Source organism: Synechococcus sp. CC9902 (genome assembly GCF_000012505.1).
In the GTDB taxonomy this organism is placed as follows: Bacteria; Cyanobacteriota; Cyanobacteriia; order PCC-6307; family Cyanobiaceae; genus Parasynechococcus.
The window spans coordinates 506139-559414 of record NC_007513.1; the positions used below are offsets into that span (position 1 = coordinate 506139).

Annotated in this window: 63 protein-coding genes and 1 tRNA gene (2 of these 64 cut by a window edge); 30 read left to right on the forward strand and 34 right to left on the reverse strand. The window is 54.3% G+C overall.

Features of this window, described 5'->3' with window-relative positions:
- The 4 genes in view from SYNCC9902_RS02460 to SYNCC9902_RS02475 are tightly spaced (each overlapping or abutting the next) and all read left to right on the forward strand, a layout consistent with a single transcriptional unit that may run on beyond the window.
- A protein-coding gene (locus SYNCC9902_RS02460; RefSeq protein WP_011359308.1) for a 2Fe-2S iron-sulfur cluster-binding protein crosses the window boundary here: on the forward strand, positions 1-162 show its 3' end. The gene continues 180 nt to the left of window position 1, outside the view; the window shows 162 of its 342 coding nt (coding positions 181-342); its start codon lies off the left edge, out of view; its stop codon occupies positions 160-162.
- The gene (locus SYNCC9902_RS02465) at positions 159-350 is read left to right on the forward strand and encodes a hypothetical protein (protein ID WP_011359309.1); all 192 of its coding nucleotides are present in this window, start codon (positions 159-161) and stop codon (positions 348-350) included. Before SYNCC9902_RS02460 ends, SYNCC9902_RS02465 begins: the two co-directional genes overlap by 4 nt.
- A complete protein-coding gene (locus SYNCC9902_RS02470; protein ID WP_011359310.1) occupies positions 347-1402 on the forward strand; it encodes a DUF3326 domain-containing protein in 1056 nt (351 codons plus the stop codon). The genes SYNCC9902_RS02465 and SYNCC9902_RS02470 overlap by 4 nt, the downstream gene beginning before the upstream one ends.
- Positions 1402-1854 (forward strand): YchJ family protein, encoded by a 453-nt coding sequence (locus tag SYNCC9902_RS02475; protein WP_011359311.1) that lies wholly within the window; start codon positions 1402-1404, stop codon positions 1852-1854. The genes SYNCC9902_RS02470 and SYNCC9902_RS02475 overlap by 1 nt, the downstream gene beginning before the upstream one ends.
- 107 nt (positions 1855-1961) lie before the next feature.
- On the opposite strand, the gene SYNCC9902_RS02480 is transcribed toward SYNCC9902_RS02475, so the two are convergent.
- From SYNCC9902_RS02480 to SYNCC9902_RS12355, 4 genes are all read right to left on the reverse strand, one after another.
- Positions 1962-3638, reverse strand: a complete 1677-nt coding sequence (locus tag SYNCC9902_RS02480) for an NAD+ synthase (RefSeq protein ID WP_011359312.1) — start codon at positions 3636-3638, stop codon at positions 1962-1964.
- Positions 3638-4219, reverse strand: a complete 582-nt coding sequence (locus tag SYNCC9902_RS02485) for a nicotinate-nucleotide adenylyltransferase (RefSeq protein ID WP_011359313.1) — start codon at positions 4217-4219, stop codon at positions 3638-3640. The genes SYNCC9902_RS02480 and SYNCC9902_RS02485 overlap by 1 nt, the downstream gene beginning before the upstream one ends.
- A 1-nt stretch (position 4220) precedes the next feature.
- On the reverse strand, positions 4221-5615 hold the full coding sequence (locus tag SYNCC9902_RS02490) for a GTP-binding protein (protein WP_156771042.1): 1395 nt from the start codon (positions 5613-5615) through the stop codon (positions 4221-4223).
- Between the two features lie 131 nt (positions 5616-5746).
- Positions 5747-5920, reverse strand: a complete 174-nt coding sequence (locus SYNCC9902_RS12355; protein WP_156771043.1) for a hypothetical protein — start codon at positions 5918-5920, stop codon at positions 5747-5749.
- A gap of 209 nt (positions 5921-6129) precedes the next feature.
- Here SYNCC9902_RS12355 and SYNCC9902_RS02500 point away from each other — a divergent pair, with 209 nt between their 5' ends.
- Positions 6130-6357, forward strand: coding sequence for a hypothetical protein (locus tag SYNCC9902_RS02500; RefSeq protein WP_041424811.1), 228 nt, complete (start codon positions 6130-6132; stop codon positions 6355-6357).
- A 227-nt stretch (positions 6358-6584) separates the two neighbouring features.
- Here SYNCC9902_RS02500 and SYNCC9902_RS02505 read toward each other — a convergent pair whose 3' ends face one another.
- A complete protein-coding gene (locus tag SYNCC9902_RS02505) occupies positions 6585-7580 on the reverse strand; it encodes a CNNM domain-containing protein (RefSeq protein WP_011359316.1) in 996 nt (331 codons plus the stop codon).
- Between the two features lie 87 nt (positions 7581-7667).
- On the opposite strand from SYNCC9902_RS02505, the gene SYNCC9902_RS02510 reads away from it, so the two are divergent.
- Positions 7668-8993 (forward strand): aminopeptidase P N-terminal domain-containing protein, encoded by a 1326-nt coding sequence (locus tag SYNCC9902_RS02510; RefSeq protein WP_011359317.1) that lies wholly within the window; start codon positions 7668-7670, stop codon positions 8991-8993.
- On the opposite strand, the gene SYNCC9902_RS02515 is transcribed toward SYNCC9902_RS02510, so the two are convergent.
- Positions 8990-9670: a TIGR01548 family HAD-type hydrolase gene (locus SYNCC9902_RS02515; protein WP_011359318.1), complete on the reverse strand. Its 681-nt coding sequence runs from the start codon at positions 9668-9670 to the stop codon at positions 8990-8992. The genes SYNCC9902_RS02510 and SYNCC9902_RS02515 overlap by 4 nt on opposite strands.
- 116 nt (positions 9671-9786) lie before the next feature.
- Between SYNCC9902_RS02515 and SYNCC9902_RS02520 the strand changes: the two genes are divergently transcribed.
- Positions 9787-10341, forward strand: coding sequence for a 30S ribosomal protein PSRP-3 (locus SYNCC9902_RS02520; protein ID WP_011359319.1), 555 nt, complete (start codon positions 9787-9789; stop codon positions 10339-10341).
- A 183-nt stretch (positions 10342-10524) separates the two neighbouring features.
- Here SYNCC9902_RS02520 and atpC read toward each other — a convergent pair whose 3' ends face one another.
- On the reverse strand, positions 10525-10935 hold the full coding sequence (atpC, locus tag SYNCC9902_RS02525) for an ATP synthase F1 subunit epsilon (RefSeq protein ID WP_011359320.1): 411 nt from the start codon (positions 10933-10935) through the stop codon (positions 10525-10527).
- 74 nt (positions 10936-11009) lie between these two features.
- On the reverse strand, positions 11010-12473 hold the full coding sequence (atpD, locus tag SYNCC9902_RS02530; protein ID WP_011359321.1) for a F0F1 ATP synthase subunit beta: 1464 nt from the start codon (positions 12471-12473) through the stop codon (positions 11010-11012).
- Positions 12474-12715: 242 nt separating this feature from the next.
- On the opposite strand from atpD, the gene groES reads away from it, so the two are divergent.
- Both groES and groL read left to right on the forward strand, forming a co-directional pair.
- Complete coding sequence (groES, locus tag SYNCC9902_RS02535) at positions 12716-13027, forward strand: co-chaperone GroES (RefSeq protein ID WP_011359322.1); 312 nt, start codon at positions 12716-12718, stop codon at positions 13025-13027.
- Positions 13028-13098: 71 nt separating this feature from the next.
- Positions 13099-14733, forward strand: coding sequence for a chaperonin GroEL (gene groL / locus SYNCC9902_RS02540; protein WP_009790474.1), 1635 nt, complete (start codon positions 13099-13101; stop codon positions 14731-14733).
- Between the two features lie 126 nt (positions 14734-14859).
- On the opposite strand, the gene SYNCC9902_RS02545 is transcribed toward groL, so the two are convergent.
- Positions 14860-15906 carry a hypothetical protein gene (locus SYNCC9902_RS02545; RefSeq protein ID WP_011359323.1) on the reverse strand — a complete coding sequence of 349 codons (1047 nt, stop codon included), beginning with the start codon at positions 15904-15906 and terminating at the stop codon, positions 14860-14862.
- Positions 15907-16008: 102 nt separating this feature from the next.
- Positions 16009-17022, reverse strand: coding sequence for a hypothetical protein (locus SYNCC9902_RS02550; protein WP_011359324.1), 1014 nt, complete (start codon positions 17020-17022; stop codon positions 16009-16011).
- Between the two features lie 158 nt (positions 17023-17180).
- On the opposite strand from SYNCC9902_RS02550, the gene SYNCC9902_RS02555 reads away from it, so the two are divergent.
- Entirely contained in the window at positions 17181-18155 is a 975-nt protein-coding gene (locus SYNCC9902_RS02555; protein ID WP_156771044.1) for a hypothetical protein, read from the forward strand.
- Here SYNCC9902_RS02555 and SYNCC9902_RS02560 read toward each other — a convergent pair whose 3' ends face one another.
- Positions 18156-19322 carry a hypothetical protein gene (locus SYNCC9902_RS02560; RefSeq protein ID WP_011359326.1) on the reverse strand — a complete coding sequence of 389 codons (1167 nt, stop codon included), beginning with the start codon at positions 19320-19322 and terminating at the stop codon, positions 18156-18158. It abuts the gene before it with no gap.
- Between the two features lie 183 nt (positions 19323-19505).
- Here SYNCC9902_RS02560 and SYNCC9902_RS02565 point away from each other — a divergent pair, with 183 nt between their 5' ends.
- Positions 19506-20564: a hypothetical protein gene (locus SYNCC9902_RS02565; RefSeq protein WP_156771045.1), complete on the forward strand. Its 1059-nt coding sequence runs from the start codon at positions 19506-19508 to the stop codon at positions 20562-20564.
- Positions 20565-20583: 19 nt separating this feature from the next.
- On the opposite strand, the gene secG is transcribed toward SYNCC9902_RS02565, so the two are convergent.
- Together secG and gpmI are read right to left on the reverse strand one after the other, a co-directional pair.
- Entirely contained in the window at positions 20584-20814 is a 231-nt protein-coding gene (gene secG, locus SYNCC9902_RS02570; RefSeq protein WP_041424820.1) for a preprotein translocase subunit SecG, read from the reverse strand.
- Between the two features lie 2 nt (positions 20815-20816).
- Positions 20817-22454, reverse strand: a complete 1638-nt coding sequence (gene gpmI / locus SYNCC9902_RS02575; protein WP_011359329.1) for a 2,3-bisphosphoglycerate-independent phosphoglycerate mutase — start codon at positions 22452-22454, stop codon at positions 20817-20819.
- Between the two features lie 98 nt (positions 22455-22552).
- Here gpmI and pyrR point away from each other — a divergent pair, with 98 nt between their 5' ends.
- A complete protein-coding gene (pyrR, locus tag SYNCC9902_RS02580; protein WP_011359330.1) occupies positions 22553-23104 on the forward strand; it encodes a bifunctional pyr operon transcriptional regulator/uracil phosphoribosyltransferase PyrR in 552 nt (183 codons plus the stop codon).
- Here pyrR and SYNCC9902_RS02585 read toward each other — a convergent pair.
- From SYNCC9902_RS02585 to SYNCC9902_RS02595, 3 genes are all read right to left on the reverse strand, one after another.
- Positions 23088-23309, reverse strand: a complete 222-nt coding sequence (locus SYNCC9902_RS02585) for a ferredoxin-thioredoxin reductase variable chain (RefSeq protein WP_041425294.1) — start codon at positions 23307-23309, stop codon at positions 23088-23090. The genes pyrR and SYNCC9902_RS02585 overlap by 17 nt on opposite strands.
- Before the next feature lie 29 nt (positions 23310-23338).
- Complete coding sequence (locus SYNCC9902_RS02590; protein ID WP_198001769.1) at positions 23339-24175, reverse strand: hypothetical protein; 837 nt, start codon at positions 24173-24175, stop codon at positions 23339-23341.
- Positions 24176-24256: 81 nt separating this feature from the next.
- Complete coding sequence (locus SYNCC9902_RS02595; RefSeq protein ID WP_011359333.1) at positions 24257-25831, reverse strand: Hsp70 family protein; 1575 nt, start codon at positions 25829-25831, stop codon at positions 24257-24259.
- A gap of 62 nt (positions 25832-25893) precedes the next feature.
- On the opposite strand from SYNCC9902_RS02595, the gene SYNCC9902_RS02600 reads away from it, so the two are divergent.
- From SYNCC9902_RS02600 to SYNCC9902_RS02615, 4 genes are all read left to right on the forward strand, one after another.
- The gene (locus tag SYNCC9902_RS02600; protein WP_011359334.1) at positions 25894-26178 is read left to right on the forward strand and encodes a hypothetical protein; all 285 of its coding nucleotides are present in this window, start codon (positions 25894-25896) and stop codon (positions 26176-26178) included.
- A gap of 51 nt (positions 26179-26229) precedes the next feature.
- On the forward strand, positions 26230-26457 hold the full coding sequence (locus tag SYNCC9902_RS02605) for a DNA-directed RNA polymerase subunit omega (RefSeq protein WP_009790464.1): 228 nt from the start codon (positions 26230-26232) through the stop codon (positions 26455-26457).
- Between the two features lie 6 nt (positions 26458-26463).
- Entirely contained in the window at positions 26464-26823 is a 360-nt protein-coding gene (locus tag SYNCC9902_RS02610) for a DUF1818 family protein (protein ID WP_011359336.1), read from the forward strand.
- 323 nt (positions 26824-27146) lie between these two features.
- Positions 27147-27395, forward strand: coding sequence for a DUF2811 domain-containing protein (locus tag SYNCC9902_RS02615; RefSeq protein WP_011359337.1), 249 nt, complete (start codon positions 27147-27149; stop codon positions 27393-27395).
- On the opposite strand, the gene SYNCC9902_RS02620 is transcribed toward SYNCC9902_RS02615, so the two are convergent.
- The 6 genes from SYNCC9902_RS02620 to SYNCC9902_RS02645 all read right to left on the reverse strand — a co-directional run bounded on the left by SYNCC9902_RS02620 (position 27347) and on the right by SYNCC9902_RS02645 (position 31428).
- Positions 27347-28075, reverse strand: a complete 729-nt coding sequence (locus SYNCC9902_RS02620; RefSeq protein ID WP_041424822.1) for a hypothetical protein — start codon at positions 28073-28075, stop codon at positions 27347-27349. The genes SYNCC9902_RS02615 and SYNCC9902_RS02620 overlap by 49 nt on opposite strands.
- Entirely contained in the window at positions 28059-28505 is a 447-nt protein-coding gene (locus SYNCC9902_RS02625; RefSeq protein ID WP_041425296.1) for an EVE domain-containing protein, read from the reverse strand. Before SYNCC9902_RS02625 ends, SYNCC9902_RS02620 begins: the two co-directional genes overlap by 17 nt.
- 84 nt (positions 28506-28589) lie before the next feature.
- Positions 28590-29978 (reverse strand): UDP-N-acetylmuramoyl-L-alanine--D-glutamate ligase, encoded by a 1389-nt coding sequence (gene murD / locus SYNCC9902_RS02630; RefSeq protein WP_011359340.1) that lies wholly within the window; start codon positions 29976-29978, stop codon positions 28590-28592.
- A gap of 26 nt (positions 29979-30004) precedes the next feature.
- Positions 30005-30076, reverse strand: a tRNA-Val gene (locus SYNCC9902_RS02635).
- Between the two features lie 69 nt (positions 30077-30145).
- A complete protein-coding gene (locus SYNCC9902_RS02640; RefSeq protein ID WP_011359341.1) occupies positions 30146-30931 on the reverse strand; it encodes a photosystem II S4 domain protein in 786 nt (261 codons plus the stop codon).
- Positions 30928-31428 (reverse strand): hypothetical protein, encoded by a 501-nt coding sequence (locus SYNCC9902_RS02645; RefSeq protein WP_011359342.1) that lies wholly within the window; start codon positions 31426-31428, stop codon positions 30928-30930. The genes SYNCC9902_RS02640 and SYNCC9902_RS02645 overlap by 4 nt, the downstream gene beginning before the upstream one ends.
- 103 nt (positions 31429-31531) lie before the next feature.
- On the opposite strand from SYNCC9902_RS02645, the gene serA reads away from it, so the two are divergent.
- The 4 genes from serA (at position 31532) to SYNCC9902_RS02665 (ending at position 34952) form a co-directional block, all read left to right on the forward strand.
- Positions 31532-33118 carry a phosphoglycerate dehydrogenase gene (gene serA, locus SYNCC9902_RS02650; protein WP_011359343.1) on the forward strand — a complete coding sequence of 529 codons (1587 nt, stop codon included), beginning with the start codon at positions 31532-31534 and terminating at the stop codon, positions 33116-33118.
- The gene (prmA, locus tag SYNCC9902_RS02655; protein WP_011359344.1) at positions 33118-34005 is read left to right on the forward strand and encodes a 50S ribosomal protein L11 methyltransferase; all 888 of its coding nucleotides are present in this window, start codon (positions 33118-33120) and stop codon (positions 34003-34005) included. Before serA ends, prmA begins: the two co-directional genes overlap by 1 nt.
- Before the next feature lie 154 nt (positions 34006-34159).
- Positions 34160-34459, forward strand: coding sequence for a ferredoxin (locus SYNCC9902_RS02660; RefSeq protein WP_006043345.1), 300 nt, complete (start codon positions 34160-34162; stop codon positions 34457-34459).
- 103 nt (positions 34460-34562) lie between these two features.
- The gene (locus SYNCC9902_RS02665; RefSeq protein ID WP_011359345.1) at positions 34563-34952 is read left to right on the forward strand and encodes a hypothetical protein; all 390 of its coding nucleotides are present in this window, start codon (positions 34563-34565) and stop codon (positions 34950-34952) included.
- Positions 34953-35220: 268 nt separating this feature from the next.
- On the opposite strand, the gene psbV is transcribed toward SYNCC9902_RS02665, so the two are convergent.
- Together psbV and rnz are read right to left on the reverse strand one after the other, a co-directional pair.
- On the reverse strand, positions 35221-35733 hold the full coding sequence (gene psbV / locus SYNCC9902_RS02670; RefSeq protein ID WP_011359346.1) for a photosystem II cytochrome c-550: 513 nt from the start codon (positions 35731-35733) through the stop codon (positions 35221-35223).
- Positions 35734-35807: 74 nt separating this feature from the next.
- Positions 35808-36767, reverse strand: a complete 960-nt coding sequence (gene rnz / locus SYNCC9902_RS02675) for a ribonuclease Z (RefSeq protein WP_011359347.1) — start codon at positions 36765-36767, stop codon at positions 35808-35810.
- A gap of 42 nt (positions 36768-36809) precedes the next feature.
- Here rnz and SYNCC9902_RS02680 point away from each other — a divergent pair, with 42 nt between their 5' ends.
- Genes SYNCC9902_RS02680 through SYNCC9902_RS02690 form a run of 3 tightly spaced genes read left to right on the forward strand, consistent with a single transcriptional unit; the run spans position 36810 to position 39365 of the window.
- Positions 36810-38279: a SpoIID/LytB domain-containing protein gene (locus SYNCC9902_RS02680; RefSeq protein WP_011359348.1), complete on the forward strand. Its 1470-nt coding sequence runs from the start codon at positions 36810-36812 to the stop codon at positions 38277-38279.
- A gap of 15 nt (positions 38280-38294) precedes the next feature.
- Positions 38295-39074, forward strand: a complete 780-nt coding sequence (locus SYNCC9902_RS02685) for a glucosamine-6-phosphate deaminase (protein WP_011359349.1) — start codon at positions 38295-38297, stop codon at positions 39072-39074.
- Between the two features lie 27 nt (positions 39075-39101).
- Positions 39102-39365, forward strand: a complete 264-nt coding sequence (locus SYNCC9902_RS02690) for a hypothetical protein (RefSeq protein ID WP_011359350.1) — start codon at positions 39102-39104, stop codon at positions 39363-39365.
- Between the two features lie 12 nt (positions 39366-39377).
- Here the strand turns inward: SYNCC9902_RS02690 and SYNCC9902_RS11960 are convergent, their stop codons facing one another.
- The 3 genes from SYNCC9902_RS11960 to SYNCC9902_RS02700 all read right to left on the reverse strand — a co-directional run bounded on the left by SYNCC9902_RS11960 (position 39378) and on the right by SYNCC9902_RS02700 (position 40123).
- Positions 39378-39551 carry a Nif11 family protein gene (locus tag SYNCC9902_RS11960; protein ID WP_011359351.1) on the reverse strand — a complete coding sequence of 58 codons (174 nt, stop codon included), beginning with the start codon at positions 39549-39551 and terminating at the stop codon, positions 39378-39380.
- A gap of 88 nt (positions 39552-39639) precedes the next feature.
- Entirely contained in the window at positions 39640-39855 is a 216-nt protein-coding gene (locus SYNCC9902_RS02695; protein WP_041424826.1) for a Nif11-like leader peptide family natural product precursor, read from the reverse strand.
- A gap of 70 nt (positions 39856-39925) precedes the next feature.
- Complete coding sequence (locus SYNCC9902_RS02700) at positions 39926-40123, reverse strand: hypothetical protein (protein ID WP_011359353.1); 198 nt, start codon at positions 40121-40123, stop codon at positions 39926-39928.
- Positions 40124-40924: 801 nt separating this feature from the next.
- Between SYNCC9902_RS02700 and SYNCC9902_RS02705 the strand changes: the two genes are divergently transcribed.
- A complete protein-coding gene (locus tag SYNCC9902_RS02705) occupies positions 40925-41239 on the forward strand; it encodes a DUF3288 family protein (RefSeq protein WP_011359354.1) in 315 nt (104 codons plus the stop codon).
- Here the strand turns inward: SYNCC9902_RS02705 and SYNCC9902_RS12360 are convergent, their stop codons facing one another.
- A complete protein-coding gene (locus tag SYNCC9902_RS12360; protein ID WP_041424828.1) occupies positions 41240-41494 on the reverse strand; it encodes a hypothetical protein in 255 nt (84 codons plus the stop codon). It abuts the gene before it with no gap.
- A gap of 586 nt (positions 41495-42080) precedes the next feature.
- Here SYNCC9902_RS12360 and SYNCC9902_RS02715 point away from each other — a divergent pair.
- Entirely contained in the window at positions 42081-42260 is a 180-nt protein-coding gene (locus SYNCC9902_RS02715) for a hypothetical protein (RefSeq protein ID WP_232179251.1), read from the forward strand.
- A 1084-nt stretch (positions 42261-43344) separates the two neighbouring features.
- Here SYNCC9902_RS02715 and SYNCC9902_RS02730 read toward each other — a convergent pair.
- Positions 43345-44091: a YebC/PmpR family DNA-binding transcriptional regulator gene (locus tag SYNCC9902_RS02730; protein ID WP_011359357.1), complete on the reverse strand. Its 747-nt coding sequence runs from the start codon at positions 44089-44091 to the stop codon at positions 43345-43347.
- Positions 44092-44151: 60 nt separating this feature from the next.
- Positions 44152-45060, reverse strand: a complete 909-nt coding sequence (gene truB, locus SYNCC9902_RS02735; protein ID WP_011359358.1) for a tRNA pseudouridine(55) synthase TruB — start codon at positions 45058-45060, stop codon at positions 44152-44154.
- Between the two features lie 65 nt (positions 45061-45125).
- On the opposite strand from truB, the gene SYNCC9902_RS02740 reads away from it, so the two are divergent.
- Positions 45126-45878 carry a class I SAM-dependent methyltransferase gene (locus tag SYNCC9902_RS02740; protein WP_011359359.1) on the forward strand — a complete coding sequence of 251 codons (753 nt, stop codon included), beginning with the start codon at positions 45126-45128 and terminating at the stop codon, positions 45876-45878.
- 94 nt (positions 45879-45972) lie between these two features.
- Here the strand turns inward: SYNCC9902_RS02740 and rpmA are convergent, their stop codons facing one another.
- Together rpmA and rplU are read right to left on the reverse strand one after the other, a co-directional pair.
- Complete coding sequence (gene rpmA, locus SYNCC9902_RS02745) at positions 45973-46239, reverse strand: 50S ribosomal protein L27 (RefSeq protein WP_011359360.1); 267 nt, start codon at positions 46237-46239, stop codon at positions 45973-45975.
- A gap of 41 nt (positions 46240-46280) precedes the next feature.
- Positions 46281-46658 carry a 50S ribosomal protein L21 gene (gene rplU, locus SYNCC9902_RS02750; RefSeq protein ID WP_011359361.1) on the reverse strand — a complete coding sequence of 126 codons (378 nt, stop codon included), beginning with the start codon at positions 46656-46658 and terminating at the stop codon, positions 46281-46283.
- Between the two features lie 131 nt (positions 46659-46789).
- Between rplU and SYNCC9902_RS02755 the strand changes: the two genes are divergently transcribed.
- The 3 genes from SYNCC9902_RS02755 to kaiC all read left to right on the forward strand — a co-directional run bounded on the left by SYNCC9902_RS02755 (position 46790) and on the right by kaiC (position 49631).
- Positions 46790-47668: a circadian clock protein KaiA gene (locus SYNCC9902_RS02755; protein WP_011359362.1), complete on the forward strand. Its 879-nt coding sequence runs from the start codon at positions 46790-46792 to the stop codon at positions 47666-47668.
- A complete protein-coding gene (kaiB, locus tag SYNCC9902_RS02760) occupies positions 47665-48027 on the forward strand; it encodes a circadian clock protein KaiB (RefSeq protein WP_011359363.1) in 363 nt (120 codons plus the stop codon). Before SYNCC9902_RS02755 ends, kaiB begins: the two co-directional genes overlap by 4 nt.
- 65 nt (positions 48028-48092) lie before the next feature.
- Entirely contained in the window at positions 48093-49631 is a 1539-nt protein-coding gene (kaiC, locus tag SYNCC9902_RS02765; RefSeq protein ID WP_011359364.1) for a circadian clock protein KaiC, read from the forward strand.
- A 40-nt stretch (positions 49632-49671) separates the two neighbouring features.
- On the opposite strand, the gene SYNCC9902_RS02770 is transcribed toward kaiC, so the two are convergent.
- Both SYNCC9902_RS02770 and purD read right to left on the reverse strand, forming a co-directional pair.
- Positions 49672-51762, reverse strand: coding sequence for a HAMP domain-containing sensor histidine kinase (locus tag SYNCC9902_RS02770; protein ID WP_011359365.1), 2091 nt, complete (start codon positions 51760-51762; stop codon positions 49672-49674).
- Positions 51759-53066 (reverse strand): phosphoribosylamine--glycine ligase, encoded by a 1308-nt coding sequence (gene purD, locus SYNCC9902_RS02775; protein WP_011359366.1) that lies wholly within the window; start codon positions 53064-53066, stop codon positions 51759-51761. The genes SYNCC9902_RS02770 and purD overlap by 4 nt, the downstream gene beginning before the upstream one ends.
- 57 nt (positions 53067-53123) lie before the next feature.
- Between purD and SYNCC9902_RS02780 the strand changes: the two genes are divergently transcribed.
- Positions 53124-53276 carry the start of a hypothetical protein gene (locus SYNCC9902_RS02780; protein WP_011359367.1) on the forward strand. The gene runs 741 nt beyond the window's last position, so the window shows 153 of its 894 coding nt (coding positions 1-153); its start codon is at positions 53124-53126; the stop codon falls past the right edge of the window.

The following is a 53276-nucleotide window of genomic DNA, read 5'->3' on the forward strand; positions in this document are numbered from 1 at the left end:
GCTGGAAGCGTCGATCAGCCCGATGCCATGGGTGTTCGATCCGACCTTCAGGAGAAGGGTTATGCCTTGTTATGTGTGTCCTTCCCCCGTGCTGATCTCACCCTCAAAACGGGCCAAGAAGATGCCTTATACGAAGCCCAGTTCGGTCAGTATCAAAAGTGAAGCTGCTTCGCCTGCAGCGTCAGCTGAGCTGGCCCGAGCATGTCTCCACCACTGAGTTGCGCGCATGGGTTCGCTCTGAACTTGCCAGTGATCCAGATGTTGAGTTGCTGCGTTGGGCCATTACGGGTCTGACAACGGCCGCCGATGGTGCCCGTTGTCTCCAGGTGGAGGGGGTTTGTATCGGATGAGTGCAGCACCACTGCCCACCCTGATGGTGGTGCCCACGGGCATCGGTTGTGAGATCGGAGGGTATGCCGGTGATGCTTTGCCCAGTGCCCGTTTGTTGGCTGCGGCGAGTGGCTGCTTGATCACTCATCCCAACGTGATGAATGGGGCGGCGTTGTATTGGAGTGATCCCCGCATTCACTACGTGGAGGGGTATGGCCTGGATCGTTTTGCAGCGGGCGATTGGGCGCTACGACCGGTCCGTCGGCAGCGCATCGGCCTGCTCCTGGATGCTGGGATTGAAGCTGAGCTGGCTCAGCGCCAGATTCAGGTGGCCGAGGCTTGTCGCGCCACTCTGGGTTTGGATATCGGACCCGTGCTGCGTTCGGATCAGTCCCTAGGGGTGTCCCTCGATCGCGGACCAAGTGGCGCCAGTTGGGGGAGTTTGGAACGGCCCGATGCGCTGTTGCGTGCGGGTGAGCGATTGCGTGATGCCGGAGCAACAGCGATTGCTGTGGTGGCCCGTTTTCCAGAGGATCCCGGTAGCGACGCGCTCACGTCGTATCGCCAGGGCAGCGGTGTCGATGCGCTGGCGGGGGCTGAGGCGGTGATCAGTCATCTGTTGGTGCGTCAGCTGCAGATTCCCTGTGCCCATGCTCCGGCCCTTGCGCCACTGCCGTTGGATCCCCATCTCGACCCTCGAGCAGCCGCTGAGGAACTGGGTTATACATTTCTCGCCTGCGTGTTGGTGGGCTTGAGCCGGGCGCCGGACTTGATCGACACCACTGCGGCGCTCACTGGCGATGTTCATGCATCCCAGATCGGAGCCGCAGTGGTGCCCGAAGGTGCCCTTGGGGGAGAGGCGGTGTTGGCGTGTGTGGAGCGTGGAATTCCTGTGATCAGCGTGGCGAATCCCTCGCTGTTGTCTGTGACGCCTGAGGTTTTAGGGCTGTCGTCGGGGGTGTTTCAGGCCAGCAGTTATGCCGAGGCCGCTGGGTTGGTTGTGGCGCTGCGAGCAGGAATTAGTCCAGCTGCACTTGGGAGGCCCTTGCCACCGTTGCAGGAGATTCAGTGATGCCCAAGGGCAAGGGATTTGCGCTGTCGACGGATCAAGGCCCCTGCCCCTGTGGGGGCGGTGCTTATCGCAGCTGCTGTGGCCCCCTGCACCGCGGCGATCAGCGTGCCGAAACGGCTGAACAGCTGATGCGTTCGCGCTACTCGGCGTTTGTGAAGGGTGAGTTGGAGTATTTGCTGGTCACCCATCCGGAAGCTCATGTGCCTGAGGCGGAGCGACGACAGCAACTGCGCCGCAGTTCTCGGGCCACGCGCTGGATGGGCCTTCGCATTCTGTCCTGCACCGATGGAGGCGTAGGTGACATGGCGGGAACGGTGGTTTTTGAAGCCCGCCATCGAGAGGGCGTGTTGCGGGAAACGTCGCTCTTTCAACGACGCGGTGGAAGAACCGATGGCGATTGGCAGTACATCAAAGCCCTCGCCCCCCTTTCGCAAGGGCACGACATTGTTTAATTATTTTCACGATTTATGTACTAAATCGTGCTTAGCGGAGCCAATCATCGGAGCCGACAGGATGGAAGCTGCCATGGGGCGCTCAGCTCGATGGTCTTCAATCTGGCTCAGCCGCAGGCAATCGGCAGCCTCCATCCACTGCCAAAGGCCTGAGGGCTCACTTTGAGCAGGGGCGCCGCTTGTCGGCGTTTGAACTCGGCCCGTTTCAGCAGCTGTTCAACGCGGGACACGAGTGCAGGGTTATGGCCGGCGGCGATCAAGTCCTCACCGTGGCGTCGTTCTTGGATCAGATCCTTAAGTAAGGCATCGAGAGCGCTGTAGTCCGGCAGCGAGTCGCTGTCTTTTTGATCAGGTCGTAGTTCAGCACTGGGGGGTTTTCGTCGAATGGCATCGCCCACCAACTCTCCGTGCTCGGGAAGGTGATAGTCCCCACGGCAGTGCCGGGATGCTGGGCTGTCGAGCCAGTCACAAAGCGCGAATACGCTGGTTTTGTAGAGGTCGCCGATCACGGCTAACCCACCATTCATATCCCCATAAAGGGTGCAGTACCCAACGGCTAATTCAGATTTATTGCCGGTGGTTAACAGCAATTGGCCTTCCTGATTCGCCACCGCCATCAGCAAGGTGCCGCGAATGCGGGATTGCAGGTTCTCAGCGGTTACCCCGTTTGGATCGGCACCAAGTGCAGGGTTCAGGGTTGTGTCGAAGCCATCCATCAAGGGACGGATCGGCAAGGTCGTGGTTTTCAGTCCCAGCCGTTTTGCCAGGGCAATGGCATCGTCGATCGATCCTGCTGAACTCCAGGGCGACGGCATCAGCAGTGTTGATACCTGATCGGCACCGAGGGCTGCGGTGGCGATTACGGCAACGAGCCCTGAATCGATCCCACCACTCAGGCCTAACAGTGCTTTTTGAAAACCGCACTTGCGGGCGTAATCCCGAACCCCCAGCACGAGGGCTCGGAACAGTCGATCCAGCGGGTCATCAGGGCCTTGATCTCGATTGGCGGGCTCGGCTTCGCTGTCCCAAAGACTGACCTGGTCGCAGCAGCATGGGAGTTCCAGTAGGGGATCTCCTGAGGCAGACATCACAAAACTGCCGCCATCGAAGACCAATTCGTCGTTGCCTCCGACTTGATTGAGATACACCACTGGACAGTTCAAGCGGCGCGCTGCCGTGGCGGCCAGCTTTTGTCGCAACAACGGTTTGTCCGCATCGAAGGGGGATGCAGCGAGGTTGATCACCACATCCGGCTGCTCTGAGATCAATTGTTCGATTGGGTCGGGGCCCGCCAGACGTTCCCGCTGCAGGTTGTCGTCTACCCAGAGGTCTTCGCAGATCGTGAGCCCCAGTCGTTGGCCGTTGGGAAGTTGCAACAGGTTTGGCCCCGTCCCGGGTCGGAAATAACGACGCTCATCAAAAACGTCGTAACTGGGTAACAGTTGTTTGTGGGCAACGGCGCGCCATCCCCGCCGATCCACGAGGGCAATGCTGTTGGTGAGCCCGGGGGCGCGGTCATCGTCGGTGGGTAAGGCAACACCCACCAGCACGATGAGATCGCTATCCAACTGCTGACTCATCCACTGGAGCAGCTCTGCTTGAGCAGCGATGCGGGCGGGCTGGAGCAGAAGGTCTCGTGGTGGATACCCCCAAAGTGAGAGTTCGGGGGTGAGCAACACATCGGCCCCGTCGCGTTGGGCTTCGCTGGCGGCCACAAGAATGCGCTCTGCGTTGCCCTGCAGATCACCCACGAGTGGATTGATTTGGGCGAGGGCAAGGCGCATCAGCAGGGGGTGGGATTGAGACCGTAAAGATTGTGCTCGAGCAGGAGGGGCCACACGGCACTGGGGACCAGCTCAGGCTGGGGGGCACGACGTTGCTCAGAGCTTGCGCTCGCTGGGATCTCCACATCCAACACCTCAACAGAGGCTCCGCATCGGGTCAAATCGGCCAGTGCCATCGCGGTGAGAGGCCAACCCTGGCGTGGGGCAATCGCCATGTGGCATTGGCTGAGCCACTGATCAGCTTGTTTCCAATGGGGGATTTGAGCTGCCAAGTCGCTACCCACTACAAACACCAGGTTGTGTTGAGGCCAGCGTTGATGGGCGCGTTGCAACGTCACCATCGTGAATGGGCTGCTGAGGTCTTGGGCGAGGTCCAGATTTGAACTGTTCAGTTGTTCGACCAACGCCTTCAACAGCATGGCCCGCACGGACAGCGCTGCGCCGTGCTGCTTCATTGGGTTGTCGCTTGCCCATGTGGCCACGCGGTCGTAGCGATGCAGGAGTTGCTCCAGGAGGGCCTGGTGTCCTCGGGTTGGAGGGTCGGCACTGGTTCCGAAGAGGGCAATCCGTTGTTGCACCATGTCAAGGCAGCAAAGGACGGAGGTCTTGCTGTGCACGCAATGGCCAGCGATGCAGCCAGTGACGCACGACGGGATCGCGTCGGGCCAATCGTTCGAGCAGCGCTCCGGGTTGACCACCCGATGGGTGGAGTAGGTGTTGGGCCACGAGTTGACCGGTGCGACGGCTTGCGTGAACCGCCAGTGCCGCCTGGGCGAACGCCACCGGTGCGGCGGGGGCCAAGCTGGTGCCGCCACTGATCGGCACTAACAACAACAGCATCTGCTTCAGCGCGCTGAGGCCGAGTTGAATGCCCCCAAGTAGTGCGTTATTTCCAGATAAATGCGTGAGCAGCTGTCGGGCTGCTTTCGGTGTTAGGGGGAGACCATAGAGGCGACTGAGTTGCACCACTAAGGCTGTATCGCAGGCCATGCCCCCAGCCAGGTCTAAGGCCAGTACTGGGTTGATCGCCACCCCCGTCGCTTTGGCCGCGGCGTATCGACCAATCAGACCTTGGGCGCTGCGGCGGTGGTGTTGAAGCCGTAGCTGTTGGCAGTTGCGCTGGAACTTATCGGCTTGTCGCAGGGCCTGGAGTGCGAGGAGCAGCACTCCTTCCCGTGAGAGTTGGCTCTTCAGCTCTTGTTCTAGGGCGTCAACCTGGGCTGGGGTGCGTGCACTGCGAACGCGGCCGTCAGGCTGGAGTTTGGCCTGCCGCGGTGCTGCGGCGACCACGGTGAGTGGCAGGTCTCCGGGAAGGCGGGAGCGAATGCTGTTGAACAGTGCCGAGCGCTCTTGTTCTGGCCAGCGGTCGCTGCGGTTGAGCACCACATGTAAAGGCTTGCCGCAGCTGAGCAATGTTTGCAGTGCCTCGCGATCTGTCCGGGTGAGATCGCTATCGATCACCAGCAGAACCAAATCAGCCCCCATGGCCACCCGGGATGCCAATCGCGCTCGACCGGCGGCATTGATTTCATCGATCCCTGGTGTATCCACCAGCTCAACACGGTTGAGGTCCGCGATTGAGACGGGCCACACCACACCTCTCTGGCTCCGCGTGCTGCCGTGGGCCACATCAGTGGCCAGTAGGGGCTCACCAATGAGAGCGTTGATCAGACTCGACTTGCCAACACCAACCCGGCCAAACACCGCGATTCGCAGGGTGTGTTGCTGCAGACGTTGCAACTGTCGATCGAGCTGGACGAGTTCTCCCCCAAGGAGTCCCTGTTCGCGCTGGGATAGGCGGAGGCTCTGGCGCCATTGATCGAGCAATTCCCGGCAGCGCACCACGGTCGGAGGTGGAACGGCAGGAGGCCGTGGACTTGGACCTGCTGGTGTTGCGCCGACAAAGTCTTCGGACAGGCCTGCAGAGTGAGCCGAAACAGCCTGGCTTGCTGTGATCTGGAATCGACCCTGATCCATACCCTCAGGTTAAAAGGCCATGCAAGCGAGCAACTTCAGGGTTGTTCGAGAGGTGTCCCCAATCGTTGCTCCCTGCTTAACCATGTTTTGTGGTGTCTTGGCCCCGCTACGCTGAAGGTTGGTCAGGCCAGTCAGCCAGGGGAGAATCCGTGATTCGCATTCTTCTTTTTTCGCTCATTATTGTTTTCACGATCCGTCAAATCAAAAAGATTTTTGCCGAGGCAACTGTTGGTCAACAGGACGTCAGCGCAGATGTGGCGATCGTTGATGTCGATGTAATTGTCGATGATCAGAAGGATCACCATTCATCCCGCTGACGTGTTTTCACGGTTTTGGATGGCGAGGAATGTTGCAATCGATACGAGGATTTACTCGGATTTGAGCTGCGTTTTCTTGGGTTTTTGATCTGTGATCCCAAAGCGATTCCGTTATTTCGGTATTTGTTTCCATTTTTTTCTTGCAGCCGTTGTTTTTTGTGCCAATCCTGGCGTGTACGGACAATTTAAAAAGCACCATGACCGTCCGACTAGAAAAACTCACTTCCAATGGTTGGGAGCATGATTCCAACCACTCTGATCTTCACAGTGCGACAAACCACGCCAAAGATTTGATCGGACAGGAGTTGTCCACCTACCGACTTCTCCGTGATGACCGCGTGATGTTGTCGCTCATTACCGCGAAAGGCGTGATGTGGGTGAATGCAGACTTGGAAGTCAAAGGAAAAGCTTTGGTTCACGCCTAACTTTTATTTTTAATCAGTGATTCTTGATTTACTCGGTTCTAAAAGCATTGGGACCATTGTCCAAGAAGGCAAGCATCAACCCTTTCGTGCTGTTGCTTGCCCAATCAAGGGCCTCAACTACGACGAATCACAGATGAAGGACAACGACATTCAGCGTCGTCAACGTCTTTCTGAAGTTGAATACGACTGTTGAATTTGATTTGATCGTTGCGGTTTGAGGTCATTGCTTAAGCGGGTTTACGCCACCATCCAGCTAAAACTGCCAACACAGCTTCGGCTCCAATCACGCCAACAAAGCCGCCAAACTCATCAACAACGACTCTTACGCCGCCGCTGTCTTTTCTGAAGCCTGTGAGAAGTCGATCGGCTCGGATCATTTCAGGCACGTAATCCACCTGTTCGCAAAGGTCGACCGGTGTGAGCAGACCGCGGTTTTCAAGCAAAGCGGTGAGGAGATGTTCTCGGCTTGCAACGCCTAAAACCTTGTCCACTTGGTCGCCTAAAACCACCCACCATGGGGAATTGTTCTCCATCAGTCGAGTCCGTTGAGACTCAATGCTCAAGCTGCCATCCAGTGTTGGAGCGGCTACACGGGGCGTCATCAAATCTCGGGCCGTGAGGTCGTTGAGTTGAAACACCTTGCCGATCATCGCGGCTTCATCCGCTTCGATTTCTCCTTTTTGGGAGCCAAGGCGAGCGAGGAGCCGGATTTCGTCTTCGTTGGTGCTGATCTCGGCTTCCGCGGTGAGTGCCGGCAAGATTCGCTCCAGGAGAACCACAAGCGGGCGTAACAGAATTCCTAGCCAGTGCAGTAAGGGCGCACTAGCGAGGGCGACAGGGAGGGCCAAGCGGCTACCCAGAGCCTTGGGAAGAATCTCCCCAAGCAAGATCACAAGAATTGTGAGGCCAATGGAAAACAGTGGCAGTGCTGCACTGTTCACACCGCGCTGTTCAAACACCCAGGCGGCATAGCCACCCAGCATCAAGCTGCCAAAAATATTGAAGCCGTTGTTGGTAATCACCAGTGCAGACAGCGTTCTGCCGAGGTGTTTTCGCAACTTGGCCAGCCGTCGAGCTCCGGCCACAGGAGACTCGCGTGCAGCGAGTTCTTGCACTCGAATCGGATTCACCGTTAACAGGGCAGCTTCCACACCCGAGCAAAGGGCAGAACCGAGCAGCACTACCAACACAAGCACGATCAGCAGGAGAAGATCGGAGCTCATTGCTGACCAACACTCAATCCATCGTATCGGTCGCGCTCAGTCAGGCTTCGTGAACTGCCATCCTGATCAACATTCGCTCCCGCAGGTTTGACCGCGTTTGATCCCGGTATCCATGCGCTCCGGCGTGGGCGCTTCATTGAGCAATTGGGAGCGGCAGCGGCCGTCATTCCCGCCGCTGCTCTCACGACCCATCACGCAGATTGTGAGTGGCCGTTTCGCCAAGACAGCGATTTTTTCTATCTCACGGGCTTCGACGAGCCCGATGCGGTTGCTTTGTTGTTGCCCCATCGACCGGAGGGGGAGCGCTTCATTCTCTTTGTCCAACCAAAGGATCCAGCGGCGGAGGTTTGGACAGGATTCCGTTGGGGAACGGAGGGGGCCGTGGAACGCTATGGCGCTGACGTCGCCCACCCCCTTGATCAACTTCAGGAGAGATTGCCGGGTTATTTGAATGGAGCTGAAGCGATTGCGTTTCGGATTGGTCGTCACCCTGCCGTAGAGCCGCTCGTGCTGGCTGCCTGGGGGCGACAGCTGGATACGTACGCACGCTCTGGAGAAGCGGCGTTGGGTTTGGTGGCGCCGACGCCGATCTTGCATCGTCTGCGTCTTCGCAAAGACCCGCATGAGCTGGAGCGTTTGCGCGAGGCCTGTCGAATCTCCGCAGAAGCCCATGAACTGGCAAGGGAGATGACCAACCCCGGGATGCGGGAGTCGGAGGTGCAGGCGGCGATTGAGGCCCATTTTCGGGCTAGTGGAGCCCGGGGCCCTGCCTATGGATCCATCGTTGCTGGCGGAGATAACGCTTGCGTTCTCCACTACACCGCCAACACCGCACCCCTGCAGGACGGGGATTTGCTGCTGATCGATGCCGGATGTTCCGTGGAGGATTACTACAACGGCGATATCACCCGCACATTTCCCGTAAACGGTCGCTTCAGCGCCGAGCAGCGGGAGCTCTACAGCCTGGTTCTAGCGGCCCAGGAATCAGCGATCGCGATGGTGAGACCCGGTGGAACGGCTGAAGACGTGCACAACACAGCGTTACGCACGTTGGTTGAGGGCCTCGTTGATTTGGGCCTTCTTATTGGAGATCCCGATGGATTGATTGAACGAGGTGATTACCGCCATCTCTACATGCATCGCACCGGACATTGGTTGGGGTTGGATGTGCACGATGTGGGGGCTTATCGGCTGGGTGAACGGCCGTCAGCATTAGAAACAGGCTTCGTACTCACCGTGGAGCCAGGGCTTTACATCAGTGATCGCTTGGCTGTTCCCGAGGGGCAGCCCGAGATTGATGACCGGTGGAAAGGAATTGGCATTCGGATTGAAGATGACGTCGCTGTCACCGAGCAGGGCCATGAGGTGTTGACCCATCTTGCCCAAAAGAGTGTCGCGGAGATGGAGCGCTAGAGGAGAGCGAGGAGATCCAGGGTGCGATTGAGCACCCGATCGGCGCCAGCTCTGCGCAGGCTTAGCTGATAAGCCGTCACGTTCTCCACGTGGGGAGGGCTGACGGCCAGACTTTGCCAAGGAAGGTCGGGTCGAACGGTGCGGGCGTTGATCACCGTGGTCACGTCAGCCACCGTGTCGCCGATGTAGGCGATGCGTTGTGGCTGCTCACCGGCCGCGAGCTGCTCGGCCAAGCGGATCAACCCGGTTGGATCGGGTTTGTCGGGCGCATCGCCCATCGCAATTAAGGGTGGGTCGATCAATCCAAGCCGTTGTTGGAGCACAAAGCGCGCGGAGGGTGGCTCCGCGCCACTGACGAAGCCCCAGCGCCAGCCCTGGCTGCTGAGACTGGCGAAAAAAGCCGAATCCACGAGCAAGGGCTCATTGCCGATCCATCCCTTCCATTGGCTGGGATCACCGTTGGGATCACCACCAAAGTAAAAGTCACTAAACACCGAGATCAGATCGTTCCGATCTGGTGGTTGTTCACCACGTCGCCGCAAGAATTCCAGGCTGGCATCCCAGTCGTTATTCCAGAGGCCTTCTCCTTTGAGCGCGTCGATGTCCTCCGCTGATGGCCGCCATCCGCTGTAGTGCGCCACGGTGTCTTGAAGCGCCCTTCGATAGCTGCCGGCCACATCACGGATGACCCCATCGATATCGAACAGAAGAATGGAAGGTGAGTCCAGGGTTAAACCTGAATAAAGCGGCTGGTAGGCTAGTTCTTTGACTTTCTGTCTTGAGCGCTGACCCCATGACGGCTACCGAAGGCGCTGCCACCACCGACCAGGAGGTCGCGACTCCGGCCGCCGCTGCGGTTGAAGACGCCACCCAGGCAGCTGAATCCACTGAAAAGACTGCCGAGCCCTCTGCGGAAGCCGCAGGAGCCTCGACACCAACTCCCACCAAAGCTGAAGGACGTCCAGTTTTAACTGGTGCAGCAGCAGCACTGGCATCAGCCACGATCGACGCCGACGGCGTTCCTTCTGGCTACACGCCAAAGGCCGATGAAGGTCGTTTCCTGCTGAAGATCCTCTGGCTCCCAGACAACGTTGCCCTTGCCGTGGATCAGATTGTGGGTGGTGGCCCGAGCCCCCTCACGTCTTACTTCTTCTGGCCCCGTGAGGATGCCTGGGAAACTCTCAAAACAGAACTTGAGGGCAAGAGCTGGATCACCGACAACGAACGTGTTGAAGTTCTCAACCAGGCCACGGAAGTGATCAACTATTGGCAAGAAGAAGGCAAAGGCAAGAGCCTTGATGAAGCCAAGCTGAAGTTCCCTGACGTGACGTTCTGCGGTACCGCCTGATCGCCCATTGATCCGTTTGTGCGTGAAACCAACGGCCTGCTTTCGCAGGTCGTTTTTTTATGGTTCGTACCGAATAACTGCGTTCTTTGCGAACCAAAAAAGCATAAAAAAGCCGGAAGCTCAGCTTCCGGCGAAGTCATAACGAGCAATCGCGCTGCCATTGAGGCAGACAGCCATGGTCGATCAGTCAGCCGACTTGCTGGCTTGCATGCGAGCACGCGCTTCATTGAGCTGCTGTTGAGCCTTGACTTTTTCAGGTGATGCAGGTTGGCCTTCCATACCAGCAACAGCGGTCGTTGCCTTTTGAAAGTCTGCTTCGGCGGCGTTGGCATCGATGCTGCTGCCGAGTTCAGCCTTGTTCACCAAAACGGTGACTTCGTCGGAATCGACTTCTGCAAAACCGCCCATCAAGGCGATGGAATTCCAAGAGCCGTTCGCTCGAACACGCAACACACCAACATCAATGGCGGTGAGCATTGAGATGTGGCCGGTCAAGATGCCGAGCTGACCTGTGGTGCTGGGCAGAATCACCTCATCGGCGCTGCCATCAAACACGTTCTGGTCTGGTGCCAGCACGCGGAGGGTGAGGGACATGAACCTTGGTTCGGAGGGGGAGAAAGGAGAACGGACAAGTCAGTGGGGATGTGAGTCGCATCCCCGATGGCGAGTTACTTGGATTCAGCCGCCATTTTCTGGGCCTTGGCCTTCACTTCTTCAATGCTTCCCACGAGGTAGAAGGCCTGCTCAGGAAGATCGTCGAGTTCACCGGCAAGAATTTGGTTGAAACCAGCGATGGTTTCATCCAATTTCACGTATTTGCCAGGCATGCCGGTGAAGATTTCAGCAACGAAGAAAGGCTGAGACAGGAATTTCTCCACTTTGCGAGCCCGGTCGACTGTCTGACGGTCGTCTTCGGACAGCTCATCAAGACCAAGAATGGCGATGATGTCCTGGAGCTCCTTGTAGCGCTGCAGGGTGGACTGCACTGCGCGGGCCGTTCTGTAGTGCTCGTCTCCAACGACAGCTGGCTGGAGCATGGTGCTGGAGGAGTCCAAAGGATCCACAGCGGGGTAGATGCCTTTGGATGCCAAAGCACGGTTCAGAACGGTGGTGGCGTCCAGGTGAGCAAAGGTGGTAGCTGGAGCTGGGTCGGTTAGATCGTCAGCAGGGACGTAAACGGCCTGGATCGATGTAATCGACCCCTCCACGGTGGACGCAACCCGTTCCTGAAGGGTTCCCACGTCGGTTCCGAGGGTGGGCTGATATCCCACAGCCGATGGCATCCGACCCAGAAGGGCGGACACTTCAGAACCGGCCTGAACGAAGCGGAAGATGTTGTCGACGAACAACAACACGTCTTGCTTGTTCACGTCGCGGAAATGCTCGGCCATGGTCAGAGCTGAGAGACCCACGCGCATGCGTGCACCAGGGGGCTCGTTCATCTGGCCGTAGCAGAGCGCCACCTTCGACTTGGAAAGGTCATCGGCGTTGATCACGCCGGATTCCTTGAATTCCTCGTAGAGGTCGTTTCCTTCGCGGGTGCGTTCGCCCACACCGCCGAACACGGACACACCGCCATGTTCTTTGGCGATGTTGTTGATCAATTCTTGGATCAGAACGGTTTTGCCAACACCAGCACCACCGAATAAGCCCACTTTTCCGCCTTGGCGGTAGGGAGCTAGAAGGTCGATCACTTTGATGCCCGTTTCAAACACCTTGGGCTTGGTTTCAAGCTCGGTGAGCTTGGGGGCTTCACGGTGGATTGGTGCTGTGGTCTTGGTTTTCACAGGACCTTGCTCGTCAACGGGTTCACCGAGGACGTTGAAGATGCGACCCAGAGTGGCTTCGCCGACGGGGACTGAGATCGGAGCGCCGGTATCGACGGCTTCCATGCCGCGAACCAATCCGTCAGTGCCGCTCATGGCCACGGCGCGAACGCGGTGGTCACCAAGGAGCTGTTGCACTTCGGCGGTGAGGGCCACGTCTTGGCCACTTGTGTTCTTCGCTTCGACACGAAGTGCGTTGTAGATCTTGGGCAGTTTCCCGGCGGGAAATTCCACGTCCAGAACCGGGCCAATCACTTGGCGGATCACGCCTTTGGTGCCAGCGGATGCAGGAGCAGAAGCGACCATAAGTAAGGAGAGTTACGGGATCAGGCGCAGCGCGCTCGAGGCCCATCAGAGCGGCGCAACCATACCACCGCTACGGCGACAGGACAGCCCGCGAACAAAACTCCGTTCTGTTCGGTCACCCGCACAGCCGTCTTGTGGTGCACGGGGTGGGTTCTTGCATACGTTGGCAGTCAACGGCTCTGAGTGCCAACTCGTGTTTTTGCGAGGCGCTCAGTGCTTTGTCCCTGCTTTTGCAACAACCCATGGCTGCTGTTTCCCTCAGCGTCTCCACTGTCAAACCCCTCGGCGATCGCGTTTTCGTCAAGGTTTCTGAGTCAGAAGAAAAAACCGCCGGTGGCATTCTTCTGCCCGATACCGCCAAGGAAAAGCCCCAAGTTGGTGAAGTCGTTCAAGTCGGTCCTGGTAAGCCCAACGAAGACGGCAGCCGTCAGGCTCCTGAAGTGGGGATCGGCGACAAGGTTCTCTACAGCAAGTACGCCGGTACCGACATCAAGCTCGGTAGTGATGAGTACGTGTTGCTATCTGAAAAAGACATCCTCGCAATCGTTAACTGATTGAGTTGACGACTCGCTGAGGTCTTGAACCGTCAGCTGCTTTAAACACCATTTTTTAGGACACATCTTCCATGGCTAAGCGCATTATTTATAACGAGAACGCTCGCCGCGCTCTCGAAAAAGGCATTGACATTCTTGCCGAATCCGTTGCTGTCACGTTGGGACCTAAAGGTCGCAACGTTGTTCTCGAGAAGAAATTCGGTTCTCCTCAGATCATCAATGATGGTGTCACCATCGCCAAAGAGATTGAGCTTGAAGATCACATTGAGAACACCGGTGTTGCTCTGATTCGCCAGGCCGCATCGAAAACCAACGATGCCGCTGGTGATGGCACCACAACGGCTACCGTCCTTGCCCACGCCATGGTGAAGGCCGGCCTGCGTAACGTTGCCGCAGGAGCCAACGCCATCACCCTTAAGAAAGGGATTGATAAGGCGTCCGATTTCTTGGTCGGCAAGATCAAAGACATGGCAAAGCCCATTGCAGATAGCAATGCCATTGCCCAGGTCGGCACGATTTCCGCCGGTAATGACGAAGAAGTCGGCAAAATGATCGCCGATGCCATGGATAAGGTCGGTAAAGAGGGCGTGATTTCCCTGGAAGAAGGCAAGTCCATGGAGACTGAGCTCGAGGTCACGGAAGGCATGCGTTTCGATAAGGGATATATCTCCCCTTATTTCGCCACCGACACCGAGCGGATGGAAGCTGTTCTCGATGAGCCTTACATCCTCTTAACCGATAAGAAGATTGGTCTCGTCCAAGATCTCGTTCCTGTGCTCGAGCAAATTGCACGCACTGGAAAACCTCTTCTGATCATTGCTGAGGACATTGAGAAAGAAGCTCTCGCCACCCTCGTGGTGAACCGCCTGCGCGGTGTGCTGAATGTGGCAGCCGTTAAGGCTCCTGGTTTTGGTGATCGCCGTAAGGCCATGCTTGAAGACATGGCTGTGCTGACGAATGGTCAGCTGATCACAGAGGACGCTGGCCTCAAACTCGAGAACGCCAAGCTGGAGATGTTGGGCACAGCCCGTCGCATCACCATCAACAAAGACACCACCACCATCGTTGCCGAAGGCAATGAGGCTGCTGTTGGCGCTCGTTGCGAGCAGATTAAGAAGCAGATGGACGAAACCGACTCCACCTACGACAAAGAAAAGCTGCAAGAACGTCTGGCCAAATTGGCTGGTGGTGTTGCTGTTGTGAAAGTTGGTGCAGCGACCGAAACCGAGATGAAGGACAAAAAACTTCGTCTGGAAGACGCCATCAATGCCACCAAGGCCGCCGTTGAAGAAGGCATTGTTCCAGGTGGTGGTACCACCTTGGCTCACCTGGCTCCAGCCCTCGAAGAGTGGGCCAATGGCAACCTCTCCGGTGAAGAGTTGATTGGTGCAAACATTGTTGCGGCAGCTTTAACAGCTCCATTGATGCGCATCGCTGAAAATGCTGGTGCAAACGGTGCTGTGGTTGCCGAAAATGTTAAGTCGCGTTCAAACAACGAGGGCTATAACGCTGCCAATGGCGACTACGTCGACATGCTGGCCGCCGGCATTGTTGACCCTGCCAAGGTGACGCGTTCTGGCTTGCAGAATGCTGCGTCAATCGCTGGCATGGTTCTTACCACTGAGTGCATTGTGGCTGACTTACCCGAGAAGAAAGACGCTGCTCCTGCCGGTGGTGGCATGGGTGGTGGCGACTTCGATTATTGATCCGAAGATCTCGCATCAAAGCAAAGAGGCTGTCATTGACAGCCTCTTTTTTTATGTAATTTTTCTTGTGCTAGGTGCTCTAGTGAATCTGTATACCCATGAAAGTTACTGCCAAGAATAAAATATTCAATCTTTTTCCTTGTTCTTTTTGATGGGTTTACTTGCTGCCAGTCGATAGAGATTTCTAGTAAGGTCAACGAGTTGTTGATTGATCTCATTCAGACTTCTGCTGTCTGAAAACTGGATTTTTTCTTCTATAAATTGTGCTCCTAGTAGTTGCTCTGTTCCCGCTTGAATTTCCTTGAAAGATTCTTCGACTGATTCGAATTCATAGCGGGTGAGTAAAAATTTTTCGGGGTTTTTACTTGGGTCTAGTTCGTAGATTAGTTTTTTGAGGGCCCCGCTATCCGTATGCTTCATCTCTTTATTAAGCATATTTTTTACTCTTGTGGTGAGATTACTTAAGGATTGGTTTGCTGCAGATAATTTAAATTCATTGATATTATTTTGGTTCAAGACTGTTCTCAAGACAAAAGAAACAGGACCTCCTGGATATGAGGTCGCAATTTTAAAAGGATAAAAGTGGATAGAGTCTCCAAAAATGTTCAGTAGTCTTGTAATAGCGGGAACAGTTGATGGCAGTTTCGAGCTTGCATCGTTGTGCTCCATGCTCTGGAATGTGCTTTCACTTAAGCCAATAAAGGGATGGTGTTTGCCACCTTTAATAGTTTGTTGGAGAGCAGAATTAAGATATGCATAGGGAGTACGTACTAATGCAAAAGGATGGATTTTAAATCCTTGCGCTTCGATCTCATCGACCATCCTAACAAGTGATACTTTCGGAATGAGTGGGATCCCTTCACCACTCAAAAAGATATGGCCTGTACTATTGAGCAATCTTTGAAATTCATAGATGTAACCCTCCAAGGAATTACCCTGGTCTGGCTTGCATTGATTGTGTTTGACTTTATTGTATAGATTTTTGTTTGATGGAGAGAAAATATCTCTTAGTTGTCCAGTATGGTTTGCAGAAATTTGATTCCTTTCATTTAGAAAATTTGGTGTTTCAACACCATTCTTTTCCAAAAGAGTGGAGTTGTTTCGACAAGTTAGCTGGATAGATGTTGTGGCGGTTTTATGAAAGCCAAGATGTAGAAAGCAAATTTTAGTCATGGCTTACAAAATCTCCGCATGCAATTCTATCTCTTGACAGCGTGATCTCCTGTTTCTGCTTAAGGATCATCTACAGATTGCATCTCATAGGCATTATTCGATTCATTTGATCTGAGCTATCGTCAATGATGAGACACACCCTGCAAAGGCCTTGGCGAGATAATTTGGATCTATATTTGGATCGGAAAATTGAATATTTTCTTGAACAAAGGAGTGGCCAAGTGCCTGCTCCATTCTTCGAGAGATTTTGTTATATTGTGATTCTACAAGTTTAAACTCTTTTTCAGTTAGAAAAAATTTCTCTCCGGTTATTTGTTTTGTTTGCTCACGTATGGCAAGCATTTGAGCTCCAAATACTTTCTTACTGATTTTTTCTCCTTTTTTTAGTTTGTTGAGGATGCATCTATTTGTTGCATTCATTAAGCGTGCCTGAAGGTTGGTAAGAGAAGGACTACTATTTTTGAAGTCTTTTTTCAAGTGAGATGAAAGACTGGGCTTAATTTGACTTAGGAGAAAAGATACCGGGCCATCGATATGGGAGATTGCTTGTTTAAAAGAATAGAGTTGGAGATTATCTCTAAAGACATCAAAGAGTAGTTCTATTTGCTGACTTCGCTCTGGCAAGTAATTTTTGTTGTTTCCAGCTATGTGTGGAGAATATGCGTCGCCCAATCCAATTAAGCTATGAAATTTCCCGTTTTTAATTGTTTGTTGTAACGCTGAACAGGCAAAAGAGTATGGACTGCGAACCAGGCCAAAGGCTTTAATGACAAATCCATTGTCTAGAAGATCTTTTTTCAAAGTCTCTAGTTCCTCTCGTTTCATGCACGAAAAACCTTCTCCACTGAGTAGAAGATCGTGTGTTTGCTGGAGTGACTTTTCATATTCAAGTTTGTTGAAGAGTTTTATGTTTTTTAGTTTCTTTCTTTTTATTGGCTGACATAAAAATCGTATGTTTCCTGAATGGTTCCATCGGTTCCCTTTCCTATCTTGGTATTCAAATTTTGGATAGTAAATTCCTTCTTCGATTAACTTCTCACGATTATTTCCACAACTAAGCTGGAATGATGTTGTGGCTGTCTTGTGGAAGCCTAAATGTAAATAGCAGGTTTTCATTTTTGATCTTCTACAAGATATACCTATTGTAGCGCGATTGGATCTTTGTCTTTATCCAGTTGTCTAGAAATCGACTAGTTACTTGATGAGACTTGATCAACCTGTTAGGTTGGATCGATTAAAGCTGAAATATGAAGACGTGTTATTTGCACCTTGGTTTGCATAAAACGGCCTCATCGTCGTTTCAGCAAACCTGTGCCGCCAACATTGCGCTCTTGCAACAAGAGCGATTGCATTATCCAATTTTTTCTTGTCCTTCTGCTAGGCCATCGAGATTAAAAATTAGTAATCATTCAGTCCCATTGAGGTCACTGTATGAGCACAATCCTGGTGAGTATCATATTAATAAGCGTTGGAAAATTATAGATATAGATAATGCTAATTGTCAGTATCAGATGCAGTGGGATCAAGCCTTGGATTCTGATTCTTCTCTGATTATTAGCGGAGAAGGCATCTCACTCTTACCGGTCGCTGCCCTTGAGCGTCTCATGGCTGCAATCACCAGCAAAGGTTTCGCCATACAAGCTATGGCGCTTGTGCGCTCTCCTTTGGATTATGCACACTCCATTGCTCAGCAACTAATTCGAGGTGGTCAATATCTTGAGGTTGTCGGATTCGGTGACTTGCGTCGACCAACAACAATGCCTCGGCTGACAATTCCTGATGGTTGCCGCGAGATTTCGAAGCTGTTAACTGTTTTTGGTGGAACGATTCGGTTTGCTCCTTTTTATGAGGCTTGTCAGCATCCAATGGGTCCAGTTGCCTATCTCCTTGAAGAGTTCTGCGGTTGTCAAAGCACGCGTGACTACACGTTTAAGCAAACACAGGAGTCAAAAAGTAACCTTTGGGTTCGCTATCAAAATCAACTTAATGCAAGATGGCCAAGATTTGATCGTAAGAAACGATTGAATACCGATTATATCCAGCTGCCTGATCATTACAACAGTTCCGGGAAATTTCTATTAACTCGGTCTGAGATTTTGTTGATCCAGAGTCAAATTGATTCCTCTAATCATAATATGAGTGGTTTGTTAGGAGATAAGTTTGTGATGGCTCAGCCTGATTTCTCTGAAGAATTGACTTCGAATGATTTAATCAATTTGATGACTGGTTTGGCGAAAACAAATCGCTAATCACTCCTGATGATTAATTGATGTTTTGGCTTGCTCCAGTAATTTGATAAGGCGTTGTCCTTGAGGTCGATTGGCGACGGCTAGTTCAAGCAATTCAACTCTTGTATCTGCTTCTATATCCGCAGCTTGGCTCATTTTGATGAGCTGGTCGATTGTTGTATTCGATAGGCGGTTGTGCACTGATTCACTTTGGATTGCAGTCAATAGGGTTGAGCTAATGACATCAATTGATAATTGCTCTTCTTTTCTAATCTGTTGAATCACACTCCTATCGATTTGAGCATTGTCAGTGACGATTGTGGATTGATCTAATAAATAACTATCTGGATCAAGGTTGTCATTAATGTTTTGAATATAGTCATTATTGACTTCATAAAGTTTTAATTTGCTTCCTTCAGATAATCTACATTTTTGAGATTGTACTGTAGGTAGTTGCTTGACCAGGGCGTCAGACAGGCGAGCGCTAATCCAGGGAAATTTGGTATAGAAAAGTGCGTTCACTAGAGTCAGTATTGATAGTTCTTTTTGGCTCATGCTTCGGTTGACGACAACCCCACGCATGGAATTCCGTGGATATGCGTCTGGCGCTTGAAGTGCTTCGAAGATCAGTTCAGTAATCTTGCTCTTGTGTTTGGAGTAGTTAATAATTGTAGTTTTAATTTGATTTTTCTTGAGTAGATTGATTACATCTGAAGCTTTTTTGTGATGCGACGAAATGAAATGTCTACTTCGTAAGAATTGCTCAAAGGGACGCTTCTCGCCATGCCTTTTGACACGTTGTTGATACTCCGATGAGAGCATTTCTTCAATATCTCTTACGGCGAGAAGAACATGCAGATTGAGTTCTTTTAATCTATATATTTCTTGTTCAAAGAGGGAGTCTAGATGCCAGAAAAGAGATTCTGAACTTAGTAAGATGCTGTTGTTATTTGTCTTCTCTTGCGAGAGTCTAAACAGCTCTTTTGCGAGTGATTCTTCCGGGTTGTGCTTCCAGTTTCCAGATGTGATGGCAAATTGAGATGCTTTTTCTCGTTCAACTATTGGTATTGGATACTCAATCTTATGCCTTAATAAATCCTCTTGTGCGATTGCAAATGCCGATTGTATCGCAGTCGTTCCTGTTTTTCCGTGTCCTATATGTAAGTAGAACTGGGGTTTTGGCAACATACTTTTTAACTCTCCTTTATTTTAGCATTGTTGATTGATGCGCTTGCAGTGTTTGCCTTGGTCCCTCATTGTTGTTGGGTCCTGGCTCTTGTATGCTGTCCAAATCGTGCGTGTGAAAAGGAGGGTTGATTGACACGGCGGTTAGCGATCCATATTGGTGCTCAGAAGTGTGCGTCGTCTTCATTGCAGGCTTCCTTGCGTCTATTTCAGAATTCTTGCAAGGATAATTCCTTCTCTTTTGTTTTTTTAAATCCTGCTCAATTACGTTCCCTTTCAAATGCATTAACCCAGAAGACAGAATCACCTTTTCGGTATATTGACCGAATTCTTTCGGAATTGACGGCTGATTTTTCTGTCATAAGTCATGAAATGTTAGGTAATCGTCCGGCCTTAGTGCAGGCCATCGCTCGACGGGCTGTTAAACATCATGGTTTTGAGCATATTGTTGTTGTTGGCTACACCAGGCTTCAATCGAGTTATCACGTCTCTGCCTTCAAGCAATGGTTTTTTCGTGATCGAAAGAAGCTGCGTGAAGATATAGCTGTTTTAAAAAATTATGATTTATCTTGGCGCAAGTTTTCAGCACTTGAGCGCAGTCTTTTAGCTTTGGCCTTGGTTGGAAAGGATCGAAGCTGGCATGCTAATTACAAAAAGTTTGCAGCCGGATGCACTGGTTTGTCCCCACAAATGACTTTGGCTTCAAACCATATTCCTACCAAGCAAAATCCTTATATGCTTCTTGAGGATTTTTTCAAGTTATCTGGTTTTGAGTGTAGGGATGATCTTTCAGTATTTGATGTCCGTAAAAATGTTTCGTTCCATCCTGCCGTTGTTCATGCTCTTTCTTCGCATTTCAGTTCGCTTGGGCCGCGTCTAAGTTGTTTCCCAGGCCCCCATGAAGGTAATCGTTGGTTGTTTCGAGTTTGCAAGCGTTTGGGCGATGCCTGTGTGAACTTGCCCAGGGAAAATGATGTATTTGCCGAAGAGCTCTGTGAATCGATTGTGCACTATCTTGACCGACGCAACTATCCTGCCAATCAAGATTACTGTCAGTTAATGTCTGTTAATCAGAGTTATTTTGAGCCGGTAAACAATGTAAAAGCGATGTCAAGTGCGGATGATTTGGTTCGCAAAGCGCGTGATATTGAGAGCAAGCGTTCGCAGAAGGATATTGATGATTTTCTTTTATTGTCTGAGAATGCATTTATGAACGCCGCTCGATCTGAAATTATCAGTACATAGAGGCAGTTTTAAGGAAGGATTAATTCAGCCAACCTGCGCTCAAGATAACCGCCAAACTTAAAAAGATCGCCAGGCAGGTCCAGGTAAATCTGTTCAAGGTGGCTTCTGCACTACTTGCACTGCTGAACATGGAACTTCCACTGGCTGCAAGTCCCCCCATTCCATCGCCTTTTGGACTGTGGAGGAGCACTAAAGCGATGAGCAGCACACCGCTGCCGATCCACGTCCAAGACAGAATTGAGTTGAGCATCATCAGACAGGTTGGGGAAGACGGGCAGATAGGGGAGAGGGATCGACGTTCGACATGGGAGCAATCAAGCTGTCCCCTGTCATGGCACTCGGTTGCTGTAGATCGAGAATCTGCAGAAGCGTCGGGGCGATATCAGCTAGACCGCCATTATCGCGAAGGGTAATCGCATTGCCGTGGCCAGGGATTTTGCGTTGCTCTCCTTCCACAAGAATCACCGGCACTGGGTTCGTGGTGTGGGCGGTCCAGGCTTGTCCATCGGCTCCCCTCATTAATTCTGCGTTGCCATGATCAGCTGTGATCAACATGGTTCCTCCCTCTCGACCGATCGCATTGAGTAAACGACCAATGCAGGCGTCGACGGTTTGGATTGCCTCTTTGGCCGCGTCCATCATCCCCGTATGCCCCACCATGTCGGGATTGGCGTAATTGATCACGATTAAGGCGTACTTTCTCGTTTCAATCGCTTTGATGCAGCTTGCGGTGAGTTCATCCGCCGACATGGCAGGAGATAGGTCGTAGGTCGCGACACGTGGGGAGGGAACGAGATGACGTTCTTCTCCTGGTAAGGGCTGTTCGATGCCTCCATTCATGAAGTAAGTGACGTGGGGATATTTTTCTGTTTCTGCCGTTCTGTATTGCAGTAATCCCGCTTCCGCGACAACTTGCCCCAAAAGATTGTTGAGCGGTTCTGGGGGAAAGGCCACGGAAACTGGCAAATTTTGTTCCAGCTGAGTGAAGGTCAGCACATCCAGGGTCGGAGTGTGTTCGCGCTCAAAGCCTTCAAAATCGTCCAAACACAGGGCCTGAATGATTTGTCGGGCTCTGTCGGGTCGGAAATTGAACATCAGAAGCGCATCACCGTCCTGCATCACGGTGTCTTGAAGACGTGCTGGTTCGAGGAATTCATCGGTGATTCCTTCCCCGTAGCTGTCGCTGAGGATGGTTTCGGGTTGGCGCTCATCCACGTCGATGTCGGGATCGGTGTAAAGCCTGTATGCCTTGTCGGTTCGTTCCCAGCGTTGGTCCCGATCCATCGCCCAGTAGCGACCGCACAGGCTGGCAATGGTGCCGATGCCTGTGGACTGAAGGCTGTCCTGGACAGCTTTGACGTACCCCGGTGCACTTTGGGTTGGGGTATCACGTCCATCGGTGATCACATGAACCGCAACCTTGGTAATTCCAGCTTCTGCTGCCCACTGGATCACACCGCAGAGGTGGTCGACGTGGCTGTGGACGCCTCCATCGGAACACAGTCCGAGTAGGTGGAGGGTGCTCCCCGCAGCCTTAACTCGTTCCGCCAGCTTCTGCAGCTCCGGGGTGCTCTTGAGCTGGTCGTTGCGCACCGTCTCGCCGATGCGAACCAATTCCTGACGAATAATGCGTCCAGCACCGATGGTGAGGTGACCAACCTCGGAATTTCCCATTTGTTGATCTGGAAGACCCACGTGGGATCCACTCGCTTGGATCAAGGTGTGGGGATAGGCATGCCAAAGAGCCTCCATTACAGGAGTGTCTCCCTGTCGAATGGCATTGTTCTCTTCTTCGTCTCGATGTCCCCAACCATCAAGAATGGTGAGAACCACCGGAGCGATTGATCCGGTGCGTGCTGAACCCTTGGAAGTGCTGCTGCCCACGTTCACCAGCGACCGTCGCCTCAGAAGGACTTTTCCAAAGTCAACCTAACTCTCCAACAGTCCACAACTCGTCGTTTTATCTGAACCCACATTCTTTCGCTTCTATGGCCGACCAAGACCGGGTAGAAATTCTCTCCGACCGAGAGCTGGGCCGAACCTTGGTCCGTCTGGCGACGCAGGTGTTGGAGCAAGTGGACGACAGCCGTCGCTTGATGTTGCTGGGAATCCCGACACGAGGTGTGGAGCTGTCCCGTGTTTTGGCTCAGGAATTGGAGCGATTGAGTGGTCATCCGATTGCTCAAGGATCAATTGACCCGACCTTTCATCGAGATGATCTCGAGCGGATCGGTACACGCTTGGCGCAAACAACAACTCTCCCTTGCAACCTGGAAGATCGGCAGGTGTTGTTGGTGGACGATGTGATTTTCACAGGGCGCACAGTGCGTGCGGCCATGGAGGCACTCCATGGCTGGGGCCGAGCCCAGCGCGTGATGTTGCTCGTAATGGTGGACCGTGGTCACAGGGAGTTGCCGATTCAGCCGGACTTCTGTGGCCGAACGGTCCCCTCGCGGCGCAGCGAAACGATCGAACTGCGCCTGCGAGATGTTGACGGGGAAGAGGGGGTCTTTCTGAAGCGCTCTATCCCGCTGACATGAGCTCCTCAGCGTGGAAATGGGCCTTGTATCGACCAAACGCAACGATGACGGGAAGGGTGGGGCTAATCGTGCGGCCTTTCCAGTCATTCAGCACAGTCACGATCTCACCGTTTTGGCCCTGCATGTCGAAGGCCTCGCCGCGATGCTCGGGGTGGTTGTACACAACAACAGACGTGTTGACCTGCACCTTGTCGCCCGTCTGCATCGCACCAAAACAATCCTGAATCCATTTTGTCATGGTCCTGTTGCCGGCCGTTGGCAAAAGCTTTCCGGTCCGTCTTCTTTGACCCGACCCCCCAGGCTTTGGCAGCCGGCTTGGAAGGCGTCCCAAGGTTCGATGCCTTGGATTAATTGCCGTTGGACCGCCTGTTCGAGCTCTTCACCAGAAATCACATTGGAAGGCTCAGCAGCGTGTTGGTTGTGTTCTGTTCCGCTGTCAAAACCTGCAAGGCCGGTTTCGATGCCCTTTTTCAGAACTTCAGCCTTGGATTGCCACCAGGGGTGATCGAGACGATTCAAGCTGTCGAGTGCTTCCCACCAGCGTTCCTGTTGCACCAGGCGTTCGAGGCGCGTGTGTTCGACGCTGTTGCGGTTCCAGATCTCTTGAAATGTTTTTCGAAGATCTCGGATCGGTTCTCGCTGCTGAAGTTCCAGTGGTTTGAGGAGAGCCAGGGATGGCTTCAACTGTCCTTGGCGAAACAATCGGATTGCTCGCTCTTGAATCGCCTGCTGCCATTGGTTGAGCCTGGCTCGATGCTTGTCGAGATCACCTTGTTTCGAAACCACGAGTTTGTATTGCAGGTCGAGCGCTTGGCTCGTGGCCCCTTGTGCCCATAACTCTTCAGCATGGCGCTGACGACACAGTGCAAGCTCTGCGGGCGCGCTTTGTCCGAGCCATTGCAAAGCGGCCAATTGATCGCTGGCGCGAATGCATCCTTCGTAATCCTGGTTTGCAATGGCGCTGCGGAGGTGTGCTGGTAATTGTTTTTCCCACCAGAACGCACCCCCCGCAATCGCGAGCACCATGCTCAGGGTGGCCAGCACCCAAAGCTGAAGCAGGTGGCGATGCACCGCCAAGGAAATTTTGCGGGAGTCGATAGGTGTGTTCTATGGAGCCGCGCCCTGTGCACCCAGGATCTGTGGACGGACGTCCTATCGGACCGTGCCCAGGATCACGGTGGGGAGTTGTTTTTGAGATCGAAGATCGCGGATGGTGAGCTGCAGCCGTGCCTCGGCATCGATCGACCAGCGCAAATGAAGGCAGTCTTGTCCGATTTCTCCAGGTGGAGACAGGGGCAAGACAAGGGGATCGCTCGGCCAGGGCAGATGGTCGCTCTCACTGGTTTCGAGCTCCCGAACGGTCGGCAAGCCATTCACGAAGACAACACTGTGCCTGCCTTGGGTTAAGGGCTCTGCCAAGACCAATTCAATGCTGCGTTGTCCGGTCTGGCTAGCGGCCAGAATCAGCTCGAGTGGCTCACTGCTGGGCCAAGGCTGGCCAGCGACGAAAAGGGGATGCCAGTGATGGCGATTGGTGCGTTGATCCCAGGTGCGAACCGAGACGCCGTTGTTCAAGACATCTCGGATTGCAACCCCTGGGGTGAGCTTGAGTGCCCCTAGTGCGACGGCATCAACCGGTGGGGGGGTGAGTAAAGGAGCAGGAGCCGTGTTGTCGGCCAGCCAGCGGCGCAGCCAAGGCAGTTGAGCTCCGCCGCCAACCGCCACGACACCCGCAAGATCCTCGAGGTGGCAGTTGTTTCGTCGTCCTCCGGCCAGGGTGGTTTCCATCAGTTCTGCCAGGACTGTGTCGAAGTCGTGCTGTTCGAGGAGTTGATCGAGCTCGCGGCGAGACAGACGAAGGCTGTGTTGTTGTTCATCAGCTGTGATCTCAAGCAACTGGTCTCGATCGGGCACGTCACTGCTGCTGAGACGGCATTTCAGACGTTCTGCAGCGTCCAGCAACGTTGAGGTCACCGGCTGATTGGGGCAGCAGGCATTCACGATCCAGCGATCGATATCACGACCGCCGAGCCGCATGCCCGCCTTCCCAAGCACCTTCGCTGTGCGTAGTTTTTGACCGCTGGTATCACCAAGACTTCTTCCACCAAGCCGCAAGAGCTGGGCGATGGGAGCCGCTTTGCCTTCGCCGCCTTCCAGGGACACCAGGGCTAGATCAAGGGTGCTGCCACCAAGATCCACGACCAACATCCGCGATCCTGGAGGCAAACCGGCTCCCAAGGCGGCGGCTGTGGGCTCATCAACCAAGGCAATTTCTTGAACGGGCAGTGCATCACTCGCTTGAAGGAGCCAGCTTCGGTAAGTCCGATAGCTCTCCACTGGAGCCGAAAGCACAAGCCGCTCGATGTTGAGGTCTTGGGGAAGCCTTTGCCACACCTCTCTCAACAATTGCTGTCCTGCCCAGCAAGCACGGTTGTGTTCCGGGGTGTCTTCTGGTCCGATCAGACGTTTGAAATCCCGGTGAAGCTTTGGGTCATCGGAGTCATCCAGCCCTGCTTCGATCACCTGACGGCCAATCAAGGGCTGGTCACCGTTGTCCCAGACGAGGCTGGGTACTTCTCCTGGGCGGCGGCTAATCGGAGCGAGCTCCACTAGCTGTGCTGTTGGAGTATCAGGCGATTGAAAGGCCACCACTGTTGTGGTGCTCCCCAAATCAATTGCCAGCGTTCCGCCACGGCCGGTTGAATGTTGAAGCTTTTCTTCTCCCACGCTGTGTCACGCCGCGCTGGGTGCACGTTGATATCAGGTTGAGAGTAACGGGATCGGTGCTGATGGATCGTCTACAGCGGCTGATTTTTTCTTACTACCGCGAGGAACCAGCCTTACAACAGCTGTTGCAACCGCTCCATTCCTGTCGCATGCGTCGTAGCTGGGGCAGTGTGCGGATTGAATGTCGTGATGATGGGCATCTGGAGGACGTGAGTGCGCTTCTGGGTTATGTACGGGAGCCACTGGCGGCTCTCGACCTTGGGCGCCAGATCGTGTTGCGTGGCTCGGGTTCACGCCAGCGTTCCTATCCAATGCATGTCCCCTTTCCCAGCGATCAACTTGCTTAATGAAAACGTGGCGATCAACGATTAAGGTGGTTGATTGAATGCAGTTGGCTTGTGATTTCGGCAGGGGTTGATTCAAGTGATCTTGCCAAGCGTGGCGAGAGCCTGATCCGGCAATCCAGCAATCGTTATCTCACCACAGTTCGCATCGCGTTTCGTGCGAAGCAGCGGCGTTTCGACGACTTCGATGGCTTGCTGGAGGAATCGAGTGTGAAACCGGTGCAACGGGCCATCGTTGAGTTAAGCGATGAGCAAGATCAGCCTGATCTGTTGCCTGGCTAACTCGCCGTGATTTTGCAGGAAGGGCCCGGATGGCGTTTGGCCCGGGACTCTTTAAGAGGAGAGTTCAACATTTTGGTTGGAGGCGAAGGCTGGGCCTTTGAGCTCACATCACCTGAATGGAAAGAGTTTGTAGACCTTCTCTCAACCCTTGAGGCCCAGCACTCTGCGTTGAAGGATCAGCTCATGGCCGAGGAGGCCATCGAACTCGAGCTGGATCGAGGTGTTTGGTGGGGGTGTTTGGCTGGAGATTGCCAAAGCTGGAGTCTTGCGATCGTTCTGACGCCCGAGGAGGGGCGTGGGGTGGAAGGGTTTTGGCCAGCCCCGACAGCGGCGGCGTTGGTCGCTGCTGTCAGAACATTGGGATGATTGACCATTGATTAGCTGGTCTCATCAATCGCAGCTGATTGATTCTTCCCCATCTCAGCCCCCGTCTTTGCACAGTTTTTCCACAGGGTTGTCGTACGGACCGCTGTCGCAACAAAGCTCTGTGGAAAGCGGAAGCTTTGGGCTTCATTTGTTGACGTTTGCAAGGAGCCTGTTAGCGAACTTCTGAGTCCTGCGATCGGGAACGCCTGAACGCTGTAACCGCAGCATTCTCAAAAGGAGTCCCATGAGACTTGCGTGATTTGAGTTTTCTTGACGGGTGCCAATTCTTGTGGAGAACTGGTTGTGCGGTAAGGGCGTTTTTGATGCAATCGGGTTTGGAGCAGGTCGTCGAAGGTGGAGACAATGTGGTGAGTTTTCAGTCGGAACTTCCTCTCGCTTTACAGCAGGCCATGGTGCAGTTCATTGAGCGACATCCCAATTGGGATCAGTACCGCCTCGTTCAGGCGGCACTGGCCGGATTCTTGGTGCAAAACGGGATTGAGTCCCGCGAAATCACCCGGGTCTACGTGGGCAATATGTTTCGACGTGAATCTCTTCTCCATGGGGCTTGAGGTCGACAGCAAGCCATCAGGATCAGCGCGCTGAAGGGCAAACTCAGCAGGAGCCCAAGCGTCGCTCCCAGTAATCCCAGTGCGTTGATACCCAGCAGCAACCCCAAAACGGCGAGCATTTTCAAGCTGTTGTTTTGAACAAGTCGTCGACTCCGGTCCATGGCTTGAAGGGCTCTGCAGCGGTGATGAACCAGCAGCGGTAACGACATCACCTGGGTGAAGAGGCCCGCTCCAAGGATCAGAGCTCCGAGGATCACAATCAGGCCTGCCAGGGTTGTGCTGACTTGCCCGACGGCCCAACTCAGGCACTGAATCAGCGTTAACCCAGCCACCAGTAGGAGAAGCTCGATCACCATCAGCGCGAAGGCGTGGCAGAGGAGGGCTGTGAGTCGTTGGGGTGGCTTTGGTTCAAGGGGTGCTGGCAAAAGCTGATCGGCGAACCGCAGTAAGCCCAGTAGGGGAACCATGGGCAGCCCAAGGCTGATCAATACAGCGATGTCTCCAAACCGAGCCACACCTGGCGTGGAGATTGCCCGCAGGTCTTGGGCTACGACGGCGGGGCCGATCGCACACATCAAGACGAGAGCGGCTAGCCCAACGCAGCTCCACGGGGCTTTCCCAAAGCCGATCCAGGCTCGTGGAAGCAGGGTGATCAGGGGAAGGTCAGTGGAGAGGGCCAAGCCGATCCAGCAGGTCTTTTGCAGTCGTGGTCGGGACGGGCAAAATGGAAAGTCGATTTCCCCGCTTGATCACAGGCAGTTGCTCTTCGTTGTAAGAGGCGCGCAATTGATCCAGGCTGAGAAGTTGGTCAAATTGGCCAAGGAAACGAAGTCGAGCACAGTCCCATCGCGGTTGATCCTGTTTGGATTTGGGGTCGAAATACTTGGCAGTGGAATCAAATTGAGTCGGGTCGACTAAATGTGTTTCCACAACTTCCATCAAGCCAATGATTCCTGGTGGTTTGCAATTGGAGTGATAAAAAAAGGCTTGGTCACCCACGCTCATGCTGCGCATGAAATTGCGGGCCTGATAATTGCGAATTCCATCCCAGAGGGTTGATTCCTCTCGGCGCAAATCATCGATGCCATAGGCATCAGGCTCGCTTTTCATCAGCCAAAAGGCCACAGACACCAATCGTGTGATCCCATTTTGAGTTGGCTCTGGCGAACCGCCAGCAAAGATGCTCGATTTGTTTCACCCCACGTGCATGTGGGGCTGCATCAAGTCGCGGAAATGATCGCCTCGGGCTTCGAAATCTTGGTACTGATCAAAACTGGCGCAGGCTGGGGATAGCAGCAAGCTGGACGCTTGCAGCTCGGATGTTGCCCGAACGGCAATCGCTACGGCAGCGCTCAGATCGGTGCAGCGATGCACCTGTCCTTGATAGTTGGACTGACGGATCAGTGCGTCTAATTCCTCTGCCCCAGCGCCGAACAACACCACCGCGCAAGCCTTTGATTTCAATTCGGCTAGCCAGCCTGTGGCGTTACCGCGTTTGGTCTGGCCTCCCGCCAAGACCACCACTGGGCCTGCCATGGCCTGCAGGCCGACCGCGGCTGCGTCGTAGTTGGTGGCCTTGCTGTCATTGAAAACGTCGGCAGAGGAAGTGGATCCGAGGTTCTCGAGACGATGGGGAACGCCAGGGAAGCTCTCGAGGCCTTGGGCAATCTGCTCCGCATTGAGGCCGATCTGTGCGGCGGCAGCTGTAACCAACAACAGGTTTTGACGATTGTGGGCCCCTGGCATCGCCAAGACTTTGGCTGGAAACATCGCACCGCCTTCTCTCGCTTGCACCGTTCCAGCGTCATCAATCCAAAAATCTGCGGGTGGGTCGTCATGGCAAGGGGGCGCTGCCTTCACCCACATCCCGCGCTTGAGGGATGGGCGATGGGCGGAGAGATCCGCATCATCCCCATTGAAGATGGCCAAGCTGGAGCGCTGCAGCAGGCTGTGTTTAATCGCCCTGTAGGCCTCAAGTGTTCCGTGGCGTTCGAGATGGTCTGGGGTGAGGGTGGTCCAAATGCCGATGCTTGGAGCCAAGTTTGGGCCTGCCTCGATTTGGTAACTACTGAGTTCCATCACCAGCCAATCCGGCTTGGGCGTCTCCCCCCTTCTGATTTTCAGCGCCATGTCCGCCGCTGAAACGCCCATGTTCCCTCCCATGGGGGCAACGATTCCGGCATGGCCCAGCACATGACTGAGAAGGTGGGTGACCGTGGTTTTGCCGTTGGTTCCGGTGATTCCCACCCAAGGAATGTCGTTGAGGGCCTCCCAGGCCAGCTCGATCTCCCCGCGTATCTGAACTCCCTCCTGTCGCAGGCCGTTAAGGGTTGGGTGATCCCATGGAATCCCTGGCCCAACCACCACAGCATCTAGGTCCGAACGCCAAGGTTCAAAGCTGTTGATTTCGAGAGGAATGCCCAACTCAACCTGGATGCCTTCCGCTTGAAGTGTTGCTGCGCAGGACGTTTGATCGGGACCCGTGCCGCGCTCCAAAACAACAACTTTTTGGCCTTGATGATGTAAGAGACGTGCAGCTCCGAGTCCGGATCGTCCGAGACCAACGACGATCGTTAATGTCATCGAAACTTCAGTCCCCTAAAGGGAAATGGGCGATACTGGATTTGAACCAGTGACTTCTACAATGTCAATGTAGCGCTCTACCCCTGAGCTAATCGCCCCCATTAACCAACATCGAACCACGATTGGTTCACGTTGATCGCAGTGGAGATTAGCAGCCAGAGTGCGTCTTAACTGCGCCTGAGTTCGACACGCCACCGCTCACGTTTTGTCCGGGTGAGCGAGAGCACTTCAAGGGCCCCACGGTCTTGCAGCTGGAGCCGGTCACCGACCCCCACGTCTCGACTTGCCAGACGCACGTCATGCCAGTTCACGCGCAGACGCCCAGCTTTGATGTGGCCGACAATTTTGGCTCTCGAAAGGCCGAAGCCTGCGGATGCAATGGCATCAATCCGACAGGAGGCCTCGACGGTTTGCAGGATTCTGGGGGTGCGTTGGGCTGGTAAGTGGAGCGCTTCAATGGGTAGGGCCTCGCACCGGATCTCAACGTCGCGCACGCGACCGCGTTGTTCATGGAGCCTTGCTGCGCTCTCTGGAGTACAAAGCCCCTGGCCACCGCGGTCGCCTCGTACCCAGAGGTCTCCAATTTGATCCGGTGCAGCTCCTAACTCTTGTAGGGCGTTGCGAATGTCTTCCGGACTGAGGGGATCGAACAGAAAGTTTCCCTCAATAAGGAGTCCTTGAACGGGAGCACACGTGTCGGCATCTCCGATTGGGTCGCGTCGCTGGCAGAGGAATCTGCATCGTTCGGCCCCCGGATAGCCCCCATCACGATGCCAGCCAATTTCACTCAAGTTGCTCAGGCGTTCAAGTGCCTCTTCCTGAAGTCGAGCATCAAGAAATGGGCTCCACGCCGGTTGCCACGTCCGCACGACTTGATCAGCCAGCTGGATTAGTTGTCTTAGCCCCGCCGGATCGTCTGCTCCTGTGAGGAGCTCCTCCTTCAAAAGGGTCATAGGTCGTTGAGGCGCACCACCTGCTGAGGATTGCTGCGTTGCACCACCTGCCATGGGGGTTCGATCCCATTCGGTGTTTCGAGCAATACAAGCCAGCTCCCTTCCTCTCGACGGTTACGCAGGATGCGCACGCCATCGTCGTTATCGGAATTCACGCTGGCGGCCGCTGCATAGCTGCCCATCAAGCCAGAGCCCATCCCCATCAAACCGCCGATCAACATTTCACCCCATGGCCCGAAGCTTGCAAACGTGGTGAGGTTGGTGATCTGCGTGAACGTGACTCCCGCTAAAAATCCAAAGGGCATCAACCAGCGCCCCATCGCCTTTTGCCGTCGAGCGCGGGTGAGGTTTGGGCTAAGCAATTCCACTTGATCGATGGCATCGCCCTCTGGTGGCAGCGTGATGCATGTCGTCAGCGGGAGTTTGGTCTCCTTGAGCTGTTGGCTGAGCCCTTCAGCAGCCCTTTGGTTGGACACCACCACCACGCAGACGGGCATTCGCTCACATTTTGTTAGTTGAATTCTGAACCCTGTCCTTAGTTATTGGGGGGTGGGTGGGTGTTGATCTCTACAGTTTGAGCAGGCAGTTTTGCGCCCGTTCATGACGAAAGTTCTGGTTTCCGATCCGATTGATCAGGCCGGCTTGGACATCCTCAACCAGGTGGCGCAAGTCGATCAGCGGATCGGTTTGAGCGAAGACGAGCTGGTGGGGATCATTGGTGAGTACGACGGATTGATGATCCGTTCTGGTACTCAAGTGACAGCGACGGTGATTGCCGCTGCTGGCCGACTCAAGATCATTGGTCGTGCTGGCGTTGGGGTCGACAACGTTGATGTCCCCGCAGCGACGCAGCGGGGTGTTCTTGTGGTGAACTCTCCCGAAGGCAACACCATCGCGGCGGCAGAGCACGCCTTGGCGATGATGCTGTCGCTTTCACGCCACGTACCCCAGGCGAATGCCGGAATGCGTGCGGGGAAGTGGGACCGCAAAAAATATGTCGGTAATGAGCTCTACAAGAAGACCCTTGGAGTGGTGGGTCTCGGCAAGATCGGCTCTCACGTCGCCAAGGTGGCCCAAGCGATGGGGATGGACGTCATCGCTTACGACCCGTTTATTGCTGCCGATCGTGCCAAGCAAATGCAGGTGAAGCTCATCGAGCTCGATGAGCTCTTTCGAACGGCGGACTACGTGACGTTGCATATCCCCCGCACCAAGGACACAGAAAATTTGGTGAATGCTGATTTGCTGCGCACGATGAAGCCCACAGCACGCATCGTGAACTGTGCCCGTGGTGGCGTTGTTGATGAAGCTGCTATCTCCGAAGCCATTAACCAGGGAGTGATTGCTGGGGCGGGTCTCGATGTGTACGCCAGTGAGCCCTTGGCGGAAGATTCGCCGTTGCGTGCGGTTGAACGCGGGCTGGTATTAACGCCTCACTTGGGTGCATCCACGGAAGAAGCCCAAGAAAACGTGGCGATCGATGTGGCCGAGCAAATCAGGGATGTGTTGCTGGGCTTGCCGGCCCGCAGCGCTGTGAATATCCCTGGCCTTAGCGCTGAAATTATGGAGCGGCTGAAGCCACACCTTCAGCTCTCTGAAACCGTTGGTTTGCTCGTGAGCCAGTTGGCGGGTGGGCACGTGAAGGAAATGGAGCTGCGCCTGCAAGGTGAGTTCGCGAGTCATCCCTCTCAACCTCTTGTGATCGCCGCATTAAAAGGACTGCTGAGTGCAGCCCTCGGCGACAGCATCAATTTTGTGAATGCTTCTTTGGAAGCCAAAGCACGGGGCATCCAGGTTTTGGAAGTCAAAGACGAATCGAGCCGCGATTTCGCAGGGGGGTCCCTGCAAATCACGACGCGTGGTGATCAGGGCGATCGTTGTGTCACTGGCGCTGTTTTTGCCGACGGTGAATTACGGATCACGAGCATTGATGAGTACCCCGTGAATGTGTCTCCCAGCAGGCACATGTTGTTTACCCGTCACCGCGATATGCCTGGAATCATTGGCCATTTGGGATCAATGATGGGGGAGCACAACGTGAACATCGCCTCCATGCAAGTGGGGCGAAAAATTGTTCGTGGTGATGCTGTGATGGTGCTCAGCATCGATGACCCGATCCCGGCTGATTTGCTTCAGAAAATCACAGCGATTGACGGCATTCAGGAAGCCCATCCGGTCACCCTTTGATGTGGTGGCGATTGTCGATGCCTTGTCCTCCAGAGCTGGAGGAGTCGCTGGCTTGGAAGCTGAATGACTTGGGGCTGCACCGCTTTGCGCTGCAGCATTCCCCAGACACCCCCCACCAGAAAACGTTGTTGGTCTGGTTGCCCCAACCGGAGTGGCCCGTTGCTGAGCGAGAGCAATTGCTGGCCAGTCTTGAGCCCCTATCGCAGCCCTTCGGTTTGGCTTTCCCTTCAGGTGTTTGGGACGAGGTAGCTGATGAAGATTGGAGTTTGAGCTGGAAGCAGCACTGGCAACCCGATCCAGTGGGACAACGCCTTTTAATTCTTCCAGCGTGGTTAGACGTGCCTGAGGAACATGCCGACCGCCTTGTGATTCGGATGGATCCAGGCAGCGCTTTTGGCACCGGGAGTCACCCAACGACGCGCCTTTGTTTGGAGGCCCTGGAGGCGTGCCCTCCGCAGGGCTTACTCGTGGCTGATCTCGGCTGTGGAAGCGGTGTTTTGGGGCTGGCATCCCTGTGCCTGGGTGCTGATGCGGTGTTAGCCGCAGACACCGATTCCTTGGCCATCCGCGCGACGGAAGGGAATCGTTCATTGAATCGATGCTCTGAGCAACGGTTGCAGGTGTCCCTGGGATCCGTGGAGACCCTTCAAACCCTCCTGGCAGGCCGACGAGCTGATCTCTTGCTTTGCAACATCTTGGCCCCTGTGATTGAGGCCCTCTCCCCCGGTTTCGAAAGTCTCATGGCTCCGAATGGGAGAGCGCTCCTAAGTGGATTGTTGGTGGATCAAGCTCCGAGGCTCAAAGATGTACTCGCGACCCAGGGTTGGCAGGTCACTCAGGAGTTGGCGCAAGGGCGTTGGGGGTTGTTGGAGATTCGACACACATGAGCCATTTGTCATAAGCCAGGCTTATCGGACCTCGCACTCAGATTGGTCCTGCCTCCCTGAACGGCTCGAACCCTCTGCTTCGCCCCTCATTTGCAGTAGATAGGTGCTGTTCTGCAGGACCGGATTTCCCGGAACCTGTCGTATTTATCAATCAATGGCTTCCTACAAGGTCACCCTGGTCAGCGAGAGCGAAGGTCTCAACAAGACCATCGAAGTCCCTGATGATCAGTACATCCTCGACGCAGCAGAAGAGCAAGGCATCGACCTGCCTTACTCCTGCCGCGCTGGCGCTTGCTCCACCTGCGCTGGCAAAATCACTGCCGGCACCGTTGATCAGTCCGACCAGAGCTTCCTGGACGACGATCAGATCGAAGCGGGCTTTGTGCTGACCTGCGTGGCTTACCCCACCTCCGATTGCACCATCAAGACCCACGCTGAAGAAGAGCTCTATTGAGCCACCACTTCGTTCCTTGAACGATGGTTCAACCACCCCTACGGGGGTGGTTTTTTGTTTTTTGGCCGCTTTGTATGGCTCGTGCTCTTGCTTTTAAGTCGTCGTGAGCCGTCCAGAGGTTCACGATCTGCTGGCTCCCGGCAGTATCCATACCAGTCCAGGGGGGCAGTACAGCTTTCGAGTGATCGGCCCATGCTGTCGATTGTTCGACCGTGAAGAGCTGCCTTGGCCATGCTGTCGCTTGGCCTGGAGGAGCAAGGAGCCCAGCTGGCGGCGGGTGGGCAGACGTTTTGTTCCAGATCTCGCGGCGCGCCGATGCCCGTCGTACTCGGTGGAGTTGCTTCAGCCAGGGTCGCGTCCGACTGCAACGGTGCTCACCCTGTTCTCCGTCCGATTGGTCCGTGAATTGCAGGAGTGGTGGTACAGCCGTCACCCTCGCTCGATGGAGCCAGACAATATTGAGCCGAACTTAGAGGCGTTGATTGATCATTGAGCCTTTCTCGCGTTATTGAGTTTTTGCTATTTAGATGATTTGCTTATGAATTAAATGTTCTGCAAGTATAAATCAAAAATGTTGAATGTTCGCTGTTGGAAAGAATTTTGAGCTGAGTAGCTGGTGTCTGTTTTCTCGGTTGGTTGCGCCCTCGGTATTATCTGCCTGGTTGAAAAAAAGTTGATATTAAAAAACCGGCCCTAAAGCCGGCTTTGTTGTTTTAATTCAATCGATCTGGATACTTAAATCGGGTTAATTGGGTTGATTCCTAGAAATAAATCTTGCCGCCACCCCATGACGACCCTTGCACTTTCGGGGATACAAGGATGTATCCGGCCATCAGGCGCAGGTCTTCGTCGTCGAGATCGCGCATTGCTGGGTACAGCTCAGCACTGCGCATGCTGGGGTGAACGTCGGAAATGCTGTATTCACCGTCGTAAGAGGTGGGATCCTTCATGTAATCCACCAACGCATCGACGTTGTCGCGGGCTGGTGTAGCCAAAGCCAAGGTTTCTGGGTCGAGGCCAACGTTTTGATTGGTTTTCGTGATTCCGCCGGCGTGGCACGTGCCGCAGCTGGTGTTGAAGACCTTTCGTCCTGCATTGATCTCGCGATCTGTGAAGGTCACCTCTGCGCCGTCGGGATTCACTGGAACCGTGAGTGTCTCGGCATCCCATTGCACTGCTTCTGCAGGGGAAATAAACGCCAAGCCGATCAACACCGGTACAAGAACGAGGAGTCCTTTGAAGGATTGCCGCAAAGAGGAGAAAACAGAGACCATGAAGGTTGCCGGGGACTGACGGATTCACCGCACCCAGCTCTTGTATCACGGGGCCGAGGCTCCCTGAGGCCGGATCACAAACTGTTGCAGCGCGGTTTTACCTCCAAAGTGAGGAAATCCTTTGCCAGACAGGTGTTTGGGAAGATCGCTTGGGCTTCCTTTAAAAGGTCTTCTGGCGTTACGGCATTGCCGGGGGCGTAGCGGGGGCTCAGGTGGGTGAGGACGAGTTGCCCAACGTTGGCTTCCGCCGCCGTTTGGGCCGCCATCGTGCTCGTGGAATGCTGTTTTTGATAAGCCATCTCTGATTCTTGGTGAGCAAAGGTCGATTCGTGAATCAGTAAATCGGCGCCTTGGGCAAGGTCGACCGCTGCTTCGCAGAACACCGTGTCGGTGCAATACACAACGCTCACTCCAGGCCTCTCTGGACCGCAGAGGGTTGTGCCGTCGATGACGCGCCCGTCTTCGAGGGTGACGGTGTCTCCCCGCTTGAGCTGGGCGTAGATGGGACCGGGAGGGATTTGTAGGTCTTTGGCCTTGGCGATATCGAATCGTCCCGCTAAGGGTTTTTGGTCCACCCGATAGGCGTAGGCCGGAACGCGATGGGTGAGCGGTGTGCAGCGCACCATCAGATCGTCGTCTTCATACACCAGGGTTCCGTTCTCCGCGCAGTCGTGAACGCGGTGCACTTTGAGGGGGTAGCCGATCCGGGTGGAGCTGGTGCGCAGTACGCCGTTGAGATAGCTCTCGAGAGGATCAGGGCCGTAGAGGTCGACGCCTTCGTTGCTGTTGCCAGCTAAGCCAAGGCTGGCCAGAAGGCCTGGAAGGCCGAACACGTGATCGCCGTGCATATGGGTCACGAAGACCCGTCTGAGCTGCGAGAGCCGAAGTTCGCTCCGCAGAAACTGATGCTGGGTTCCCTCGCCACAGTCGAATAGCCACATCTCCGAGCGCTGTGGCAGTCGCAGCGCTACAGCCGAAACGTTGCGTGCCCGAGTGGGAACGCCAGAACTTGTTCCCAGAAAGGTGACCTGCAAGGTCGTCGGTTCTCAGTTCTTCATGCTGACATCTGGCTGGACATGGCAAGAGGCGGCACACTGAAACGCCTTTGGTTGCGCATGGTGCGGATCGCTTCAGTTGTCCTGGCGGGATTTGCGACAGCGGCTCTGTTCGGTTCCGCTCAGCACGCGATGCCGATGGAACGGGAGCCTCAGATGCGGGTCCTGTTACATGAGGGACCAAAGCTGCTGCTCAGGGCTGACAAAACGCAGTGGATGCAGGTGCGTGGCTTGGGTGGAGGTGTGCGACGGCTTCGACGGCTGCAGTTGGAACAAGCCGGTGGGAGCTTCATAGCCGTTTTGGATGGGAACCGTCGCCGCTTGGCTTCAGGCACCGTTTTGACAGTGCAAAACGATGACCCTCGGGGGATCTGGTTGGACTCCCGTCGCTATCGGGGTGAATTTCAGATCAGCTGTCGGGGAGGGCGTTTGCGGGTTGTGAATGCGCTTGGTGTTGAGACGTACCTCACCAGCGTGGTGGGGAGTGAGATGCCCCACCATTGGCCCTTGGCCGCTTTGAAGGCCCAAGCCGTTGCTGCTCGGACCTATGCCCTTCGGCAGCGCAGTCGCGGAGGTGGATGGGATGTGAAGGCCAGCGTCGCGAGTCAGGTGTACCGGGGTGTTGAAGCTGAAACCGCCAGTACCCGCCAGGCGGTGGCTGAGACCCGTTCGTTGGTGCTGGTCCATCGCGGCAAATTGATTAATGCGGTGTTTCACAGCAGTTCTGGTGGCGTCACTGAATCCAGCGGGATGGTCTGGAGTCAACAGCTCCCTTATCTCGTGAGCGTCCCAGACCATGACCAACACAGTCCGGTCCATCGTTGGCAGGAACGCTTTGCTTCTTCGGGCTTGCGTCAACGCCTTCCTGAAACTGGCGGCGTGAACCGGGTTGATGTCACAAGTCGGAGTGCGAGTGGTCGTGTGCGACAGGCCAGGCTGGAAGGACCTCGCGGATCCCTTGTGCTGACCGGACGCGAGTTGCGTCAGCGTTTGGGCTTGAAAAGCACGTTGGTGACCTTTGAGATGGTGTCTGCTGACTCGGCAAAGCCGTTCCAATCTTCCACCGTTTTGGCCCGTCGTTCGGCTTCATCCATGGGATCGAGATCCCGGATTGACCGCATCACAGCATCCGTCGCTCGGTCGACAACAACCAGCTCTTTCCCTTCAACCTCGTTCTTGGTAGCGCCGCCGCCGCTGCCGCCGGTGCTGTCGAGTCCGATGCGCTCACGATCGTTCCGCTTTCGAGCGTCCCGTTCCAACGAGCGTCGGGGTATTGCGGTGGGTGGATTACAGCTTTTAGTGCGGGGTCAGGGGTATGGCCACGGCGTAGGGATGAGCCAATGGGGTGCCCATGGGCTGGCGGAGCAGGGGGCCGATTTCCGCACAATTTTGAGCCATTACTACCGAGGAGCAGATGTGCTCCCCTTTAAATCGCACTACGACCCAGCCCTCGCTTGGCAGCCCCATCCGGCGTCAGGCTGGTGGGGTTGACCATCGGATGCCCCCGTGTTGCGGTTCCCCCGCCAGCTTCAGCGGTACGACAGCGCTGCGGATTGTTGTGATCGATTAGCCCAGCGCCTTGAAACCCATTTGCGTCAATGGCTTTCGATGCCTTTGGCCCTGAGAAGGCCCCTGGGATTGGCGACTGGACGAACCATGGAGCCGCTGTATGCAGCCCTTGTTCAGCGCCTCATGCTCTGGTCTGCTCCGGATCTGGATGAGCTGCGACAGCGATGGTCCAGCTTCAATTTGGACGAGTATTTGGGTTTGCCGACTGGAGATCCCCGCCGATACAGCACTTATATGAGTCGACATCTCGGCGAGCCATTGCAGCTGCCGCCTGAGACACTGCATCTTCCCAGTGGAGGCGCTGCCGATGCTCACGGTGCTGCGCAGGCCTATGCCGCTGAGTTGAATGCATGCGGTGGAGTGGGGGTGCAACTTTTGGGCTTGGGAAACAACGGCCATGTGGGTTTCAACGAGCCCCCCACGACGGCTGATCAGTCTTGTCACGTGGTGGACTTATCAGATGCCACCCGGCGACAGAATTCAGCGCTGTTTGGAGGAGATCCTGCGGCGGTACCTGCTCAGGCGATCACCCTTGGCCTCCAAGAAATTTTGGCGGCGGATGAAATTCACTTAGTGGTAACGGGCGCTGCCAAAGCTGACATCCTCAAGCGACTGTTGACGTTGCCAGCGCCTCAGCCAGGCTTGCCCGCAAGCTGGTTGTTGAATCACCCCTGTGTATGGCTTTGGGCTGACGCCGATGCCATGGATCCTCCTTAGCCTCACGCAACGCTGCTTAGGGCTGATATGACGATTGATCCGGTCGAGCGACCGCTCGAACAGAGCTTTGAAGTGGAAAAACTCACACGGCTCATTAACGATTGCAGGGATCTTGAGCAGTTGCGTGAGATGGCCTTGGCTTTGGTTCAGCAAGTCGCTCAGCAAAAAGCCGCGAGTGCCTGGATGGCCAACCGCGCCACCGAATCTGAGAACGCCAAACTTGAAATGTTGGCGGAAGTGATTCGGCGACGGGCAGCCGGTGGATCGGAGTCAACCCCTCAGACGGATTGACGCATGCGTTCTTTAGTGATGGTCTCGCTGCCAGCGGGACAAGCTCGCTGAAGAAAATTTGTGGCCATGTTTCGCGGCCACCTTCAAGACACAGCTGTTGTCATCACCGCAGTGTTGGATTTCGGAGCGCAGCGAGTCGTTGCTTTGCACTCGAGACATGAACGACACCAATTGCTTCATCGACATAGCGACTCCAGATGGGACCCCACCGGCCTAGCCAGGTGGTCTGTTGGGGTTCGCTAACAAAAGGTTTGGTGCTGATTTGCTGACTTAATTAGTTGTACTCGCCTGGAGTCTCTTGCTTCGACACGGTGACACGACCCACTTTTTTCCCAGAGAAACGGAGTAATTCGTCACCAGAGAACTCGAAACCGATCGAGCTGCCGATTTTTGCGACATCGTCCGCCGTTGATGCCGACAGCACGTTTTGCTTCAGCGACGCATCGTTTTGCATTTTGAGGAGAAAGGCCTTCAGCTGGTCAAGAGCCATGCAGCACTAACGACGGATGAGAAAAATCAGAAACACATCTTCGCTCAACTAATCAAGTTTGTTGCGGTGATCAGACAGATGTAAGGGATGACGCGGCGTCCATGCGTTTGACCTCATGTCCCAGAAAGTCTCCCCACATCCCTAGAAGAAAGCTGAGGGTTTTGAGAGCCTGTAACTGCTCTGTCGAGCCCGGAGCCGTGTATTTGAAATCCATGAACATTCGATCAGCAACTTTTTGTTGCTCGCGGCAGCGGTTGTCGATGGTCATGGGCCGCGGCAGCGATCGTTGCGTTACAAAACTACACGATTTAGCGCTTGGTCGCTGTTGGCCGCCCGTTGAGGACCTGGCCGCCTGTCAGCATCGTTGATATCTGGCTCGTCTGAACAAGCGAGCACGTATTTCAGGATGAATCTGATTTGGGTGGCGGCGGGTTTTATCGGGCTTCTCTGGCTCACTCAGGTCTTGGTTCGTCGCGGGATGGACGATGGCCGCTAACCCCTTTGGCTTGGAAGTGTTGGTTCGATCAATGCCGTTAGTGAGGTGAGGGATTCCGGTTATCAGTTGGCATATCGCAGAGCCATTACTAACTTTTAAATCACTACGTGGGCTCCAACTGTGGAATCACGCGACAAGACTGAACGATTCATGGATGCGGCTAAGCAGCGCGCCCACGAAGTTGTCAATGAAGCCAATCCAAAATTGACCTCTCTCGAACGTGGCTACTGGCTCGCCTTGAGAAACAGGCGTGGACGAGAGCGCTGCGTTAGCCAGCGTCCATAACGATCAAGCTGCATTAGGAATCGGAGGCTGAGCACGAGCATTGCGCTCGATCACCTTCCGTAGGTTTTGGCAGTTGATGCAGAGACATGGAGAATCATCGTGAATGCTCGTATGCAGCATCAGTGGAATGATCTTGTCGTTCCTTGAGTTCATGTTTCCTCAATCTGTCGAACTCGTTATCTCGTTTTTTCCGGTGTGGCGCATCTATTAATGCTCATACCTTGATTGTTCGACATATCCAAGTTTCAGACTGGATTGCGTTGTTTCTTGAATCAAGACGCTGAACAAATGAGCGACGACTCACTGCAGACTCATCCTCTGTACGCCACAGATCGCGATGAAGTGGATGCTCTTTTAGGACATCAGGGCGACCCAGGGCCAGAGCACCTAACGACTGCTGGGCGATTGTTGATGCGCTATGGCGATTTCCCTGGAGCGGACGACATCAAGCAAGACCTCGGCAAAGTGATCTCCTCTTGGGGGTTGGATCGCAGCGGCCTAAATGCAAAATGCCGTGAGATTTGGTCCAGTGGTTGGCGTCCTGGGCAGAAGCTTGACGCGGAGGTTGGCTCCGGAGCTGATGTGGACGATCGCGACAGTTGATCAACAACGCCCTCGACCATCGCCAAGCACGCTGTTTCCACTGTCGGAGGTTTTGCTTGAGAGGGCAATGCGCCTTAACACCGATGGCAAAGGAGCCGTACTGGGCAAAAGTATGGGCATCGAAATCGGAGGAGCCCATGACGGCCGAAACTCCACCTGAGCAAGCACTAGAAGCACGCTGACTTTTCTGGCCCCTGCTCCAACTTTCAACCCATCCGTGAACCGTTCGTCTGGCGCGACAAAGCAGAGCGTCAACCCAGTCGAGTTTCCTCCGCATCGTTGAGGTGCCCTTGAAGGAAACGAGGTTTCACACCTGGTAGCAATGGCCCCAGGGTTTGCCACCAAGCCAGTCGCTTCGCTCTTCTTCTTCTTTCAGTTCACTTTCTTTCAGTTCACTGTTGTTCGATTAAGCCACTAACGCTTCACGGAACCAGCTTCACTGAACAGTGGGTAGCGACATGAACAAACGAGCGAGATAGGCCGTCTCTTCCATCCGGGAGGGGCGGCCTCCCTTATTTGTATAAATCAAGCAATGATCATCATATTTAATTCCTAGGCCCTGGATTTGGCGGCTTCATGCATTTTGAGTTGGATTGCATCTTGATGCTTGATCAGTATTTGGATCGCAATGGTGATAGTCATTGTTTTGTTATGTGGTCGAGAAGATTTGCATCTTCGCGATGGGACTGTTTTAGTTTGATCTAAAGAAGTATCACATTGCTCTTGTCTATTGTTTGCGGATCGAGCAGAAAGGAAGGAGTTAAGAGTGCGGATCATGTCTTTCACGCGCAATCGCTCCCAGTCCAGCCATAGCCCTAACGTCAATCCTCGTGCATTGCAAATGCACCTACAGGGAGCCCAAGATGCCTTGTCAGCCTTTGATGGATATCACTCTTCTGGTCCAGCGCTTCAGCCTTCGGTGTTGGAACGACCCGCTGGATTCCAACGGCTAACTGTTCTCCAGCAGTTGTTGCAGAGGGGACGCGGCTTTATTTCCTCGATTGTTGAAGCCTTTCGATGATCGCGCATTTATCAATATTGTCGTGCATGACTCACTTGTTTGGTTGGTGCATGTGAGTTGGCAGGGGGTATCAACGAATCTGGCTGGACTTAGATATCAAGAATCAGCAGCTCTGGTTGTGCTCACAAAGCCCCTTATGGCTAGGTTGGACGACCAGCTCATCTGCAGTATGGCTAAATAGTGCAATTCTGCTTTTAATGTTCCAATCTAGAGTAATGTTAGTCATTAGCAAAATTAAACCTACGTGCAAAGAAAATCAATATTCAAGGATTTGCTTGCATCGATTCTTGTCGTATTGCGATGGCTTCTTTGGGTGGCAATAGGTGCAAATATTGCCATTGAAATTGCTGAAGTGTATCTCCAGAAGGATGTATATCATTTAGCGATATCGGCCATCTTTTTTCTGCTAGCGAATATGCAAATCGGGATTAGTAGGTTGTTGATCAGTATGGATGACGAGGAAATGTCAAGACGCTTTTTTACCTGTCTATTGTGATGTTGTGTGCTGCTGTTATTGCAGTCTTTGATATGGGAATCGATAGGATTTTGGCTGAGATGGCTTCAAGTCAGTTTGTGTTCTCATATAAGCTTTTGTCGATTGCTGAGTTTTTGCTTGGGTCTATTTCAACACTATTGGCGGGATACTCATTGGATCGATTTTTTGTATTGATCAGGAGGAAAGTTTTAGATCTTGTAGACGTAAAAATTTAAAGACTTGTCGACGCACTAAGGTGATAGGGATTCTGTTTTTGGATAAGAAAAAGAGCCCGCCATTCTCTGTTGGGATGGTCGTATCGGTGCTGACTATTGAATTGCACGGCCTTTTTCTATGTCGGTACTATCACTCGTGTCGTTGTTTCAGTTGTCTGGCATGTCTGCATGAATATGTTTCGGCGAACGAGAGTGTGGACTATCAAAAAGAAATTGATGGGATTATTTTTTAGTTTTGTTGATCTAGTAATTTTAACGTCGGGATGTATTTATGTCTGTAAAAGTGTCTAAACTTTGCCGAGACTTGTCTTGGGTAATGGTCGAATTAAAGAGCAATTGAAAATGGTTATTTCAGCCTACTGATGCTGAATTTTCAGTTGATCTCAAGCTTTGTATCTAGCTCCAGATTGGCGCTAACGCTCCGCACATCATCGAGGCTTTCCAGGGCATCCAGCAGGTTCAGGCAACTCTGGGCAGTAGCGGGATCGCTAATCGAAACGTTGGTGGTGGTGGCCCATTGGTGCCCCCACTCTTTGACATCCCACCCTTGCTGACGCAAGCCATCTTGCAGGGCTTCAAGGCCTGCAAATGGTCCAAAAATGGTGGCCGTTGTTTCATCGTTCAACTCGTAGCCATCGGCATCAAGATCGAGCAGGCTCTCCAATAAGCGCTCTTCGCTACCGGCCTCCGTTTTAATACTCACCTCGCTGCGATGTTCGAAGAGGTAGGCCACGCATCCGTTCTCGCCGAGGTTTCCGCCGTTTTTGCTGAAGGCAAGCCTTAAATCTGCTGCCGTGCGGTTGCGATTGTCGGTAAGGGCTTCAACCATCACGGCCATACCGCCAGGGCCGTATCCCTCGTAGCGGACGTCCTCGAGTTGAGCTCCTTCCCCGCCTTGGCCTGATCCCTTGGCGATCGCTCGATCAATGTTGGAAGCCGGCATCGCTGCCGCACGGGCCTTGTTGATCGCGGTTCGCAGTTGAAAATTGCCAGCCGGGTCGCTCCCAGCTCTTGCGGCCACCATGATCTCTCGTCCAAGGCGGGTAAATAGCGCCCCGCGCTTGGAATCAACCACCGCTTTGGTGCGCTTGATCTGTGACCATTTGCTGTGGCCAGCCATCGGGTCGAAGCAGGGATGTCAGTTATTCGGAGGGTACTCAGGCTTGGTCAACCTGTGGCATTACCCCGCCGCGTCGAATACCACCTTGGGCCGTAGTTGCTGGTTCGCCTCGGCTAACCCCATTCCAGCAATGCTGCCATCGGCCTTGCAGACCACCACCGCATCGCCATCCTTCACGTTTCCCTGCAGGGTTTCCCCCACGCTGAGCCGCCGGCCACAGCGCCAGTCGAATTCCTCGCTATCCGTGAGCGTGCGTTTTGGAAGCGTTTGCAAGGCTTCTAAGGGTGATAAGGGTTCGGGCAACTCCAGATTGCTATCGGATTCCGGCAAGGGATGGGCTTGCGCTATGTGAAAGCCCAGGGCTTGGGTGCGAGTGAGATCTGCCAAACAGCCACCGCAGCCCAACGCATCCCCGAGATCGCGGGCAAGTGCTCGGATATAGGTTCCTGCTGTGCAGTGCACCTCGATCCGGAGGCGACCCGAGGTTGGATCCCAATCGAGCAGGTTGAGTCGTTCGATGGTGACTGTTTTTGCGGCTAGGTCCATCGATTCGCCGCGACGAGCTCTTGCGTGGGCCCGTTCCCCGTCCACATGGACGGCCGAAACCTGCGGTGGACGTTGTTGGATCGTTCCACGGAAAGGGGCAAGTGCCTCGAGACAACCTTGGTTGCTGAGTTCCGGCCATGGCTGGGTCTCCAAGATCTCGCCTTGAAGGTCATCACTGCTGCTGCGAGTGCCCAGTTGAATCGAGCCCTGATACGTTTTTTCGCCTGGTAAGTAGGGCAGTAGACGCGTTGCTGGGCCCAGGGCAATGGGTAAAACGCCGGTGACGGCTGGATCGAGGGTGCCGCCATGGCCCACGCGCCGGAGGCCATAGCTTCGGCGCATTCGACTCACGCAGGCGTGGGAGGTCAGCCCGGCGGGTTTGTCGATGACCACAAAGCCAAAGGGACCGTCCAAGGGGGGCATCGCAGGGAGGTGGAGGTCGTGAGCTCAGACTGTTGCATCTAAGACGACAGAGGACCAGCAATCCCATGCAAGAGCTCCGCAGCAGCCGTGATGTGAACGTGGACGGCTTTTTGAAGGATGCTTTGCAGGTGAAGGCCCACCTCGCCCGATATCTCTCCTTGTCGTTGGAGGAACTAGAGACGCGTTTACCCAGCAGCACGGATGATTTGGCCGATCTCCACCCTGGCGCGTTCCGCCCTGAGGATGCGACAGAATTCTATGAAGACAAGGTAGGCACGGGCCATCTGCTTGAGCTGGCGGCATGGCACCTCTCCAGTGCCGACTACATCGCAGACACCTTGAGATTGCAGGGAATGGCAGCACGGGGCCAGGTTCTCGACTTTGGTGGCGGCATTGGAACCCATGCTCTCTCAGCTGCAGCGTTGCCAACGGTGGATCACGTTTGGTTTGTGGATCTAAACCCGCACAATCAGGTTTTTGTTCAACAACGCGCCGAGGCGATGGGACTCAGCCACAAGCTCTCCGTGCATCGGGATCTTGGCAGTACTGGTGATGTGTCTTTTGACGCTGTGGTCTGTCTGGATGTTCTGGAGCATTTGCCGGATCCATCGGCGCAATTGCGTGAGTTTCACCAACGGATGGCCCCGAACGCCATTGCGCTTTTGAATTGGTATTTCTTCAAAGGGCACAACGGTGAATATCCCTTTCATTTCGATGAGCCATCGCTCGTCGATTGTTTCTTTCGCACCTTGCAGGGACAGTTTCTTGAGGTGTTTCACCCTTTATTAATCACTGCCAGGTTGTACGAAAAGATTTAAATCGAGGGATGCATTGGCATTAAGAAAAGCCCCGGTCACGATGGTGAACCAGGGCTTTTGTTGTTTGAAATGCAATCAGCCAAAGAGCTGATTTTCAGACGGCAGCGGTGATGTTGATGCGTTTGCGGTTGCGCAGGCCCCGCTTAATGCTTTCGAATTTCACGAAACCATCGGTTAGGGCAAACAGTGTGTCGTCCTTTCCCTTGCCAACGTTGACGCCTGGCAAGACGGATGTGCCGCGCTGGCGAATCAGGATGGATCCAGCGGTGACGGACTCACCGCCGAAGGCCTTGACGCCAAGCCGTTTGGAATTGGAATCGCGGCCGTTTCTTGTGGAGCCTGTGCCTTTCTTATGAGCCATGGGGAAAAAATGGAAGACGGAGGGTTAAAGGTTCGAAGCGTTTAGCCGATGGCTTTGCCGCCTACGGAGATGGACTGGACCATCACTCGGGTGAGTTCCTGACGATGACCATTCTTGCGCCGTGTTTTCTTTTTCGGGCGCATTTTGTAAACGATCACCTTGGGGCCGCGGCGGTGGGCCATCACCTTCAGCTCAACACTGGCGTCTTTCACATAGGGCTGTCCAAGCGTGGTGCCCTTGGAATCCTTCACCAGCAGGACGTTGTCCAACTTCAGGGTTTCATCCACATCGGCCTGAAGCCGATCCAGGTCGTAATACCGGTTTGTTTGAAGCCAAATCTGTGTGCCGGAAGCCTCAACGATGGCGTAGGCATCGCTGGTTTCCGGGGCAGCTTTTGCGGCAGGTTTCGTGTCAGCCATTGGTTAAAAGACGCGGTCAGGCTCGGACGGAACCGATTGGGCCTGATCCGCAATCGAAAGACAAACAAAGATCTTCGGCCCTAGCCCCTCCCCTCGTCAAGATTCAGGCACCCATTGATCCAATTCGTCGGATGGCCCGGCCGGCCCTCACTGTTGCTCTCTTGCTGAGTTCCTCCGCTTTGGTGGACACCTGTCGTCAATGGTTGCCAGCCAATCGTTATGAATCGGTGGTGTTGTCTGTTGGCGAAAACGAAGGTCTTGCGACCACGTTGGCGCCTCGGCACAACGATTTTGATGCGGTTGTTGTTGAGCAAAATTTGCTCGACAGCGAAGCGCGGGAGGATTTGTTGAAAGCAGGTCTCCTGTTTCCTGCCGTCATCGTTGGCGAGGTGAAAGGTCATGTGGACTATCACCAGGAGGAGTTGCATCTCCCAGAGGATCAACTCGCACAACTGGGGTACAACGTTGATGCGGCGATTTCACGATTTTTGCGCCAGGGCCGTGCTGATGGCCGGCAAGAAGATACGGCCACCAAAGCTGTGGGCAGCTTGTCCCGCCGCTTGCAAGAACGGCTCGGTTATCTGGGTGTGTTCTACAAGCGGGATCCATCCCGTTTTCTCAACAGCCTCGCTCCTGATGAGCGCCGCGAATTAATCGAATCCCTGCATCGCACCTATCGGGATTTACTACTGAGCTACTTCGGCGATCCAGCTGCCGCGAATCAGGCTCTCGAGAGTTTTGTGAATACGGCTTTCTTCAGCGATTTGCCGATTACGCGCACGGTGGAAATTCACGTGAACTTGATTGATGAATATTGGAAGAAGTTGCGCCTAGAAGGTCACAAAAACGACTTTCTTCAGGATTACCGCCTTGCGCTCCTTGATGTCATGGCGCATTTGTGTGAGATGTACAGACGTTCGATCCCTCCTGATATTCCCTTGCCGAGTGAGGCGTCAAACCGTCTATCCGTCGCAGTCGATCAGCCCATGTCCTCTGAGGAGTTGTTATGAGTCCACGAAAGACCTACATCCTGAAGCTGTACGTCGCAGGAAACACTCCAAATTCAATGCGAGCGCTAAAAACACTGCGCAACATTCTCGAAACCGAATTCCGTGGTGTTTATGCACTCAAGGTGATTGATGTGCTGAAGAACCCACAATTAGCGGAGGACGACAAAATCTTGGCCACTCCGACGTTGGCCAAGATTTTGCCGCCACCGGTCCGCCGCATTATTGGCGACTTGTCTGATCGTGAAAGGGTTTTGATCGGGTTGGATCTGTTGTACGACGAGTTGTCGGACAACATGTTGACGTCGAGCTTTCTCGACGACTCGGATGAAGAGAGCGCTCCAGCCACGTCGGATTCTTAAGCGAGATGGTGTTCCTCAAGCTCGACAAGTGGCTTCTCACTACGGTTTGTTCATAGGTCTTGGTCATGCAATTTCCTCCCGCTAGCGGTCAGTCACAAATGCAGGTACAAAAGCTCGCAACGGGAATTGAGGGCTTTGATGATGTTTGTCACGGTGGACTTCCAATTGGTCGAAGCACCCTGATCAGCGGAACGTCCGGCAGCGGTAAAACGGTGTTATCGCTTCACTTCCTCCATAACGGAATTAAGCATTTCGAAGAGCCGGGTATTTTCGTCACCTTCGAAGAATCACCGCTCGACATCCTGCGCAATGCGGCCAGCTTCGGATGGAATCTCCAGGAGATGGTTGAACAAGACAAACTGTTCATTTTGGATGCCTCTCCTGATCCCGATGGTCAGGATGTGGCCGGCAGCTTTGATCTCTCGGGTCTGATTGAGCGAATCAATTATGCGATTCGCAAATACAAAGCGAAGCGGGTTGTCATCGACTCCATTACTGCGGTGTTTCAGCAGTACGACGCCGTTTTTGTGGTGCGTCGTGAAATTTTCCGACTGATTGCTCGGCTGAAGGAAATTGGTGTCACTACGGTGATGACCACTGAACGCATTGATGAGTACGGACCCATCGCTCGCTATGGCGTGGAAGAGTTCGTTTCCGACAATGTCGTGATTCTCCGCAACGTGTTGGAGGGGGAGCGGCGACGACGCACGGTGGAGATCCTCAAATTGCGTGGCACCACGCATATGAAAGGGGAGTTCCCATTCACGATGGGCGCCCACGGCATCAGCATTTTCCCCTTGGGTGCGATGCGACTCACCCAACGGTCATCCAACGTGCGGGTGAGCTCCGGTGTGCCCCGCTTGGATGAAATGTGCGGTGGTGGTTTCTTTAAAGACTCGATCATCTTGGCCACCGGCGCAACGGGCACTGGCAAGACGATGTTGGTGTCCAAGTTTATTGAGGATGCTTGCCGCAATAAGGAACGCGCCATTCTTTTTGCCTATGAAGAGTCCCGCGCACAGTTGATGCGGAATGGCACCAGCTGGGGGATTGATTTTGAACAAATGGAGCAGGACGGTCTACTCAAGATTATTTGTGCGTATCCCGAATCTACAGGGTTAGAAGATCATCTTCAGATCATAAAAACTGAAATAAGTGAGTTCAAGCCATCGAGAATGGCCATTGATTCGTTATCTGCTTTGGCTCGTGGTGTTAGCCATAATGCATTTCGTCAATTCGTGATTGGTGTTACTGGCTATGCAAAACAGGAAGAGATTGCAGGCTTTTTCACCAACACATCTGAGGAGTTTATGGGAAGTCATTCGATCACTGACTCCCATATCTCCACGATTACTGACACTATTCTGTTGCTTCAGTATGTAGAGATTCGCGGTGAAATGGCCCGTGCCCTCAATGTGTTCAAGATGCGAGGCTCCTGGCACGACAAAGGTATTCGCGAATTCGTGATCACTGGAAACGGTCCACAGATCAAAGATTCTTTCTCCAACTTTGAACGAATTATTTCAGGTGTGCCCCATCGCGTCTCCACCGATGAGCGCAGCGAATTATCGCGGATCGCGAGGAGTGTCTCTTCAGACGACTGACCCACTTGTTGAGTTGTGCTCAGTTAGTCGGATGAGATTTTTAATCGCTTCCAACGGCGACTGATTCGATGTTGCCGTCATCACTTGCGGCGCTGATCGATCGGCGCTCCGCTTGGAGCGCGAGTTCATCTCGATCCGCCTGTTCGAGTGGGAGTTCAAACCAGAATGTGGTGCCCACATCCAATTCACTAACCATGGACACTTGGGCGCCATGTTTATCAAGAATTCCACGGACAATAGAAAGTCCAAGCCCCGTGCCAACTTCGGTATGAACGGCATTTTCGACGCGATAAAAGCGGTCGAAAATGCGTTGCTGATCTTGAGCACTGATTCCATAGCCAGTGTCTGCTATCTCGACACGAAGTCTCGGCAATGGGGAGGTAAGGGTGCAAGTGGGGCCCTCACTCTTCGTGCTGATTGGGGCTTCGACCCGGCACGTATCTGGCCAAACGTAAGCACGCATGCTCAGGATCCCACCCGGGCGACTGAACTTGAGTGCATTGCCCACCAAATTGTCGAACACTTGTAGAAGTAGATCCCAATTGCCGAGAACGTCGGGCAGATCAGGCGCCACATCTAATTCGAGTTCAACCGTTTTGTCCTCAGCATTGAGTCGGTAGGTCCGCAGGGTTTGCTCCATGGCGGGCCGCAAGTTCATCGTTTCGAACTGAACGGTTCGGCCTGATTCCAGTCGGGATAAGTCGAGAACATCGTTGACCAAGCGAGTTAATCGATCCGTTTCGTCGTTGGCTACGCCGAGAAATTCTTTTTTTTCGTCTTCGGTGAGTTGGTCTCCGAGGTCGTGCAGGGTTTCGACGTAGCTCTTGATGTTGAACAGCGGGGTCCGCAACTCGTGCGAGACATTGCTGATGAAACGGCTTTGCGCTGCATTGAGCTCCACCTCACGGGTGAGATCTTGAATGGTGACGGCGATGCCCTTCAGGCTTTCTCCACTGGCATCGCGCACGGCTTGCATCACGATCCGGAGGGTCCGGGCGGGTTCGCCCACACTGCAGCGCAGGTCTTCACTGTCCGAGCTGCTGAACAGGAGGGCATCCAGAGCGCTGTGGACTTCGATGGAAAGTAATTCCGGTAGCTCCTCCACCAATTCCTGCCCTTCAAGACTGCGGCCTTCCCAGCGAAATAGGCGTCGCGAGGTCGGATTAGCCAGAACGATGCGTCCCGTGGCATCCAGCAGAATCGCTCCATCAGCCATGGTCGCGATGAGCGACTGTTGCTTCACCTGGGCAGCAGTGAGTTCCTCGATGTTCGCTTCGTCGTAGGCCTCCAGCTGGGAGGCCATTGCATTGAACCCAGTGAGCAATTCACCTAGTTCACCACCCATGGGGAGGTCCACGCGGGCTTGGAAATCACCGGAGGCCACGGAGCGGACCCCGCGGAGTAGCTCTTTCACCGGACGGGTAATTGTGAGGGCATTGAAGACCGCGCCAAGAATCACCAGCACCCAAATAGAAATAAACACCGCCACGGTGACTTCGCGGGTTAACGCAGCACTGGCCAGGGCTGTTTCGTTGGGGTTCACGCCCAGTCCCAGGACCCCGTAATACGTTCCGCTGCGAATTAACGGCACGAATACATCGGTCACTGTCCCTTGCGGGGTTAGGTGCTGACGGACGAGAGGATTTTGGGGGCGCCGCCTCAGCTCATCGGGTAGTTCAAGCCTTCGGTTTAGGCGGAGCTCACCGTCTTCTCCGTTGGGCGTCGCGCTGATCGGAATCCCTAAGTAGATAACGCCTTCGGGGTCGGCAAAAAAGATGTAGCGAACGCTTCGGCTTGAGCGCCAAAATTTCTCGGCAACGTTGGCAAGCTCACGGTCTTGGCCATCCGCCACGAGCTCCGTGACGTTCCCAGCAAGGAGCAAGCCCAGATCCCTGGCATAGCGGGTGTCGTTCATGGCGGCATCCCGTTGGATGCCGGCTAAAGCAAAAAAGGTGATGCCGGTCATCATCAGGCTCACCACCAAGGTGGCCACCGCCAGCAATTTGGTTTGGAGCGTGAACTCAGCCCACCACGCTGCGATGCGCTTCCACAGTGTGTTGTCATCGGTGGGGGGACCACCGTTTGGAGGTAAAGCCCAGTCGGCGATAACTGCTCCGCTCTCGCTGCTCATTGGTTTGAGCGCACCTGATGCCCGATATCGCGACGGTAAGTGATTCCAGGGAAGTTGATACCAGCTATGCCGGAATAAGCAGCAGCAAAGGCGGCATCAAAATCGTCTCCCTGGGCCACCACAGCGAGCACTCGTCCTCCGGACGTCGTGAGACTCCCGTCAGGCTGCCGTGCCGTACCTGCGTGAAATAGCTGATGGGTGTCGTTCATCTGATGGGTGGAATGGATGGCATCACCCTTGCGTGGAGCGTTGGGATAGCCCTCTGCTGCCGCGACGACGCAGGCGCTGCATCGCGTCGAAATGGTCAAAGTTGGGGCGAGATCCAAGCGGCCCAGCGCACAGGCCTGCAGCACAGCACCCAATTCGGGTCCCATTAGGGGCATCAAGGTTTGGCATTCGGGATCGCCGAATCGGCAGTTGAATTCGATCACCTGTGGACCGGTTGCCGTAAGCATCAAACCGGCATAAATCACGCCGCGGTAGTCGATCCCGCGTTCTCTCAAGGCTTTCAGAGTGGGTTGAAGCACCAATGCTTCAACCTCCAGAAGTGCGTCTTGATCCAGAAGTGGTGCTGGGGCGTAGGCGCCCATCCCTCCCGTGTTGGGTCCCTGATCGCCCTCTTGAAGCCGTTTGTGATCTTGGGCTGGGGGAAGAAGAACCATGCGTTCGCCATCACAGAGGGCAAACACTGAAACCTCCGGGCCTTCGAGTCGTTCCTCCAGCACCAGGTGAGCCCCGGCGTCGCCAAAGCGCCCCTGGAAGGCCTCTCGAATGGCGGCTTCTGCTTCGGTCACGGTGTCGGCCACCGTGACCCCTTTGCCAGCTGCTAATCCATCGGCTTTCACCACTAAAGGGCGATTGACCTTCTGCAAAACGGCTAAGGCTTCGTCTTCGCTGTGAACTGACCAGTGACCAGCTGTGGGAACAGCGGCCTCCTGCATCAATTGCTTGGCCCAGGCCTTGCTGGCTTCGAGCTGGGCACCTGCAGCGTCTGGTCCGAAAACGGCGATGTCAGCGGAACGAAGCGCATCGCCGACTCCGGCGGCGAGGGGTGCTTCTGGCCCCACCACGACCAGGTCGACATTTTCCTGGCGACAAAAGGCCACCAGCGCATCGCTGTCGGTTTCGGCGATGTCGATGGCCTGCCCCTCAGGACCACCATTCCCAGGTGCAACCCACACCGTTGTGATCGTTTCGTTGCGGCTCAAGGCCCAGGCCAGGGCTTGCTCTCGGCCGCCGCCGCCCACGATGAGAACCCGCCTCAGTGGTGGTAGAGCTTGGGGACGGGTTGATGAGATGGCCATGTCCACGGAAGGAATGGGGCGAGCCCCTTAGGTTTCCTTTGTAGAACGCAGCCTTCCATGGGGTTCGTCCCTCTTCCACTGGTCTTAACGCTGTTAAGTGCAGTGACCCCCTCAACATTGCCCCAACCATGGAGCGATGCACGCTTCAAGGAGCTCTTGGCGGAGGGAACAATCACGAGCATGGAGCAGGCTTGTCTTGACCCCATGGCG

What these genes read in the sequence shown, in the direction of transcription:
- SYNCC9902_RS02470 (WP_011359310.1), top strand. Translation starts at nt 347, where the DNA reads ATGAGTGCAGCACCACTGCCCACCCTGATGGTGGTGCCCACGGGCATC.
- SYNCC9902_RS02475 (WP_011359311.1), top strand. Translation starts at nt 1,402, where the DNA reads ATGCCCAAGGGCAAGGGATTTGCGCTGTCGACGGATCAAGGCCCCTGC.
- SYNCC9902_RS02480 (WP_011359312.1), bottom strand. Translation starts at nt 3,638, where the DNA reads ATGCGCCTTGCCCTCGCCCAAATCAATCCACTCGTGGGTGATCTGCAG.
- SYNCC9902_RS02485 (WP_011359313.1), bottom strand. Translation starts at nt 4,219, where the DNA reads ATGGTGCAACAACGGATTGCCCTCTTCGGAACCAGTGCCGACCCTCCA.
- SYNCC9902_RS02490 (WP_156771042.1), bottom strand. Translation starts at nt 5,615, where the DNA reads ATGGATCAGGGTCGATTCCAGATCACAGCAAGCCAGGCTGTTTCGGCT.
- SYNCC9902_RS12355 (WP_156771043.1), bottom strand. Translation starts at nt 5,920, where the DNA reads ATGGTGATCCTTCTGATCATCGACAATTACATCGACATCAACGATCGC.
- SYNCC9902_RS02500 (WP_041424811.1), top strand. Translation starts at nt 6,130, where the DNA reads ATGACCGTCCGACTAGAAAAACTCACTTCCAATGGTTGGGAGCATGAT.
- SYNCC9902_RS02505 (WP_011359316.1), bottom strand. Translation starts at nt 7,580, where the DNA reads ATGAGCTCCGATCTTCTCCTGCTGATCGTGCTTGTGTTGGTAGTGCTG.
- SYNCC9902_RS02520 (WP_011359319.1), top strand. Translation starts at nt 9,787, where the DNA reads ATGACGGCTACCGAAGGCGCTGCCACCACCGACCAGGAGGTCGCGACT.
- atpC (WP_011359320.1), bottom strand. Translation starts at nt 10,935, where the DNA reads ATGTCCCTCACCCTCCGCGTGCTGGCACCAGACCAGAACGTGTTTGAT.
- atpD (WP_011359321.1), bottom strand. Translation starts at nt 12,473, where the DNA reads ATGGTCGCTTCTGCTCCTGCATCCGCTGGCACCAAAGGCGTGATCCGC.
- groES (WP_011359322.1), top strand. Translation starts at nt 12,716, where the DNA reads ATGGCTGCTGTTTCCCTCAGCGTCTCCACTGTCAAACCCCTCGGCGAT.
- groL (WP_009790474.1), top strand. Translation starts at nt 13,099, where the DNA reads ATGGCTAAGCGCATTATTTATAACGAGAACGCTCGCCGCGCTCTCGAA.
- SYNCC9902_RS02545 (WP_011359323.1), bottom strand. Translation starts at nt 15,906, where the DNA reads ATGACTAAAATTTGCTTTCTACATCTTGGCTTTCATAAAACCGCCACA.
- SYNCC9902_RS02550 (WP_011359324.1), bottom strand. Translation starts at nt 17,022, where the DNA reads ATGAAAACCTGCTATTTACATTTAGGCTTCCACAAGACAGCCACAACA.
- SYNCC9902_RS02560 (WP_011359326.1), bottom strand. Translation starts at nt 19,322, where the DNA reads ATGTTGCCAAAACCCCAGTTCTACTTACATATAGGACACGGAAAAACA.
- secG (WP_041424820.1), bottom strand. Translation starts at nt 20,814, where the DNA reads ATGCTCAACTCAATTCTGTCTTGGACGTGGATCGGCAGCGGTGTGCTG.
- pyrR (WP_011359330.1), top strand. Translation starts at nt 22,553, where the DNA reads ATGGCCGACCAAGACCGGGTAGAAATTCTCTCCGACCGAGAGCTGGGC.
- SYNCC9902_RS02585 (WP_041425294.1), bottom strand. Translation starts at nt 23,309, where the DNA reads ATGCAGACGGGCGACAAGGTGCAGGTCAACACGTCTGTTGTTGTGTAC.
- SYNCC9902_RS02600 (WP_011359334.1), top strand. Translation starts at nt 25,894, where the DNA reads ATGGATCGTCTACAGCGGCTGATTTTTTCTTACTACCGCGAGGAACCA.
- SYNCC9902_RS02615 (WP_011359337.1), top strand. Translation starts at nt 27,147, where the DNA reads ATGCAATCGGGTTTGGAGCAGGTCGTCGAAGGTGGAGACAATGTGGTG.
- SYNCC9902_RS02625 (WP_041425296.1), bottom strand. Translation starts at nt 28,505, where the DNA reads ATGAAAAGCGAGCCTGATGCCTATGGCATCGATGATTTGCGCCGAGAG.
- murD (WP_011359340.1), bottom strand. Translation starts at nt 29,978, where the DNA reads ATGACATTAACGATCGTCGTTGGTCTCGGACGATCCGGACTCGGAGCT.
- SYNCC9902_RS02640 (WP_011359341.1), bottom strand. Translation starts at nt 30,931, where the DNA reads ATGACCCTTTTGAAGGAGGAGCTCCTCACAGGAGCAGACGATCCGGCG.
- SYNCC9902_RS02645 (WP_011359342.1), bottom strand. Translation starts at nt 31,428, where the DNA reads ATGCCCGTCTGCGTGGTGGTGGTGTCCAACCAAAGGGCTGCTGAAGGG.
- serA (WP_011359343.1), top strand. Translation starts at nt 31,532, where the DNA reads ATGACGAAAGTTCTGGTTTCCGATCCGATTGATCAGGCCGGCTTGGAC.
- prmA (WP_011359344.1), top strand. Translation starts at nt 33,118, where the DNA reads ATGTGGTGGCGATTGTCGATGCCTTGTCCTCCAGAGCTGGAGGAGTCG.
- SYNCC9902_RS02660 (WP_006043345.1), top strand. Translation starts at nt 34,160, where the DNA reads ATGGCTTCCTACAAGGTCACCCTGGTCAGCGAGAGCGAAGGTCTCAAC.
- psbV (WP_011359346.1), bottom strand. Translation starts at nt 35,733, where the DNA reads ATGGTCTCTGTTTTCTCCTCTTTGCGGCAATCCTTCAAAGGACTCCTC.
- SYNCC9902_RS02680 (WP_011359348.1), top strand. Translation starts at nt 36,810, where the DNA reads ATGGCAAGAGGCGGCACACTGAAACGCCTTTGGTTGCGCATGGTGCGG.
- SYNCC9902_RS02690 (WP_011359350.1), top strand. Translation starts at nt 39,102, where the DNA reads ATGACGATTGATCCGGTCGAGCGACCGCTCGAACAGAGCTTTGAAGTG.
- SYNCC9902_RS11960 (WP_011359351.1), bottom strand. Translation starts at nt 39,551, where the DNA reads ATGTCGATGAAGCAATTGGTGTCGTTCATGTCTCGAGTGCAAAGCAAC.
- SYNCC9902_RS02695 (WP_041424826.1), bottom strand. Translation starts at nt 39,855, where the DNA reads ATGGCTCTTGACCAGCTGAAGGCCTTTCTCCTCAAAATGCAAAACGAT.
- SYNCC9902_RS02700 (WP_011359353.1), bottom strand. Translation starts at nt 40,123, where the DNA reads ATGACCATCGACAACCGCTGCCGCGAGCAACAAAAAGTTGCTGATCGA.
- SYNCC9902_RS02705 (WP_011359354.1), top strand. Translation starts at nt 40,925, where the DNA reads ATGAGCGACGACTCACTGCAGACTCATCCTCTGTACGCCACAGATCGC.
- SYNCC9902_RS02715 (WP_232179251.1), top strand. Translation starts at nt 42,081, where the DNA reads ATGCACCTACAGGGAGCCCAAGATGCCTTGTCAGCCTTTGATGGATAT.
- SYNCC9902_RS02730 (WP_011359357.1), bottom strand. Translation starts at nt 44,091, where the DNA reads ATGGCTGGCCACAGCAAATGGTCACAGATCAAGCGCACCAAAGCGGTG.
- truB (WP_011359358.1), bottom strand. Translation starts at nt 45,060, where the DNA reads ATGCCCCCCTTGGACGGTCCCTTTGGCTTTGTGGTCATCGACAAACCC.
- SYNCC9902_RS02740 (WP_011359359.1), top strand. Translation starts at nt 45,126, where the DNA reads ATGCAAGAGCTCCGCAGCAGCCGTGATGTGAACGTGGACGGCTTTTTG.
- rpmA (WP_011359360.1), bottom strand. Translation starts at nt 46,239, where the DNA reads ATGGCTCATAAGAAAGGCACAGGCTCCACAAGAAACGGCCGCGATTCC.
- rplU (WP_011359361.1), bottom strand. Translation starts at nt 46,658, where the DNA reads ATGGCTGACACGAAACCTGCCGCAAAAGCTGCCCCGGAAACCAGCGAT.
- SYNCC9902_RS02755 (WP_011359362.1), top strand. Translation starts at nt 46,790, where the DNA reads ATGGCCCGGCCGGCCCTCACTGTTGCTCTCTTGCTGAGTTCCTCCGCT.
- kaiB (WP_011359363.1), top strand. Translation starts at nt 47,665, where the DNA reads ATGAGTCCACGAAAGACCTACATCCTGAAGCTGTACGTCGCAGGAAAC.
- kaiC (WP_011359364.1), top strand. Translation starts at nt 48,093, where the DNA reads ATGCAATTTCCTCCCGCTAGCGGTCAGTCACAAATGCAGGTACAAAAG.
- SYNCC9902_RS02770 (WP_011359365.1), bottom strand. Translation starts at nt 51,762, where the DNA reads ATGAGCAGCGAGAGCGGAGCAGTTATCGCCGACTGGGCTTTACCTCCA.
- purD (WP_011359366.1), bottom strand. Translation starts at nt 53,066, where the DNA reads ATGGCCATCTCATCAACCCGTCCCCAAGCTCTACCACCACTGAGGCGG.